Here is a 43,849-nt window from a genome sequence, read left to right on the forward strand (position 1 = left end):
CTTACGACTTTATTCTTGAAGCCTTATTTAGCGCAGCTTCATAAAGAATTGGTATTAGTTGATACCATCCTGCGAGATGAAAAGCAAATATTTCCAGTATCGGCTAGAGCAGATTCTAACTATGGAGTTGGCAGTGAAGTTGTTCTTGGACTTCCATGTATCATTGGCTCAACAGGTATTGACCGCCAACTGCTGTTATCAAGAAATGCTTATGAACAACGCTTATTAGAAGAATCAGCCAACAAACTCAATGAAGCCCATAATTTTTTGCATAATTAAAATCAATTGAGTGCGGCTCTTGTCAGCAAGTTTTTTGTATCTTACTCAACTGCACACCCTTATAGACTTAAACTTAACATTCAGTGCTTGTTAATAAAAATAGCGACTAAAAATTGCTAAGTCTACTTTCGTTCTAAAGTTTAAGAACCCTGTCAATAAGGAATCTTGTAATGATTAAGTTTTTAGTACGTTTGTTGTTTGCTACATTATCTCTAACAGTATTTTTGAATTTGTTCACTTCTGTTGCTATTGCACAAAGAACTTATGAGCCAACAACTGAATCACTATCGAACCATGAAGTTCCAGACTGGTTCAAGGATGCGAAACTCGGAATTTTCATCCATTGGGGGGTATATTCTGTACCTGCCTATGCACCACTAACTGGGGAATTGAACAAGGTTGTTGCAGAGCGTGGTTGGGAGTATTGGTTTGAGAACAACCCTTACTCGGAATGGTATTACAACTCCATGAAACTTGAGGGCAGCCCTACCTATAACTACCATCGTACAACCTATAGTGAAGCCTTCACCTATGATGACTTTATTCCCAGATTCAATGCAGCTATAACAAATTGGAACCCCTCAGAATGGGCAAAATTATTTTCTAAAGTGGGTGCGCGGTACGTTGTACTAACAACGAAGCATCATGATGGCTTTTTGTTGTGGCCTAGTCAAACTAGAAACCAGCCAGGGCGAGTGGCAACACGCGATATTGTAGGCGAACTAACACAAGCTGTTCGCCAAGAAGGTATGCGGATGGGTGTGTATTATTCTGGTGGTCTTGATTGGTCTTTCAAAGATACAACAATCACAGACTTCAACACGCTGGTAGGAGCAACTATTCAGAAAAAAGCCTATGCAGACTATGCAAATGCTCATTGGCGCGAATTGATTGACCGCTATCAGCCATCTATATTATGGAATGATCTTGGCTACCCTATTGGGCAAGCGAATGAAATTATGGCCTACTTTTACAATCGCGTACCCGATGGTGTAGTGAATGACCGTTTTGATTTAGGTGGTCAGTTAGGGTTGCACTTTGACTTTTCCACACCTGAGTACAGCCAGCTTACACAAATAGAACCTCATAAATGGGAAAGTACAAGAGGTTTAGGTTACTCATTCGGCTATAACCAAAATGATACTGATTTGAACATGATTTCGGTAGATGAACTAGTTGACTTATTTGTAGATATTGTTAGTAAAAATGGTAATTTATTGCTGAACATTGGGCCAAAGGCTGATGGTTCAATATCCAAGGTACAGTTTGAAAGATTAGAAGGCTTGGGTAAATGGCTAAATGTGAATGGTAAAGCAATCTTTGGCTCACGCTATTGGATACGAGCAGAAGATTTAACTCCAGAACGTATTCGAGTACGCTACACCACTAATAAAGGAAAATTATATGCAATATTGCTTGATGAGTTAACGTTTGGGAAGGTTACTATTCCAGGAATAATTTTGCCGAAAAAAGCAAATATTGCGATGCTAGGTGTTGGAGGTAAACTGAAGTGGCAGCAGTACAGTCAGAATTTATCCATAACACTACCGCACAAGTCTTTAGTCAAAAAATCACCAGCTTACACATTAGAGATTAGCTGTATGCCTCTATAATCTGATTCAGAAGTTAGAAATATCTTTGATTAAAGAAGAAACAAGGCTTACAGCTTCTTTTTCAATAGAAGATGTTTCTGAAGCTAAACTTTTCAATTAAATATCATACTCTGCCGCATCTACCGATTCAACTTCAGCAGCTAGCTGCTGTAAACAAGAATGTTTCTCAGTAAGAATCTCAGTAAGAAGACCCAGGTTCAGCAACGATTACGGTTACGGCTGTTGAAGTTCCAGAGTTGACAGAAGAAGAACAGCGCGATCGCTTGAATTTTTCACCCCGTAAGAGCGATGCCTTGCGATCAGAATTACACCTAACCTATTGACAAATCTATGGAAACTTTTAAAAAATTTTCTAATCCTATAGTCAGCTCTTCTGTTTTGCAACCTTTAATACTGGGTGAGCCAGAATTGCGTGGTCAAGTTATAGACTGCCAGAAGAAACTTACACGCTATCTAAAAGACCAAGTGAAAACAGACGGATCTGTTAGAGATGTTTGCAAGAGCCGTGTACTTGAATCCTCATTGATGCTCCACTTGCTTACTATCCAAGAAATATATCCAAATTGTCAGTATCAACTCACTCACTATTTAACTACTCAACTTGATAAAGAGCATAATAACAAGTTCCACAAGGCTCTAATTTTTGGAGCATTGCGTAAAAGTATACCTGAAGATGCACAAGTTGGTGAAGATTATATGACAGGCTTTCAGCATTTTACGGCAAGCCGTAAGCGCGTGCTGTTCAGTGCAATCCTAGCAGAACTAGAGGTAATGCCGTATGACAACCAGTATCAGATAGAACACTTCTTTTATCAAGGTTATCAAAGTTGGGTTGCAGCTGAAATATGCGCTCTCAAAGTTCTATACGCTTTTGGTTTAAACTACCGAAAGTGGATAAACCATGATGACGTAGAATTTCTACTGGCAACGCAGAATAATAACTCGATTTGGGAAAAACACGTTTTAGCCAATATTATCATCTTATTGGCACTTCAGAAGTTTCCAGAACACCACCATGTAGTTTTAAAGGGAATTAACAATTTGCTAAGTTGTCAAAACTCAGATGGCGGTTTCCCTTTTATTGCTAGTTTTGAGATTTTCTGTACAGCAACTGCTGGAGTAGCGTTAACAGATAGTGGAGCTGACATAGAGACTCTATTACAAATGGCTGAGTACATAGTGAGACAACAGCAATCAGATGGCGGATGGTCATATGCAGAGGGTACAAGTCAGACTGACGTAGATGATACTTCTTTCTGTGTAGAGTTTTTACAGGCACTTGAGGTTGACAAATACAAAGAATACATTTCAAAAGGGGAGGCGTACCTTCTCGCTATTCAGAATGAAGATGGTGGATTTCCTACCTTTGTGCGTGGTAATTCCTCTGAAATTACCATGACAGCAGCAGCTCTTAACGCGTTGGCTCCTCGCTGTACTGAGTATACAAACGTCTTCGAGTTAGGACTGCGCTACATCATTAGCCAACAAAAGTTCGACGGTTATTTTGAAAGGAGCTGGAGTCTGAGCGAAGCACAGGCGATTTTCCGTTCAGTGTTAGCAATGCGTACCTGTAAAGTTGTTCGATCAGCGCAGCTTTTAGAAAGTATTTATACAGCAGAAGCGAAAGCATTAGACTACCTGCGTAAATCTCAAAACAGCGATGGCGGTTGGGGTCATCAATTAGGTGACGCAAGCGATGTTATCAGTACCTCATATACCCTGATTGCTCTAAGCAGCCTTGGTGATGCCGAAACATTAAGGCGAGGTACACATTACCTGATGCTACAGCAGGATGAAGAAGGAAAATTCGTCTCTATACCAGATCAAGTAGCTCCCCGACCCATACCTTATGATGTGCCTATTCTCACTAGCATCTTCGCGCTACTCGCTCTTAAGTACACTGCTGCCGTTATCAGGGAATAATATACAAAGGAACGATATGAAAGTTGCTGCCTTAGATATTGACGGAACTCTCTACCCTGGTGCTTTAGGGCTTCAGTTACTACAAGCATTAACAGCAAATGGTATTAGTGATAAATCAAAGATCGAGGATATTTTTAAAGTAGTCGAAAAATATCACCTTAATGAAATTGACTTCCAGATCATGGCAACTACCGCTTATAATCTCTTTGCAGAGGCGATTGCAGGGATATCACAAACTGTAATGCAGCGTATTGCTAGGCAAGTATGGCAGCAAGAACGAACCAAACTATTCCCTTTCGTTCCGAAACTTATCGACATTCTCAACAGCCAGGGATATTCCCTTGTATTAATTTCAGGTAGCCCGGATGAAATCGTGTGTTGCCTAGCTGAGGAGTTTGGGATTTCAAAATACCAAGGCTCAATTTTCGCCACTCACCAAGGTAAGTACACTGGAAAAGTAAATCTCTTTTCAGGATCTCTCGGCAAAAAGTATTCTATTTTTCTACAGATGGTTAAGGATTGGAGTGTAAATCTGGAGGAATCCCTCGCCATAGGTGATTCAATAACTGATACGGCGCTCCTTGAGATCGTTGGAAAACCTGTAGTGTTTGAACCTCATCCATCATTAATGTCGATCGCACAAGAGAAAGATTGGCTTGTTACCAACCGGAGTAATATTGTCAAACATATCATGGAGTTAGGAAACCCATTTTTGACTTAAACAATAACATCGTGGGTTTTGATAAATCCAACGATGTGATTAATGGTCAAGAGGGTAACATCCCGTAAGGGCGATGCCTTGCGATCAGAATTACACCCAGCCTATTGACAATAAACCTCGTCTACGTTGAAAACCGTAGTTTTTCCTGATCTTCTTCAAGATGATTTTCACCCACAAGCGATGCCTGCGGCACACTTCGTGAACGCTTGGACAATGAAATATTTGATTTTTACTCAGATATCTACTAAAACAAAAATTTTGAACCATAACATGGGTATTTGAAGCATATTTTGGTTCTTGTCAGATTTTGGTGATGATTAAAGGTTACGCGCTTTAAGGCAGAAGGCAGGAGGCAGAGGGCAGAAGGGTTTAAAACGTTTTTTTCCGGGCGTGGGATTTGTGACTTCACTCTTGCGATCGCTTACGGCTTTCAAGTGATGCAGATGTTCTATAATCCATGCTGGGCTTCAATTGTGGGAATTTTTCCTTCCTCTTCCTTCTGCCGTCTGCCTTCTGCCTTACCCCAACCAGGATCACCAAAAGTTGCCAAGAACCCATATTTTGAATTGAAAGTTTAAGTTAGAACAATTTTGTCAAGGATTTTTTGTGCAAGTTTTGTCCAATTGTGTTTTTTCAACTCATTCTCTAGTTATGATTCAGAATTTCAACTCTCACTCATAATTTGATTCAAAGTTTTAATTTGTGATTAGCGCAAAAGCCTGAATTTTCGTTAACTCTTTTCTAATTTATGGATCAAAATTTTTCTCACATTATGATTCAAAGCATAATTACAACATAACCACTATTCTTCTTTTGAGCGATGGCGCTGTTTCTCCCGCCGTAGGCGATCGCCAGCCGCAAGCAGAGGCTAAAAATGCTTTTAAAAACCTCAAATTCAGAGGGAACAGGAAAAACTCATGTTTTTACGTAAACATGAGATTGAAATATTGACACTGTTTTTTTCGTTGCCCTCTCCGCTCAAAAACATCTTTTTTTTGACTGAGCTTTAAACTCTGAAACTTTAGTTTTTTTATCTGTTCCCTGTTTCCTATTCCCTTTTTTTGTAAAGTCGTCTAAGCTGTTCCGTCTACAACTTGCATTATCAGGGCGGGCAGGATGCCATTAGTGTCAAGTTAAGAAAAAAGGAGACTTGTCAAGTGGGTAAAACTTAATGGCTAAACTCAACACAAGGGTGTTGATTTGAGCCATGAGTAAGCCACGTAAAAAACAAGGGAATCCAGATTTTCGACATCGGGTAAGTTGCCCAGCCCCAACAACTCAAGAGATAGAATCACGATTGATTGAACTAGTAACTCCAGGGACATTTGCCAATCTCAAAGATGTAAAAGACAAACAGCGGAATTTGCGTAGGCGCAGCCCACCGTAGGCATCGCGGGTACTAACGCTACCAGTGATGGCAGCAATAGTGCTAAGTTTGGTGTATCGACAAATAAATTATTTAACAGATGTGCTGCGCTGCCTAGAAGTTGAAGGATTATTGTGGGTAGAGGCAATGTCTGTGAGTCGGCAAGCAACAACTAATCGCCTTGAGAGCTTGCCAGCGAAGCTGTTTGTTGGACTGTTTGAGCAAGTAATAGAGCGCCTAGCAGCCAAGAAAAAACCTACAGAAGTTGACCCCCGGTGGTCATCGGTGGTTGAAGAGTTCAGTGCAGTATGGATAGCGGATGCATCAACTCTAGAAGCAGTCAAAAAACATTTAGGACAACTCCAAGAAAAAACAAACGCAGTGTTGGGTGGGAAGATGTTGATGGTGGTGGAAGCATTCAGCCATCGCCCGGTGGCAGCGTTTTTCGATGGCGATGCCAAACGTAACGAAACCAAGTGGTGGCAAGAACTACAAGTACGCTTACCAGTGGGCGGTTTACTGATAACAGATATGGGCTTCTATGGATTTGAGTGGTTTGATACCCTAACTGAAGCCAGAAAATATGTTTTAACCAGACAAAAAGCCAAGGTGCGCTATCAAGTTGTGCGCGTACTTTCTAGTGGTTCTCATTACAAAGACGAAATCATTCAAATGGGTCTTCACCATACTGATCCTTGTCGCTACCCGATGCGACAAGTATCTGTACTTTGGGGAAAGACTTGGTATCATTACTTAACCAATGTCCTTGACCCACAACAACTTTCACCACAATCAGTTTGTGAGTTGTATCGCCGACGTTGGCAAATCGAAGATGCATTTTTACTCACAAAAAGATTGTTGGGTTTGTCCTATCTCTGGGTTGGTGGCAATAATGGTGTACAGATGCTTTTTTTTGCTACATGGATTTTTTATGCTGTTCTCAATGATTTATGTGCTGATGTCGCTGTCGCTTTGCAACAACCAATAGAGCGAATTTCTGTGGAAATGGTTTTCCGCAGTTTATATTTTTTCCATCGCGCACTCTTGCAAAACTCACAACTTCAACTTATTCCTTGGTTAGTTGAGCATCACCGCTCTATGGGTTTGGTAAAAGCAGTGCGTCAGCGACACCGACGCAATGCCGCAACCTCGCTTGACACTTGGGCTTCTGCCTTAACTTGACACCAATGGCAGTTGTTCTTTAAATCCACAAGCAGTGCCGATGGTTTTGGTAGTGGTGGTCTATTTGCGACTCTAACAGGTGCGCTAACTCACAGTTCAAAGCAAGGAACATAAAGATCAGTTATCAGTTAGTTGAAATAGACTTATCCAGAAATGGTAAACGCTTGCCATGAGAGAGTTTGAGGGAGAATTGTTAGAAGGCGATCGCTGGATGAGCAAAAACTAAAGAATGAGTATCCAAGGGGTTTAATTATACTAAATTAGTAGTTTATAAATAAAAGATAGTGGATAATTGAATCATTTTTTTAAGGATAATAAGGAGGATTAATAGTTAAAATATATGAACAGTTCAAGCGGAGTCTAACTAATCCACAAATTGTCATAATTACCTGATTATAGTGATGAAGAAATAAACGGAATCGCTCACTAGCTACGCGAAATATTTTTACTCGATATATTATGTGTTCTATACCAATTCTGCGGGATGATAATTGTCGATTTTCCTGTTTATGTAATTCCGAAATTTCAGCTTTACTGAGTTTTTTATGTGGGGTGGCAATGGCATGGTCTCCTATATAGGCTTTATCTCCTAAAAATTTCTGTGATAAAGCAAATTTATCCCGTGTTTTTCTGAATAAGTTAATGTCACTAATTTTTCCTAATTGTCCCAGACAAATATCCACTATATCTGCGCCATTGGGTAAAGACAATAAACTTGATAATCATTCTGAGAGAGGAAGGGAGATGGATGGGCGATCGCGCTTGCTACCCCCGCTACAATCGCCTACAGCCAATTGATGATACATTTCCTGCTAAGGCAGTACACACCTCTAGAATCCCAAAATTAACCCCACTAGTAATTTAAGTGGGGGCATCGAGTATTGGGCATTGGGCGATCGCTACTCCCCGATTAATCACATTCAAAATATAACTTCTAAAGTGGTCAAGCCCAAATCCTGTTTCCTTGACTTGTAGGAAATTGTACTAAAGTTGAAATTTGGATTCCAACTTTAGTTGGAGCCAACATTCCATTTTAAGATGGACTGATTTATCAATCAATCTATTGAGCAAAAGTTTCAACTTTTAGGGGACGACAAGTTAGGGTCAATTGCATATATTTGTATAGAAAGCCACCAAAGGTTCAACAAAACTATGTAAACGTTTAGTTGCTCGCTGGTAGCGAAATCCTCTAGTTAATTGATGTCAAAGAATATTTAGAATTGGTAAAAAAGGCGGAATGCAATTATGGATGTTTGGAAATTGGGTAAATTAGGAGTCGTAATCGTTGGTGCAATAGCTTTGTCTGGAAACTCCGCTATTGCCGAAATTAATCAGGATGTAGCTCTAGATAATAATCTGAATACACCTACTTTAAATACAGCGATTAAAAAGCGCAATACATTTGCAATAGCTTTGTCTGGCAACTCTGCTATTGCCAAAATCAATCAGGATGTAGCTCTAGATAATAATCTGAATGCATCTATCTTAAACACAGCGATTAAAAAGCACAATACATTAGGAGACGATGCACTGAAAATTAATTACAACACTAAACAAACTCCATTTCAAAATAGATATGCTGTAGATAAGAAAAAACCGTTAATAATAGCCTGCATACCGGTGTGTTGCTGTGGATAAGCCTTAGCGTTTTTTATTTCACCCTAATAAAAAAGCTGGCTGTGATTTAGGCAGCTTTTTTATTATGTCACCTGTTGGTGAAAATGTCAGAAAATATGGCTTTAACTACATTCCCTACGCGATCGCTTTATCTCGATTAATTCTTTACCAAGTTACTGCTGCTAGCTTTTATACAATGTTTGGTAGTGACCACGGAACATTTCGTCATTTTGTATCAAGTTCTGATACGGTAGTCACGACCTTTATATAAATAGATATTAACCATAATGACTACCAGACTTTATCTGAAAACTCTGTTATTGCCAAAATAAATCAGGGTGTGACTCTAGAAAATAATCTGAATGCACCTACCTTAAACACAGCGATTAAAGAGCACAATACATTAGGAGACAATACACTGAAAATTAATTACAGCATCAAACAAACTGAATCTCAAAATAGAAATGCTGTAGACGTTATTAATATAACTGGTAATTGTAAGGCTTTTAATAGGTGATTAAATCTCCTAATTACGAATTACAAGATTTAAAAATGCTCTAATTCTTCATATAGATTTAAGAATAATTAGTTAAGTCAAGCAGTTCCAAGATGAATAAAAAATGATATATGATGACCGTTATACACTAGCCACTGGAAAAGAAGGTGCAAATCGATTGCAAATTCTTCACCAAATCCATAAGCCATATACAGAGTTTTTACTTGCGCGAGTTGGACTCTGCGAAGGAATGCATATAGCTGACATTGGTTGCGGTATTGGAAGTGTTTCCACTTGGTTAGGCAAACAAGTTGGATTCAACGGTTCAGTTATTGGTGTAGATGTGAGTACAGAGCAGGTAGAACAGGCACGAGGAAATGCAGACGCACTTGGCTTGAGCAATGTAAAATTTGTCTTGGGCAGCGCTTACAATACAGGATTACCTCATAACTCCTTTGACCTAGTTTACTGCCGCTTTTTGCTAATCCATCTGACTCGCCCTACAGATGCACTGGAACAAATGCTGGCACTACTCAAGCCGAATGGATTGTTAGTGTGTGAGGAAGCCGACTTTAGCACTGCTTTTTGTCAACCTGCTAACCCTAGCTACGACCGTTGTTTTGAGCTTTTCCTTAGACTAGGTAACACTCGTAGCCAGCACTTTTGTATGGGAAGCAAGCTTTACCAAATATTTCAAAATGCTGGCTTGCTGACGCGAGAAATTTTTTTAATGCAGCCTGTCGCAGTTCACAAAGAAACTAAGCGTTTAGTAGATTTGTCACTCAAAGAGGCAGCTGATGCTTTTATTTCTTCTGGAATAACAACACCAGAAGAGATTAATCAAACTATAGAGCAAATAAGAGAGTTGGCAGAGGACGAAACAACATTGTTTGGCATCCCTCGTGTGACACAAATCTGGGCGCGAAAATAACTATACAGTTTCTTGAAGCTTTACAGAGTTATTGGATTGTGAAGAGACTGGTTATGAGATATATGCCCAACGCTACAACAACACAGTAATCACCTCTGGTTCTATCTCTGCCTTGGCCTACACCGAGAACGCCACAACAGCCATCGACTCAGGCATCATTATTAGCGACTTAGACTCCGCTAACCTAGTTAGTGCCACTGTCAGCATTACCAGTGGTTTCGTGTTTGGTCAAGACACCCTCACCTTCACCAACCAAAATGGGATTACTGGCAGCTACAACAGCAGCACAGGCGTTTTAACCTTAACTGGCAGTGCTACCGTTGCTAATTATCAAACTGCACTGCGTTCCATTACTTATACCAACAGCAGTGACAACCCCACTACTACACCTCGTAACGTCAGCTTTGTCGTCAATGATGGGACTGCTGATAGTACCGTCGTTACCCGCAATATTAATATTACGGCGGTGAATGATGCACCCGTTGCTACTGCCACTAACTCTGCCCTAGCATATACTGAGAACGCCACTACAGTCATTGATTCAGGCATCACCGTCAACGATGTAGACTCCCCTAATCTGGCTAGTGCCACCGTTAGCATTACCAGTGGCTTTATTTCTGCTCAAGACACCCTCGCCTTTACCTAATCAAAATGGGATTACGGGCAGCTACAACAGCAGCACGGGTGTTTATAACCTTAATCGGTAGTGCCACCCTTGCGAATTATCAAACCGCACTGCGTTCTATTACTTATACCAACAGCAGCGACAACCCCAGTACTACACCTCGTACCGTCAGCTTTGTGGTTAATGATGGGACTAATAATAGTACCGTCGTTACCCGCAATATTAATATTACGGCGGTGAATGATGCCCCAGTCGTTGCCAACCCCATTACTAACCAAACAGCGACAGAAGACACTGCCTTCAGCTTCGCTCTTCCAGCAAATACCTTCGCCGATGTGGATGCAGGAGATAACCTTACCTACAGCGCCACATTAGAAAATGGTGACTCACTTCCCAGTTGGTTAACCTTCAACGGTACTACCTTCAGTGGTACTCCCACAAATGACAACGTTGGTAGCCTCAATATTAAAGCGATCGCCAGTGATGGAACGGCAACTGTCAGCGATATTTTTACACTGGCAGTAGTTAGTACTAATGTGATTAATGGCACAATAGTAGCGGACAACTTGACTGGTACGGTGAACAGGGATATTATCTCAGGATTGCAGGACAATGACACGCTCAACGGACTAGGTGATAACGACACTTTATGGTGGTGATGGAAATGATTTCTTAGATGGTGGTACAGGTAACGATAGCCTCATTGGTGGTAAAGGCAATGACACTTATACTGTAGACACCATCGGCAATACTATTGTTGAATCCGCCAGTGCAGGCACAGATTTAGTCAACTCTTCGGTAAATTGGGTCTTGGGAGATAACCTAGAGAAGTTGATCCTGACTGGAAGCACGACAATCAATGGTACTGGTAACAGCCTTGATAACATGCTGACGGGAAATACTGGTGTTAACATCTTGAACGGAGGAGATGGTAACGATAGCCTTTATGGTAACTTAGGCAATGACACCTTGTTGGGCGGTGTGGGTGACGATGTGCTAAGTGGTGGAATTGGTCGAGATGTGTTGACTGGTGAAAGTGGGCGAGATAGCTTATATCTGACTGATACCCGCACTGGAGGCTATGATATCATCACTGATTTTACTGTTGGAGATGATACTATCTTCATTTCTAAGGCAGAATTTGTACTGAGCCAATCTCAGGATACGATACTCGATTCGGGCTTATTCCGACTTGGTACGATCGCTACAGCACTAAGCGATCGCTTCATCTACAATCAAACTACGGGTAACTTATTCTTTGATAAAGATGGATTGGGTGGTACAGCACAAGTTCAAATAGCCCAGTTATCCAATAATGCACAGCTTAGTAGTACAAATATTACTGTGATTGCTTAACGAAAGCTAACTATAACCAGCAAATGTACATTTTCCAGCAGCAGAAATAATGAGAAGCGATTGTCTGCATAGTAGTGCTAGGCAATCGCTCTCCAAAATAGCCGCGATTGCTGGATCTGGCTGTAAATTATCTCGCCAAGTTCAAAAATTTCGAGGTCGATAAATCGCACAACATCGTTGCAGTGCCGAGCTTACCGTAAAGCCTGTTTTTCTCAACAATCAACTCGATAGTGCGGTCGCTTGGGTCTTTCGTATACACGGCATCCCGGTAAAGCATAATCAACTGGTCACAAACCTCAAAGATTTCACCAGAGTTGCGAAGTAAATGACGATTGGGGCGTTTATCAGCCGTTGTTTGATTGCCCCGATTGATTTGACAGCCTAAGAAAACAGAGATTTTGTGAGACTTGGCAATGTCCCGAATCTGGCGGGTAATCTTGCCGACTTCAAAGGCCATATTCCCACCGGACTCCAGAGGAATCTGCTGTAAGTAATCAATAAACACAGCACCAATAGAACCGCCAAATTCGGCAATAGCACGGCGCACTGCACTTGCAATCATTGTGGTTGTAGGGGAGGAATGCTCGTAAACCTTCCAAGGCAGTTCCACCATTTGTCCTATGCCTTGTGCTATTTGTTCCCAGTAGCATTGAGTATTGGTTTGAATCATAGAAGCGTCTACGCCTGTGATTCGGGCCAGCATTCGGGCATTGAGTTGATTCTTATCCATTTCTGGAGTAACGTACAGAACTGGTTTTCCAAGTTTGGTCATGATTTCGTAAGCGTAAGAAATCATAAAGTGAGTTTTCCCCATGTGAGATTCAGCAGCCACTACAACCAAGCTACTGGGATAAATGCCATCGGTGATATTTTCGAGGTCGTACCAACCAACTTTGTCGCCTGCCATATTGCCCATCTCCAGCTTTTGAAAAAGTTCAATGCCCATGTCTTGCGCTGAGAAAACCTTGCAGCGTTCATCGCTTTGATTTTGGGTAACGCCGAAAACTTCCGCCTCAGCAAGATTTAATACAAGCGGTAGTTCAGTTTCTGTTTCGTAAGCGAGTTTGACAACTTCGTTCCCAGCTTTAATTAACTGCCGTCGTCGATATTTCTCCATCACCAGATCAGCTAAAGCATCGATGTTGACAGCTGATACAGTGCGGTCTACCAGAGTCGCTAATTTGTTTCTGCCACCAATGCGATTGAGCAAATTGTGGTCAGCCAACCATGCGGTGACGCTTAGTAAATCTGTGGGTTGATATGTAGCATGAAGTTGGACTGCGGCTTGATAAATATCTTTGTGGGCGCTGATGTAGAAGGCTTGGGTTATTAGGCGATCGCTGATTCTAGTCATCGCTTCTGGATCAAGCATAATCCCGCCCAAAATCGCAACTTCCGCCTCGATGTTTTGTGGGGGCAAGTTGACTTGATTTCGATCGGGGGCAAAAGAAACTACGTTGTCTTGATTGCTGTACATAGTCATGCTCTTAGTGCTAATTTTAACTGCGCTTCAACTTCTCGCAAATTCGTGGAAGATGGTCTGGTGTTGCTCGGAACTTTTGGCTCATTTGCTTTGGCTTGAAGTTTTGCCTTTAGCTCCAGCATTTGTGGGCTGTGCTGATACCCATTGGATGGAACCCGAATGGATTGCTCTTGCTGACGGCGCATTCGGTCTTGTGCTAAAGCATCTTCGAGCGTGATGCTAGTGGTGTTGCTTGGTCTTTTTGTCGTAGCAATATGCAGTTGGGGTAGGGGCTGTTTTTCTGTTTGCAATGCCTGGTTATAGCGCTGCATCAGGTTCGTCCATCCCCCTTTGGTTTTCTCCCAGGTGTTCAGGACTGCGATCGCATGATCTATTTCCTGTTGTGCGGAGCGTTTCGATTTCGTGGCTAACTCAGCAGCCAAGAAGTCCACGACTATGGGTTTGAAGTTCTGGTACAAGTTGTTCAGCTTTCGCTCTCCATTGCGCCAAGGTAAAACCCAGCACTTCCACTTGATTGTTTCTCTGACAAGCAGTGGTAGAGAATCATCACTCATAGCAGTCGGGTCTGTTAACCAAGCATCAATCAGTTCTTTTACATTCCGGGCTGTCTTGTAGGGACAGGTTAGTTGCGGCTTATTCGCTTGTTCGCGTTTCTCGAACGACCCCCCCGCAATAGTTGATCCTCTTGAGGGATTATCGGTTTGTTGCGAAGACTCGGATTTTTTTAACAACGAAGTGGGTAATTGTGGGATTGGTTCTTCTGGGGTTAGTTCTTCTAAGCTTGGTTTTTCTGGAGTTGGTTCTTCAAGTTCAATTTCTTTTGTTGTTAAATCAAGTTCTTCTTTTTCACACACACTCTCTTGGGTGGGGGGCGCGGGTGGCGAAGCCAGGGGCGCATTGTGTGTAATCTCTGAAGTAATCTTTGAAGTATTCTTTGTATATATAGATAGATTGTCCGAAGAAGGCATTATAGTATGTCCAAGGAAGGCATTATAGCCTGTACTATCGGGGCATTCTGTACTGGATGATTGGGGCAATATATATTGCTCTGTTAAGGCATTACATATTGCACTATTGGTGCTGTCTATATTGTCCGAATTGGGCATTATGCTGGGTTTTTGATCAGCGTCATCCTGAGATTTTTTTGCTCTGCGAGTCCAAGATGAAGTAATTTTTGCAATTGGTAGCTCAAGATTGTTCATAAAAGCTGACCAACGTTGATTTAAAGCATCTTTATCCAACCAAAACTCTAAGCGTCTGGGACATCCGGTATATTTTTCTTGGAGTAATCCTCTGGCTTTAAGAAATTTTCGAGCTGTTTCTTGTTGTTTTCGAGTCAGTCCAGTTTCTTTCTCAATCTCGGCTTGAGTTTTATAAATCCAACCTTCAGGATTTTTTTGTTTACCCAACCAGTAATACATTTGGCATAAAAACAAATTTGGTAAAACGCCACCAGTGACTTCAACTAGTTTTGGATAATAAGCAACAGAATTACCAAGGTCTATCAAAAAATCTGTTAATTTCATAAAACCCTCAGAATAAACTTACTAAAGTAATCTTTTTGTTGTAAAGCGCCCTTTAAACTTTGAGATTTTCGACCATGAGTAATAAAGCACCCCAAACTGAATACGATTCTCCTTGGAAGCAGATACTACAGTTGTATTTCCAAGATTTCATGTTGTTCTTTTTTCCCCAAGCGCATAGTGAAATTGATTGGAGTCGTGGTTTTGTATTTCTTGATCAGGAGCTACAACAGGTAGTCAGAGATGCGGAGTTAGGAAAGCGATTAATTGACAAATTGGTGAAAATTTACCGCATTGGAGGTGAAGAATCTTGGCTATTGATCCATGTCGAAGTCCAAAGCCAAGAAGAAAGCGATTTTCCGAAACGTATGTTTGTATACAACTATCGGATTTTTGACCGTTATAATCGCTCTGTTGCATCATGTGCGGTACTAGGAGATGAGAATATAAACTGGCGACCAAATCAATTTGGTTATGAATTGTTTGGCTGTACGGTTGATTTTCAGTTTCCTGTGATCAAGCTGCTAGACTATCAACCAAGGTTGTCGGAGCTAGAAGCCAGTCGTAACCCCTTTGCTACAGTGGTAATGGCTCACTTGGCAGCAGTGCAAACCCGCAGTAATAGGTCGCAAAGGAAAAAATCAAAACTGAATTTAGTGCGTCGGTTGTATGAGCAAGGGTTTGAACGCGAGGCTGTTGTTAACCTTTTGGCTTTTATTGACTGGATGTTGACGCTACCATTAGATTTAGAGCGAGAATTTCAACGGGAAGTAGAACAATTAGAGGCAGAACAACGTATGCAGTACGTGACATCATTTGAGCGAATTGCCCGAATGGAAGAATTGGTAGAAGCAATAAAATTAGGCTTGGAACTCAAGTTTGGCCCTGAAGCATTAAACCTAGTGCCAGAAATTTCATCGTTGGAAGACGTTGAACTATTAAGAGCAGTGAGAAATGGGATAAAAACAGCAACTACAGTCGATGAATTGCGTCAAATATACCAGTCCTCTACAACTGACAATCTGCCAGAAAATTAGCATTGAAGAATTCAATATTTAGTTTTCTAGGTTCAGTACACTTTAAGTGCTTAAATTAGCTCTAATTAAGCACTTAACGAAGTATCTCCATCACGTTCCTCAACAGGCTGATCAAACTTCAGAGCCTCATCACCCCAAGAATCCCAGCCAACTCTAGACGAACGTGCGAACATCTCCAGTTTGGTCATATCAGGACACAGCTTTTCTACAAGTTCAAAAAACTGTTCGGGCTTACGTGAATGCTCACGCCTGGGTGAGTGCAGGATGGTGGACTCGTTTGTGAGTGTTCGTCCAGCAAAAGCTTTCACATTCCCACGAACAGCCAAAGCGCAATGTTCAGTCGAATTCCGCAACCAATGACCGACACCTAGAACACCAATTCAGTAATAAAACGCGAGACTGGACAACCAAATTTTTAGGTCATTTCAAGCACAATTTCCTTCTTGCGCCTAAAAGAAATCCGAATTTTTCGTCATAGCCTTGAATACTGAATCGATCTTCTAGATGTGTTTTAGTGTTATCCTTGGTAACTTTTTCCCAAGTCAGGATGGTTTTGAGTTCAAATCCCCATGTTTCTAAGCAGTGTGCGGCTTCAATCATGTGATTATTAGTGTACCAAAGCCAAAGAACTGACCCCGTGCGATCGCTTAAGTCTGGAACAGGCAATGACAATATTTCTTGTATGTGCATTGGTTTGTAGTTAATGCGGTTTCGGTGAGTTTTATCCTGATTTCTCAGCCGATAGAACCAGGGAGGGTCAATCACGATGCACTGGTATTGACCTTCTAATGTTGTTAGCCTCATGTTTAACTCCTGTTATTTTCAAACTTGTTCTGGAAATTCAATGTGGCTTAAAATCTGAAGTTCAACAGCCAATCCACTTAAGAAATTTTGGAGTTCAACTGTTGCCAATTCTTTGGATATCTCCTTTTCTGATGTGCAAATAAGTTGCTTCTGATGCCCAAAATAAACTTCTGTACGAGTTAAGTTTTGCTCTGTGTCAGTTAACAGATAACAGAGTCAAAGTAAATCTTCCAAGTTTGCAAAAGTAATAAGGACGGGTTGCACAAGAAGTATCTCCTTGATGCCAAGTAATATTGATTTTTGAACCAATGTGAGCGCTAATAGATTCAAAATCTACTTGGTAAATATTCAAATCTGCTTGCATTTCTCCACTGTTGTAGTAGCCAACAATGTGTTGCCTGATTCCATCAACTGATAGGCTATCGGGGATATTAATATGGGCAACAGATGCAACTTTTTCAACTACTGTGACTATGGCTTCCATATCTTGTGCCTCAAACCCCAAATTCAAAAACTTTAATTCCATCAACATCAACGGGATTAAGGTTAATTAATCCGCCGCCAGCGTAATTACAAGGAATCTTGCGCTTATCCTTATCATCGAAAGCATCTTTACAAACTGGCATCCATCGTCCTACACAAGAAAATCCTGCGGCAGAAGATGGAGCGCCAGCTTTTTTGTAATCTTGGGTAGAAGCAATGTGACCGCAACATGGACACTTAAATTTCCATTGCATCTTGTCTTGTCCAAATAGTGTTTGTCCAAGAATCAGCCACTCTTGTTTATTCATTTTATTCATCCTTTTCATATTGAGATAAAATCAATTTCAATTCTTTAATAGCAGCTAGAGCCATTGCAACAGCAACTTTACTTTTAGGGTGGTTTTTCTCTGATTGCATTCGATAAGATTCAGGTACTATATATCCTTGAATTGCCAAGAATCTTTTCGCTAATCTCTCAATAAGTGCATCGCTTTCAAACAATCCAATTTCCATACTTTTTTTATGAGATGTGTGAAATAATCGCTGATTTCCAACTAATTTGATTGACTATCTCTATTTCTTGGGCAATTACGTAGGCTTTGAGTTTGAGAACTTATTCATCACTTTTCACCTCTGCGATACCTGCTTCTAATGCTTCTTCTGGGGTGGTATAACTGCCACTTAGATATGGGTCTTCCGAAAACTCTTCAAAGCTACAAACTCCACCACCGTAGGTTAGAGAAAAAGAATAACGTTCTGGGTCAGTACGACAGTACCAAACTGTCACATTATGTTTACCCTTCATTGCTCCTCGGCTCATGTAAACGCTAGTTTCAAGAATCGGTCTTTTCGGTTGTTTATCTTCCCAAGAGTGATGACAGCAATCGCAATAAACTACTAAATCATCAAGAGCTTTTCTATAAATTTCTTTACTTTTGCACTTGGGGCAGTTATTCATAGTTACGTAACCTCAAAGTCTTTTATAAATTGAGGTGCAATTGCTTTTTGCAGGTTAATCATAACGACCAATCTTTCTATGTCAGCTACATTCACGCCATCCCCAAAAACTGTTTGTCTGCCTGAGTAAGTTCCATGTAGCATGAAGTATGAAAGGTATCGTCTGCCTCGTTGATTTCCCAAGTTGTCAACAGCATCGCTAATTAAATCGACTGCACACAGATCCAAGATTGTTTTGTACTGCCAATTTACTAAAGACTCAACACCTAACCATTCGGCAACAGTAGCCGAGAGGAAGTAGCCATAACCTTGATAAAACCTGTAGGCAAGGCTAATCTCTTTACCAATTTCATCAATCTGTTCTTCCACTGTTTCACCTCAGTTGCGTTCATTAAACAATTGTGTAATGCTTGGCAACCACCGTAGCTGAAAGACAGTCTGATTTGAACCTTTGGCGATCGCTGCTACCATCCGCCCCCATTGCTTACCTAAGTCAGTCGGACGATATGGGATTTTCTTGTCATCAGTTCTGTATTGCAAGCCAGCATGAACCAACCAGTTATTCACTGCCACCGCACTCATTCCAACTTGATCGCCAATATCTGTAGGCTTGAGGTATGCGTCATCACTGACGTTGGTAATTGCGATGGCTGACTTGAGTTCATCAGCTGCTGGTTTAAGTGCAGGATTAACTCTGGTGGCGGCGTTAACAGCTAACTGGGCGGTGAGGGATTTTTCTAACCCAGCGAATTCACCCACCAACAGAGCTAACTGTGCAGCTTCATGAGCTACGGTTGATTTTGCTTGGTAGTAAGAACGGGTTTCTGCTTCGTAGGTTTTGACAGCAAAATAACTTTGGGCTGCTGCTATCTCCGGTTTTCTAGGGTCGCCGTTCATCGCTACCAAATAACAAGCATAACGGGAAAGGCGATAGTCACTGGGTACATCCCTAGTATAAAGCCCAGCGTCGGTAAAGTGATTTTGTACTGATACTCCGGTGTTTTGACAACCAATTTTGGCGCGGTCAATGGCATCTACAAAACGTTCCCACTTTTTGTAGCCGAGTAATGCCATTAACTCTCTAGCTAGCCAGTATTCATTGCCATTATCGTCTAGGTGACGAATTGTGTTGAACGGGCTACTGTTATGATTGGTTTGGTGACTTATCAAGTTAGATATCATAATTGTCTGCTTTAAAATTACTTAGGCATTCACACGCACCAAACTTTTCTCACCAACTAGCGAGAAGCGATTAAGTATGGTTGGTGTTTCAGCCAATGTTGGCGATACCAATTCGACAAGGTAAAACCAAAACTTATCCACAAGTACAACTCCTAAAATCAGCCGTTGTTTTGTGTCATCCCCATAAGAACAAAGGATTATTCTCTGACCTAAAACGAAAGCAGGTTTTTGTACCGTGAGAGCTTCTAATTGACCAGTCCCAATGATTTGATGTTCTGTAGCGTGGGCAATTTCATCACCACAAATGATTGTATAAAGCCAACATTCATATTTCCACTGGACACCAGAACAGTAACCAAATGTTCTCGTAGTTTTCAGGTAAACTCTCTCCAGTAAATTTACCTCAACGGGCGGAATTGTTTGACCCCAAGGCGGGGAGATATACCAACTGGTTTTAAGTGCGTTAACGTAGTCAATCATGCTTTTTCCTCTGGGATTAATAACCTAAAAATCCTCGGTAATCTCCAACAAAAAACCGCGTCCCGTATTCTGTACTTGCACCAGTTCTTTATCCAGCAGAGTTTGAATGACTGAATCCGAGAATTGGAATTGCAAACGATGCAATGGAACACAACCACCGCAAAGCCGAATCGAACGCAGTAAATGATTGGCTCTGCGGTCAAAACTGGGGTCAACCGTTTTAGGCATTTGTGAAACCTCCGGTTAATACGGCTAACTGTTGTTGCAGAATAGAAATTTGCTGTTCATAAAACTCAATCTCTGCGGTAATTTCTGAGAATAATTCTTCTGGTGTGAGCGGTTGGATTTGATCCTCTTTCAAGTACGATATTTCATCAGAATTCTTATTAGGCATCAGCGCATAACGCCAGCCAGCATCAAATTGTTCAGCTAACTCTGTACCAGAAGGATAGTAATAAAGTCCCAGGATGATGCCCTGTTGTGTACGCTGTTCCAAGTTAAAGCGAGGGTAGCCCCAGTGTTGGGGAATGGATATTGTGGGTTGCATTGATTTAATGGGGATTGGTGAATAAATAATTAGGCAAAGGGTAAAGGGAAAGGAATGAAGAAATTTACCTTTTACCCTTTTCCCAGGCGAAGCCTACTCCTTACGCTGTGACTAACTCCGTTCTCTCCAGCAGCCGTTGCAATTTATCGCCAGTTAGCTGTTCTAACGGCTGATCTAAAAAATATTCCTCAAAAATAGATTTGCCATCAGTAGACACGTCCACCCTCGACAATGAGCGCACAGCATCAAATACCGAGTTAGAATACTGCTGCTGGGTTGAATAACGCCTCTTCACCCACCAGTTCCTGTCAGTGCATCCGACTTGCCCCAGTTTCACGCCCTTGTTGTTGTAAATGCCATCATCGAGAATTTCAAAACCGTACTTCTGGCACTCGTTGAAGATATGCGCCACGATTAGGTTTTCGGAGGTGCATAGGGTTTTTGTTTGGGCGGGTTCGTTGAGTGTAGTGTCCTGGTGATGCCAAGTAATGAAGCGATAGCATCTTGCATAAGTATTAGCGCGGAATTTTTCTACACCTTCTACCACTACTACCCAAGGTTGAGTTAGGTCATCATCATGGGTAATGCTGGCTATGAGTTGATTACCAGCGTAATATTCGTGATGGTCAAACGAGATTTCGACTATTGTGAGGGGTTCAGGAGCTATGGCTTGGGCTTGGTCAGCGATGTAGTTGTCGAGTTCGGCTTGAGCAAGGGCTTGGTTGTCGGGAGCAGCAGGGGCGAGTTTCTGAACCTTGCTTGCCTGATAGTTAACAATGGCGGAAATCCAGGCATCCTTACAGCGTTTATCGCTTACTTCGGCTGTGCAAGCGATTTCGCTGTAGATTTGCTTGAGTCGGGCAATCGATTTCAGTTGCAGCTGTTGATGGCTGTAGATAATGTAAGTCATAATAAATCAGTTCCTAACGGGACGGAAAGCGCTTCGATTACCAGTCTGGGGCGCTTTCTTTATACCTAATAGTGTAATCTGTTAATTAACAAGTTGTCAACTGTTTAGTTGACAATTAACATATACTTTTAGAATTGGAATTATGACTATGACTGTGAAAGTAAGACGGATTATTAAGCTAGAAGTTGATGTTCCTGGATTGGGCGATCGCATTAAACAAGCCAGAGAAGCTAGGGGGCGGCCAGTTACACAGATGGCCAAAGAAGTTGGAATATCCCGTAACTATTGGTATCAGTTAGAGGCGGAAGCTGTATTAGGTGGTGTAGCAGAAGAAACTCTTCGGAAAATTGAAGAGGTGCTGGGTGTAGATTTAGGGGTACAGTTTGATGATTGACCTTCATACTATTAATTCTCTTGCTTTCCCCTCTGTCTTATTAGAGAAGCGATACCTGGGTTGGGCTACGTCTACACATTTATCTTTTACATCCGAAATTTACATTGCAGTTGACTCTGAGAAAATCTCATTGAACTAGAAAGGTGGAATCATGCCTAAACCACCTTCTAGACCCAACAAAGCCACCTCTGCCGCATCTACCGATTCAGCTTCAGCAACTAACTCTGCAAACGAGGATATCTCCCAGCAAGTAGATCCAAGTTCAGCAACAATTACGGTTAGTGCTGTTGAAGTTCCAGAGTTGACGGAGGAGGAGCAAAGCGATCGCCTACATTTAGAGCGCCGTGTGGAAAGAGCGTTTTTTGAGGCAGGGAAAGCGCTGGCGGAATTACGTGATCGCAGATTATATCGCTCCACTCACAAGACGTTTGAGGAATACTGCCGCGATCGCTTTGGTCACAGCCGCCGCCAATCTTATCTTTTAATGGATGCGGCGGTTGTTTTCGATAATTTGATGGAAAAATGTGATCCATTGGATCACATTTTGCCAACTAACGAACGTCAAGTCAGACCGATGACAAAGCTTGAACCTCAACAACAGCAGGAAGTGTGGGTAAAAGCAGTGGAGCAGGCAGGGGGTAAAGTGCCACCAGCTAGAATCGTTAAAGATGTGGTGCAGCGCATAATAGAACGCACCCAAGTGCCCAACACTTACCAGCTAGGCGAAGTCTGCCAAATCCTTGCAAAGGAAAACCCCGAACTCAGGGGTAAGGGTGGGTGCTGGGGGATAGTCAACTATGTGGGTGAATTTAGCTGCACCGTTAAAACCTGGGATGGAGAGTATACAGTTGGGTTGCACTACCTGAAGTCTTTCAGCTACTTGCCTACGGAATGTCAGCAGATGCAGGTGATTTGCGATCGCATCAGTCGAGTGTATTCTGATTCGCTGGAGGAGACAGTCAAAAGTCTGTTGCAGTTATTGGGTAAGCTGAATCGTCCTTATTTAACGGCTGTCGAAGAGAAATTGTTGAGTTTGATTGAGCAAGAATACGGGCTTATAGATCAATCTCCGCAAACTCATAGACAATAATAAATACACATCTTATGATCATGGAATCAGTTTGATATTTGGCAAGTCGAAGCGGGGTCAAAAAACCTGGGGATCTGCCAAAATCGCCAGAACCTTGACAAGTAAATAATTACAGGGTTTCAATAATTCGGGAAATTGCAAATAATTTGCAATAAGGCAGGCTGAAAATGACCTTTTTTTTCGATCTGCCAAAAGCATTCCTAGGAAGCCTGCTCTATAACAGTTTCAGTCCGAGCAGTTTCCAAAACCTATTACCCCGCAAGGGGACTGAAACTCCCCATCATTTAGACTTTATCCTAAGCCACAGCAGGAAATTAGGTTTCCAAAACCTATTACCCCGCAAGGGGACTGAAACTTATCGCCTTAATATTGGCATATTTTTTTCTTGTTTCCAAAACCTATTACCCCGCAAGGGGACTGAAACGCGGCAGATCGATGATAATATCCAATTCGCTAACCAGTTTCCATTGACCAAATCCCCTCACGGGGACTGAAACTTTAGGGCTGTTTCACCAAAGTTGGCATCTAATTTCGTTTCCATTGACCAAATCCCCTCACGGGGACTGAAACTTTGAGGGTGGCAGAGACAATATTACCCTTGAATACGGTTTCCATTGACCAAATCCCCTCACGGGGACTGAAACTTGCCATCATCATCATTGTCTGGTGCTACGCTCAATGTTTCCATTGACCAAATCCCCTCACGGGGACTGAAACTTCTGGATAATTTTTCGATTCATAATATCTTGTTTGTGTTTCCATTGACCAAATCCCCTCACGGGGACTGAAACATTACAAAATTTCCATAACTACTAAACTCAAAGAGTTTCCATTGACCAAATCCCCTCACGGGGACTGAAACATGATGTAAAAGCACTCACTAAATTAGCACAAAAAAGTTTCCATTGACCAAATCCCCTCACGGGGACTGAAACAACGTATTGACGCTGTAGAAGCGGGTCTAGTTATCTACTGATATTTTCCGATCTTACTTATTCAAGTGATACAAATTATACCCCTTTTTAAATACCTGTGTTAATTTTGCTATAGCTTACTCGCAGTCAGGGTTATATGGACTTTGTAGTTTTAGACACTGAGGGGAAACCGGAATTAAGTGAATTGGCGATAGTGGATAGTCAAGGACGGTTGATCTATGAAGGGTTTTCTAGTGATTATCCCAATCACAACAAGAATCTGCCTAACCTTAAAAGTCTCAAAACTCTGCTCACAGAGTTTCTGAGCCTTGTCCAAGGGAAGAAGATAGTCTGCCATTATGCAAAGCATGATATTGAGATACTTCAGTCCAGTTTTCGCCGAGTTGGTCTTTTTTGCCCCAAACTAGAATACGAATGTACTTGGGAAAAAGCAAAAAGTGTTTGGCCAGAGCTAGAAAGCCATTCCCTAGAACACCTGAGTAAGCATTTTAATTTGCAGGTGAACAATCGCTACTTTGTTCGAGATATGGCTCATGCTGCTCGGTATGATGCCCAGTTTACTTATCAGCTTTATCGTCAGATGATGATCGAGCAATTAAAACAAAAGCCCAATCCATTTAGTGCTAGTCGGGTTGATACTCCGTTTCAGACTCACCCTGATTATTTTGCTACTTACCGCCAAGAATATCTTACTCTTGAGTCAATTTTGGCTGACATCAAACTAGATTCCAACCGCCAGAGTAAAGGAGTCGTAGTTATTGGAGAGCCGGGGACTGGTAAAACCCACTTGATGATGAGACTAGCCAATGAGCGACTAGCCAATAATCGACTGTTATTTATCCGTCAACCGAACCATCCCAAAGCAGTACTGCATCACATTTACAGCCGCATTTTGGAGTCCCTGGTACAGTCGGTTGGTTCTGCTACTCAATTGGACTACCTGATTATCAATAGCTTTTATAAAATTCTCGGTTTCCGAGTTACATCTCAGAAAGACCAAGAAATTATTAAAGCTCTACAAGATAAAAATTTAGATGCGCTTGGAGCAGAAGGAACTGGGCGCAGACGAGATTACTGGCAACACATTGAAAAACGAATCAACGAGTGGTGGGCGGGTCATTATTCTTCTGGGGGTTTTGCTCTTGCTATTCTCAAGGGAATTGTTAAGTATTGTAGTTATACTGACCCACGACGCAAAGACATTACTACCCGTTGGTTAGCTGCTAACATCTTATCTAAAGAAGAGGCAGAATTAGTTGGTTTGCCAAATTGGGGAGAAGACCTCAGCCAAGAAGCCTTTTCTTTGGAAGCAATTTCAGTTTTGGCTAAACTATCTATCTTGGATGAACCCTTAATTATCGTCTTCGATCAGCTAGAAGGATTGGGGCTTTCACATAATCGAGAAATCTTACTGAATTTTGGGGAAGCTATCAAGGAAATTTTTACTCACGTTCCTAACAGTTTAATAATTCTCAATATGTTTCCCGATCGATGGGAACAGTTTCAAGCTAGCTTTGACAACTCAATTATTGGTCGAGTCTCGCAGTACCAGATTTATCTACGTCAGCCAGATGAAACAGAACTTGAAGCGATTCTGCGGGTAAAGCTTCAGGCGCTTGATATTCCTCTAGAAATATTATTTAGCTCTGAAGATTTGGAAGATATTCTTGGACAAAAGCCAATTAGAGGGGTATTAAACCGAGCAGCAGACTATTATAACTACAGGGTTCGTCAAATTCCTCTAGCATCTGTCAAAGAAAACCTGCATAAGCTTGATAGTAAAGAACAGCTAGAGCAACAGCTAAGAATTGTACAGCAACAACAGCAAAAACTAACCGAAGCATTTCTAGATCTGGTTCAAGCCATACAGGAACCAGGGTCGTCAGTTGATTTAACAAAATTGCGTCAGCAGTTTCTTCCTGAACCTCCTAAGCTTCAACTACATACCTCAGATAACATTATTGAGTATTTAACTCGAAAGAAGGCTGAACTTGAGCAGCAGTATAGTAACCTTCCGATCATTTCTGATTATGATGACATGGGTAAACTAAAAACTATTGCTGAAGCTTTTAACCAGATAAAGCCAATTAGACTAACTCAATATCGTTTGGGAAAGCGAGTTTTACCAGAACATCTTGTGGTTGAGACTGGTAATAAAAATTATGTAATGGGGTTTCTGCAAGTTGACCCAAGTACTTCGTCTTTTACTAGCCGAATCACTAATTTCAATGAGCTAGTAAGCCTGCATCCTCATGACCGTTTTGGTTTATTTCGAGATGAGCGATTAACTGAAGTCAAGGGTAAAGTAGGAAGAGAGAGAATAACTCAACTGAATAATTCCCTGAATGGAAAGTTTAAGCCGTTCGCCAAGGACGATAGAATTGCTTTGGACTTGACCTATCAGACAATTATTGACATTCAAAATAGGGATTTGGATGTTGATTTGGAATCAGTTTTAAAAGTATTTATCACTTATAAAGAATGGCATCACTGGCTGTTTAGTATGTTTGAACTGGGTAAATCTTTTGCAAAAGCAGCATAAGTATTATAAGTTGTTTAGAAAAAATAAATTATGAATATTACAACTATCCTTGACCAAATCGATCTCGGCAGCATTGCACTCCCAGAGTTCCAACGTGGTTACGTATGGAATCGTGACCAAGTACGTGGGTTAATGAATTCGCTTTATCGCAAACATCCTATTGGTAGTTTATTAGTATGGGAAACCAAAACGGAACAAGCTATTGACTATGCTCGTGGTGATAGTAAACTTTCCGCAGGTACGGTTAAACTTCTGCTTGACGGTCAACAGCGCATCACTTCTTACTACGGTATAGTACGCGGTAAACCACCACAGTTTTTTGACGGTAACGCCGAAGCTTTTACAGGTTTGTATTTCCACTTGGAAGAAGAAATATTTGAATTTTACGCTCCTGTCAAAATGAAGGATAACCCATTATGGGTAAATGTGACTGAACTAATGCAACAAGGAGTAGGAGTTTTTATTGGAAATTTATTAAAAATTCCAGAATTGTCCTCTCATCTGACTACTTATATCAATCGCTTGAACAAACTTGACGGGATTAAAAATATTAATCTGCATATTGAAGAAGTCAGTGGTGAAGATAAAACAGTTGATGTAGTTGTGGAAATTTTTAACACTGTCAACAGTGGAGGAACCAAGCTATCTAAAGGTGATTTAGCACTAGCAAAAATTTGCGCTCAATGGCCTGATGCTCGCAACGAACTCAAAGCACGCCTGACAAAATGGAAAAAAGCAGGGTTTGAGTTTCGTTTGGAGTGGTTACTGAGGTGTATAAACGCAGTTATTACCGGAGAAGCAATGTTTTCCGCGCTCAAAGATGTTAAAACTACGACATTTAAAGACGGGCTATACAAGGCAGAAAAAGCTATTGATACTTTGCTTAACTTGATTTCTGGACGGTTGGGACTAGATCACAATCGTGTACTTGGAGGTATTTATGCATTCCCTGTGATGGTACGTTATCTTGTTGATCGTGGTGGGCATCTAAGCAATTACAAAGAGCGCGACAAGTTATTGTACTGGTATGTACATACTTTATTGTGGGGAAGGTATGCGGGTTCAACCGAAAGCGTTTTAACTCAAGATTTGCATATATTAAAGTCTGAAGATAACCCGCTAGATCAACTCATCACCAACTTACGACAAAATCGCGGGGACTTGGAGATCAAAGCTGTTGACTTTCAAGGCTGGGGTATGGGGGCAAGATTTTACCCGTTACTTTATATGCTTACTCGCGTGCATCAAGCACAAGATTGGGATAGCGGCATTGAACTATCCAAAAATCTTTTAGGTAAGCATAACTGCTTACAAGTTCACCATATTTTCCCTAAGTCGCTGCTTTACAAAGGCAGATATCCGAAATCGGAAGTTAACGCGATCGCTAACCTGACATTTCTAACCCAAGAAACCAACCTTAAAGTCTCAAACCGACACCCTTCGGAGTATTTCGAGGCATTCGAGCAAACCCAACCGGGTGCGATCGCAACGCACTGGATACCAATGGAACGTAGTTTGTGGCAAATTGAAAACTACCGTGATTTCTTAACCGCACGCCGTGAACTTTTAGCTCAAGCTGCTAATAAATTTTTGAATAGCTTACTCGCTGGGGATATTCCAGAACCAAAAGCGACAGATTCTGTTTTAGAAGAACAAGCGGAAAGCTCTACTGCGGTTGTACCACTGGCTGAAGAACGAGTTTTGGAAGAATGTAATGTATGGGTGCAGGAGCAGGGATTACCGATTGGTGAATGGATGTACGAAATTGCTGATTCGACAGGAACAGTGAGTACAGTACTTGATTTAGCATGGCCCAATGGTTTGCAATCCGGGAAAAGTCAACCAGTTGCCCTGATAATTGATGCAGATCAAGAAATAGAAGAGGCTGCAAATCGTCTTGGTTATCGCTATTTTACAGACATAGATAGGTTCAAAAGCTATGTTATCCAAGAGGTCTTAGCTGTTGATTTTCCGACAGTAGACGATTACAAGCAAGCCTTTATAGCTATCAGCAGCCAACTGACGGATAGCCATAAACTTATGCTCAAAGCTCACTATCATTCACCCGCACAAATTATCACTGCAACTGAGTTAGCAAAGGCGGCTGGATATGAGCATTTTGGCGGTGCAAATCTCCAATACGCCAGAATTGCAGAACTGATTGCAAATTACTTAAATTATTCGCCACGTCAACATGACAATAGTGGTAAACCGTTCTGGTCACTAATGTTAGCTTCTGGGTACTGGAAAACCTTAGAAAACCCTGAAATTACTAGTCAACGAGAATGGCATTGGCAATTACGGGAGCAGGTTAGTCAAGCTTTAGAAGATTTAAGTTGGGTATAAGCCAGGTATAAATCTTTCTAATTTAGTTACTCTCTGGAACGTAAATCTATATGGCTATTCTCTTCCAACTTATCGGTAGATTAATCAAGTGGACTGCGATCGCTATTATCTACCTCACACCCGTTCTAGGTGTTTGGTTAGCATCTTCCCTAGCTGCTTACAATAACCGTTCTACTTCTTTAGCCGTACTAGCAGGGGTATTTCTCTTTCCCATCTTACCTATGCTCTGGGAACTACAGGCACAAAGCAAGGGCAGTCGGAGCAAAGAGCGCATTTTGACTTGGGGCGATCGCTTGACGCTCAGAACCCTTGTAATCAACTTTGTGGCGATCGCTGCTTTATTAGTATGGCAACCGCGTTTGAGTTTTGTAGCTCTGTCAACGCGAGGCGACTGGATGCTGGGTAATTTACAAGGACAACCTGCACAGTTAATTCGACAGAATTTATTCAAGCTGGCAAATGGTTTGGAAGGAATGTATCTCAGCTTCAATACCAATCCTTTTGAACGTTACGATGACGGCAGTAGCAAAGTCCAACCACAACCCCAAACTAATCGAGATCCTTTTGAAAATTTAAAACACCAAGATGCTGCCAAACCACAGCCGGCTAATAATACCAATGGTTGGGCGTGGCAAGGTATGGGAATACATCCCGCAGTTGCCAATATGCCCAGCAGTGTAGAGACAAGCATCGCATCAGTTGCTCAGTATATTGTTAGTAAGGAATCAGATCCGGTACAGCGAATAAAAGCTCTCCATGATTACGTTGCAGATCGAATTGCATACGATGCTGAATCTTATTTTGCAGGGCAATATCCACCACAAGATGCCGAAACTGTATTTAGAACTCGTAAGTCTGTGTGTGCCGGCTATGCAAAATTATTAGAAGCATTGGGTAAAGCGGCTGGAGAAGAAATCATTTATGTCGTAGGAGATGCACGGACTCAAACCAGCGACCTTAGCGGTCAAGGTCATGCGTGGAATGCAGCAAAAGTAAAAGGACAATGGTATTTAATTGATGCTACCTGGGATAGCGGTTATGTTGATCGCTCGTCAGGTTTTACAAAAAACTACCGTACTGAATACTTAATGCCGCCACCAGAAGTTATGGTGATCAGCCATTTTCCAAAAGATCCTGCTTGGCAGCTGTTATCAAATCCATTACCGCTTGGTGAGTTTTTGCGCCAGCCGATGATGAAACCAAAGTTTTTTGCTGATGGCTTGCAACTTGTCAGCCCTGTGCGATCGCAGACGAATGTAGGTGATGAGGCAAAATTAGTTTTGGCAAATCCGAAGAATGTTTGGTTATTAGCCAGCTATAACTCAAAAGGTGGAGGCAACTCCCAATCCTGTGGTCGCGCGGTACAAGGCGATCAAGTTACGTGTAAACTTCCTGCCTCCGGTTCCTATGAAATGCGGTTATTTACCTCTACTGAAAGTCAGGGTGAATTCAATTATGTGGGGCAATTAGAGTTTAACAAGTCGTGAGAAGAAATTTTAAACATTAAAAATTAAGCTAAAAAATACATGAGCAATACTGAGTTTCATCCTTAACCCCATAAAAGATAATCGTGAAAACTGAATTACCTCCATTAAGTAATTGTGTTCTATTCTTTGTAGCTGTCATAAGTATGGTGTATTTATATAACAGCATAGCTCAAAGACAATTAATTAAAAAGCAACGAAAGGCAGAAAGACCTAAATCTAGTTTTGGCTTTTTGATATTATGGAATCAAATTTCGTTAATTTCCTTTTTTTTCATAACTTATATTCTAGGATGGGATGCACCATCAGTTGGTTTAAAATTTGAAATATTACCAGTATTTTCCTTAATAATTGAATTAATTTGCTATTGTACATTTGTGCTAATTGTAAATAAGATTTTAAAGCTTTTGAGAGTCAACCAAATTGTAGAAGATGATGCTTATCTCGTTTCTGTAAGGCTCATACCACGGCAAAAGCTTCAGAGGATTTTATTTTTGATTGCTGTATGTATATTAAATCCAATGACAGAAGAGTTGATATTTCGGGGAGTACTAGTACATCAATTAGGCATATATATAAATAATTATTACTTGACAATTATTCTGGGTTTATTTGTAACTCTTGGAAATCATATCTATCAAGGAAGACTACATATTATTACGCATATTATTTTTTATATTTTTACTGTAACATTGCTTTATTCAGATGTAGGACTTATTGGGTCTATAGGTTTTCACTTAGCAGGAGATATTTACCCGTTCATGTGGCTTAAATATCAGGTTAATAACTATAAGCAACGAAGAAGGGAGGAACGCAGAGCTAAATATGTTTCCAATTAGAATATTAGAAACTCTCTTTATACATAGAAATGATCTAATATTGGGAATGGGAACGCTCAACTTTTAATAAAGGTATTGATTCATATAACATTTTTCTAAAAAATGGCATAATTTCTTTTCTAGATTTGCAAAATATTAAGTAGAACTAAAATATAACCATAACTAGCTCATGGCAGTACTTGCACCTATTTTGGAACAAACTGTAGGAAAGATTCGCTTTTGTGTTGATGATGTAAAAAACGCTCAGAAACCTTTACCTACTGAAAACGCCAAATTTCAGTTAGAGAAGCATTTCCAAGAACAAGTGCTGGCATTCAGCCATAATGATACGTTTGAGGTAATTCAAGACAAAGGTATTCATTCGCTGGCATTTGCTGTTCATGCTGCTTTTAGTGAACATCGCCCGTTATTATTAACACCTGACATCATTTGGATAACGTTAGCTCAAGGATTTGCTCAACATATCAACAATAATGCAGAAACTTTGCGTTCGCGTTTTGTTCGTCACCAAGGCAAGCAAGAACTGGTAGTTAAGGCTTTACAAATCCCCCAACAAACCCAGCACTGGAGTGAGGCAGTTCAAAACTGGGCATTGCTTATCCGCGACCATGTAGGGTCTGACCTGTATCGATTGATAGAGTGTAACTTCAGTACTACAACACCCATCACTCGCACAGCCAGTCATGTCGTGATGATGAATACCTTCCAAAAGTATTTTGACTACGTAATGTCTTGCATTTGCGGTATTCCTGAGATTACACTGCTGGGTACTGTAGAAGATTGGCAAAGTATTTGCACTCGCATCCAAATCATGGCTGAGTATGACTTGGATTGGTGGACAGATCGCTTAATGCCAATTTGCCGAGAATTTGTAGAAACAGCTTCAGGTAGACCATCGCTCTTGTTTTGGCGCAGCATCTACAAGCCTAAAGCTGTTTATGGCGGTGAACTAATTACTGGCTGGTTGAGTGATTTATTTCCTTATATTAAACATTCAGTAACTAAAGCTCCCTCGGTAAGAAATCCCGTTTTGGAAATAGATCGCTGTTCCTTGCCTAACGGGTCATCATCCTCCGAACAAACATTCAGCCACGAAACTCTCGGTATTAGTGCTGATAGCTTGCCTTTAGGAATCTCTCAAGCTCCATTTCGTCTTCAAATGGTAGGTGAGAAAGAATATTCTTTAGAACTAATCGCTGGTTTCATTGGCGTTCGTCAAGATTCTCAATCGCAAACTTTACAACCTGAGATTGGTTGGGCAGTGCGCGAATGTAACAATGATTTTGCACAGTTACTCGACGAAGTTCAACAGCAGCACCTGACACAACCGCCGATTAACTGGTCTGACTTTCGCAGCTATGGTGAGGGAGTTGGCAAAGAACATATCGAAATGCTAGAGCGATTCGATGGTGCGACACTTTACCCTAATAGTGATCATTTTTGGCAAATTCCTCAATATAATTTTCATAAAATTTACGAAATTTCTCAACCAAAATCTTTTACCTGTTATGCAACTCATCTGATGGATCTTGAAGATGGTCGTTGTATTGCTTACTTCTTTAATGCTGACAAGCGCGAATGTTGCATACTTTTGGGTCAGCCGATTTTAGAGAGCAATCAGCTTTCAGATCCTGTAATTATTGCTAATAGCATTCCAGAACTTTTTAAGCGCATATTTCAAGCTCAGGGGCAGTACTACTTTGACGATGCTAACTTTGAGGTTGTCCAATTTAAATATGAATTACTGCTTTGGCCGGAAGACTAGAGATACTAAAAGATAAGCTGCTGCACCTTTAATTTACATTTTATGTAAATTAGACAATTATTATATTTACTGCCATGCCAGCTAAAGGTTTTCTCATTCCTCTTTTGTCACTTTCGGCAGAAAATAATCTGTAACCCTTGCCCAGATAGAATTTTACTTATAGAGCTTTGTTTGGAATTTTATATTAGTTTGCGATCGCTAATCTTCCTATTAAATCTAGGTTTCATCGTTTAGCTTCAATTTTTATTTTCTGAAAGTGACAAAAGAGAGATTAGATATATCTCTGTTCAATCATGCTGATGAAGATAACAAAATTTTATCGTTTTGCCTAAAACAGTTTAACTCAGTATGAATACTATCCCAATGAAGGGTAGAATGCGGCTATTTATGAAATATGCACTATTAGTTTTAAAGTTGTATATGTCTGATGTAAATAAGCCAAGTAACCATAGCAACAATATCTTTAAAAAAATCTTGTTAATTATTGGAACTGGAGGATTATTACTTGGGATTCCGATTATGTTTATTCGAGTTCCACCAAGCTGTGGCTGTGGTGATAGCAGTAAAGCTACAGTTGGAAGATTTATTAATGCACAACAAGCATATTTCTCGGAGAAATCAGCTTTCGCTCAATCGTATAGGTTGTTAGAGCTTGGAGATGGAGATGCACCAACAGCTACAAGCCGCTATCGATATACCGTAGACATGAGTAAGGATAAGTCATTTATATATGCAACTCCGATAAAAGAATTCCCAACTGATGTATTTCAATTAGGACTGACCAAACAGGGCTTCAACAGCCTGATAGGTGCAGTTGCTTACGAGCAAAAAAATAAAACTACTGTTTCAATAATGTGTCGCTCCGAAAAACAGACTTTAGCTTACCCTCCCCGACCTATTTTTAAACAAGGTAATTTTAGCTGCCCTATCGGTTTTGAAAGTATCAAATAAAATAGTATGCAAACATTTAATGACGTTTTTAGGAGGATTTATCGGAGTCATAATTATGCTCCTATCATTATGCAACGCCAATGCAGAGTATATATGATACTAAAAAAGCAAGGGAGATGGGGATTTGGAAGAACAAGTAAAATAAAAACTGACTTCTAACCCCCCACCTCAGCACTGCTAAGTTGCGTTAACCGTTATAGGAAATAAAGTCACTCTCGCCTATCAAGCTAGGATTGGTGTCGCTTATAAAGGCTATTAACTCATTTGTGAAGGTAACAATAATAGAAGTACTATTGCCACTTGCAGAAGAGATTGTCAAAGCCCCAAAAGTCAAACCATCAGATAAACCTAGTCTATCAATCCCGTCTTCAAAGTTATAGATGGTATCAATACCATTGCCTGGAGCAAGAACAAAGATATCTGCACCGCCTTGTCCGTAGAGGTGGTCATTACCAGCACCACCATTAAGTAAGTCATCTCCATTACCACCGCTAAGATAATCAATGCCAGCACTACCGATGAGGCGATCGTTTCCATCTTCTCCATAAAGGTAATCATTGTTGCTTCCACTGATAAGGGTGTCATTACCAGCACGACCGTAGAGATTGACGCTACCTAGACTAAAGGCTGAAGCATCCAAGATATTGTTACTAGTACCACTACTCAGCGTTGCCCGTTCGATGTTGCTGAGAATGTCATTACCTAATCCAGCAAGTTGAGTGTTTGTTAAGATAAAGTTGACATCAGCTGATTCGCTTAACCCATCAATACCGTCGCCACCATCTAAGACATCATCACCGACACCACCGGAAAGGGCATCATTACCAATTCCACCATCAAGAGTATCATTATTATTACCCCCGTCTACATAGTCATTACCAGCATTACTGATGAGGTAATCATTACCATCCTTCCCTAAAAGATAATCGTTGCCAGCACCACCATTGATCGTATCATTACCAGTGCCCCCAGAAAGATTGGCGCTACCTAGACTAAATGCTGAAGCATCTAAGGTATTGTCACTAATACCACCAGTTAGTATTACTTGTTCAATGTTGCTGAAAACGTCGTTACCTAAGCCTAAAAGTTGACTGTTAGTTAACGTAAAGTTCACATCAGCGGATTCAATGAGAGAATCATAGCCATCGCCACCATCAAAGATATCATCACCTGCTCCGCCATACAGATAATCATTACCAAGGCCACCGATGAGGCGATCGCTTCCATCCTGACCGTAGAGATAATCATTGCCATCACCAGCGTCGAGTATATCATTACCTGCATCACCATAGAGAAAGTCATTGCCAGCACCACCATAAATGGTATCTCTGCCTGCTTGTCCATAAAGGCGATCGCTGCCATCGTAACCGTAGATGATATCATCAGCTAGGGTTCCTGTTAGTTGTTCATCTGAAGATGTACCATATATGGTATTTTCAGTGACATCATTCAGGTTGATCGTAACGGTTTGGATGCTGCTGGTGTTAATGCCGTCGCTAACAGTAACTTGTAATTGAAAGTTGGGGTTAGTTTCAAAGTCGATTTCGTCGCTATCGTTGACGGTAATTTGTCCGGTGGTGGAGTTAATCTTAAAAGCAGCTTGACCATCGGCATCGCTATCGAAGTTACCATCAATAATTGTCCAGTTTGAGAATGTGCTACCATCCACATCGGTAGCAATAACAGTACCAACCACCGTACCAGTGGCAACACTTTCATTGACGCTAAAGCTTTGACCTGGGGTAATTACAGCCGTATCATTGACCGCATTCACGTTAATAGTTTTAGTAACGCCGGTACTGATACCACCGTCGCCATCAGTCAGAACAAAGCTGACAGTCCGAGGAGTTGTTACAGGATTTTCTGAGACATTGCTGTAACTAATGCTGCGTAACAATGCTTCAACAGCAACAGGTGTGGCTTTAGAAGTAAAGTTAATTACCAAGTTTTGAGTGCCAATACCACCACTGTAAGTGGCGATGAAACTGCCATCATACAGAATTTCTGTACCATTGACTACTATCTTATTTGTGGCACTGTTTTGAATTTCAAGACGGTCATCGCCAGTACCATTAGCACTGAAGTTAACAGTCAGCTTACCTGTATCGAAGTTCTGCGAATCAGGGTCAGTGATAGTTGCAATAGAATCGATAATAATCGCAGGAGCATTTTCTGTGTAAGTAGGATTAGTTCCTGGTAAGTTGATGGTAGGAGATTGATTTTGAGAATTACCCAGGTAGCTAACTAGAGCAAAATTACCTTTGGACTCTCCCACTAAAAAGATTCTGCCATTAGAACCCAGCACAACATCGTCGGCCATATCAAGGCCGTTACTAATGGGGGTGATAACTTTACCAGCATTGCCAAAAGTGTTATCTAAGCTACCATCGCTGTTGTAGCGCACGACAGCAAAATCTGTAAAATCTATATTACTACCATTAAAAGCATACCCACTAGCGACAATTTTACCGTCCGGCTGAATAACAATCTTTTTAATGGTACTGGTGCTGGAACCTAAATCGGTAATTACTTGACCGTTATTACCAAAGCTAGTATCTATGCTGCCATTGCTGTTGTAGCGTACTAAGGCAAATTCATAATTAGCTTGTCCTGCTACGACAATTTTGCCATCAGACTGAATCGCTAGACTATAGCTTTGACTATAGCTACTAGTACCGACTGCGGTAGTTACTTTACCGTTGCTACCAAAGGTGGTGTCTAAGCTGCCATCAAGATTGTATCGTACCAGGGCAAAGACATTACTACCGTTGCTTGCTGTATATCCAGTTACTACAATCTTATTATCTGATTGAATAGCCAGACTATTAATTTCTTCAGAACCACTACCGATCGCAGTGATGGCTTTGCCACTATTACCAAAAGTATTATCTAGGCTACCATCAATGTTGTAGCGTATCAAAGCAAAATCAAAATTAGTACCATTGTAGGTAGAACCTGCAACTACAATCTTGCCATTTGACTGAATGCCCAAACTATAGCCTTCATCAGTGCCAGTGTTGATGGAAGTAATTACCTTACCGTCAATACCAAAACTGCTGTCTACTGTACCATTGGCATTGTAGCGGGCAACAAAAAAGTCATTGTTGTTATTGCCTGTGTAAGCAGAACCAGAAATTACTATTTTACCGTCTGGCAGAATGGCAACACTAGCTTCTTTGTTGTTGTAGCGGATGATGTTTGTAATCAGTTTACCGCCACTACCGAAGCTAGTATCTAAGGTGCCATCAACGTTATAGCGTGTAAGGGCAAACTTAGTTCCATAGTCATTAATGTTACTGCTAAAGGTATAGCCTAATACTACAATTTTACCATCTGCTTGAATGGCGGCGCTTTTAGCTTCATCGTCATCGCTACCCAAATCGGTGATTACTTTACCACCAATACCAAATGTAGGGTCGAGATCGCCAGCATTTAGTACCAGCTTGACGGTGACTGTTTCATTATTACTAATCGCAATACCGTCGCTGACGTTGACTTGCAAATTGACACTGGGGCTTGTTTGAAGGGTGAGGTCGTCAATATCATTGATAACGATATTACCAGTATTAGAATTGATGGCGAAAGCTGCATTACCGTCGTTATCTAAGTCAAAATTTCCCCCTACAATTGACCAGTTAGAAAGAGTAGTTGAATCTACATCCGTTGCTGTCACAGTACCAATTACGGTTCCGTTAATAGAATTCTGAGCTACACCGAAGCTATAACCGCGTGTCATAATCGGAGCATCGTTAACAGAATTGACTGTAATTGCTGCTGTGTCGGTAGTGTTGCTAAAGGCAGTGGAATTACCTGTTAAAGTAATGTTAGCAATACCACCATTTACGCCACTAGTTTGATCCCAAGCACGGAAAGTAATAGCGTTGCTGATAGTACCATTATAATTAGCGCTAGACTGAAAGTATATACGGCTGTTAGCATCCGCAGCTAACAGGCGAGCGCTACTCTCGGAGACGGTACCCAACTGATACCAATTTGCTCCATTATTGATACTGTACCACCATGTACCGTAACTACTATTAGTACCAGTCAGAGCAATACCTGTAACCGCTCCAGTGTTGGGATCGGTGACGTTGCTACCCAGACTCACTAAAGAAGAGACTAAAGTACCCACTGTTCCCACAGGTGCTAAAGCATCTTCGTTAACTGCGTTGAGATTAACTAAGGTATCGATGAGAGTGGGGGCGGTGTTAGTGGAAGTACTGCTTCCGCTGAAGGCATAATTCAAAGCAATATTGCCCGTATAACTTTGATATCCATCTACGGAAATGTAATAAGTTGTGCCGGCTGTGACTGCAAAGCTAACTTTACTAGCAGTAGTTCCACCACTATCATCGTTAGACGTAACCAGACTTAAACTGTTGAGGGCACTGCCTTTATAAACATAAAGGTAAGTGTCAAAATTACTACCAAAAGTATCAAATACCACAGTCCCAGAAGCCGGGGCAGTCCAACTCCACCATACAGAGTTGGTGGTTCCTGATTGAATTGGCTCACCTGATTCACTTGTGGCTCCTACATTATTGCCTGTACTACTGCCTGAATTACCAGAAAGTACGATTCGGTTAGCAAAGTTGTCATTTGAGGAAGCTAAAACGAAGTTGTAAGTTTTTAATATTTCTGGTTTGAATACCTGAGCAGTTGTCACCTCACCTCGACTGATTTCCAATTTCCAGTCTCCGCCTAAAGCAGCATTACCCGTGAGGTTGGCAGATCCAGCAATGCTAGCTTTTGTCAAGTTGTGCAACTTCTCAATGAATTCTTCCCCAGCATCTCCCGCAGCAACGTTACAGCCGTAGAGTAACAAAGATGGAGAGATGGAGAGATGGCAAGATTGAGAGAACCAGGTTTGTAGTTTCTGGGTGTATAGTTGCAATGTGCTAAGGCTAAGTTGGGTGCTACCTAAGTAGAGGCAACCAGGAGAGCCATGAGAGACAATATGTACACTTTCAACTCCACGGTGCTGTGATAGGACTTCGGTAATTTGCTCTACCCCATCCCTGTTTTGATCGAGGATTACTGCCTCGGTTTTAGATACAATGGCATCTAATAATTTTTCGTAGCTATTTACTAAAGGATCTATGAAAATAATGCTTGTGGTTTTGAGGTTCATTATATTACATTTATAAGTTAACTTTGAGTTTTAATTGTTATAAAACCCTATTTTTAGAAAATGAGATATCGGGTTCTAGAAAATAAGAAATCATTATCCGGCAATCTAATTTAATGACTAAGCCAGATTTATTTATTTAAGACAAGAACACTTAATCAAAAAAATTACAGCCATGATATTAGTACTATTTTGCTGAGATTCAGTCTTAATTTCATCGATGTATTTCCTGAAATATTATCAAGATACTGTGAAGAGTCTTAAAGAGTACAGTAATCAGGGGTAGCGCATCTCAAACCCAATATTTTTATCTGCATCAAGAGCAAACAGGTGCCCCATCATAGACATATTCGCTTTTTAAAGGCAACCCCAAGTACTACCACTTCCATAGACGGCATCCGCGATTTTGAGCTCCTTAGTGAGATGCAGGACATGGCTGCTGGTGATGGGGTGCTGAGAAGGCAAATCTGGGGATGGAGGAAGTAGCGACACCGGACAGCCCGTCGTAGACATCGCTCTCAAAGCGTGGCGTGGACATAACCTAAACTATTGAACCTGTTGCAAGAATATCGATTACCTACAGCTAGAACCATCAGCACGCCCAAAAACACCAGAAGAATTGGGATGGCCAGCAGGATTTTTTGAACAAACTTACGGTAGTTGTCAAGACGATCCAATTGTGATTGATTATGACATCTTCTCAATCACCTCATCACTCATCTGAATTTGGTTTTTTCCGATATTACGTTTGAGCAAGAAAATACCTGCATCATGCGCTTGCTGACCACCAGCACTAAAGCAAGCATCCGCGATAATTACTGGTTCAATACCGCGCTCAAAAGTGTCAATTGCTGTCTTGAAAATACAGCTATCAGTTTCAACTCCACAAAGATATATTTTGCTGATTTGATTAATCAAAATAAAACTCGAAAAATTTTCCGTAAATGCAGAGTAATAAGGTTTATCAAAAATATTATGTATATATGGCTGAAGTTCATCAATAATACTCGTTTCTGGTTCATGTATCAAGCTTGACCAATGAATTAGCTTCACATAATTACTGTCAGCAGTATTGATAAATTTTGTGAATTCAACGAGTTTACCAGCCTCTAAAAAGCGCTCAATTAGTTTAATGACAGTAGGAATAATATGTCTGCATTTATCAGGCATAAAACCATTTTGCATATCTACTACAAGAAGTATTTCGCTCATTTGTGCCAGAATTTATTTAGATTAAGAGTTAAGACATTAAATAAAGCAATATTATAAAATATGACATCCGCGACTTTGGTGCTTCTTCCTTGGTGGCCCACAGAACGTGATTGCTGGTGATGGGGTAGTGAGTAAGGAAATCTGGGGATGGAGAAAGTGGCGATTGCTAGACGGAGCGTAGTCATCGCTTCCCATCGATTCTTTCTCTTATTGCCGAAAGCCCTGCTGATGTAGGCAATTGGAGTGATGAGTAACGTGTTGTTTATTCAAGTCAATCAGGATAATATACCTCGATTAAGAACAGGAAACTTCAAATGAGAATTTTTGTTCCAGGCCGTCTTTGTTTGGAGAACACACTGACTGGGCAGGAGAATATCGCAGTGTTAATCCTCTTCTCGAAAAGGGCTACACCTTAATTGTTGGTACTAATCAAGGAATTTATGCCAATGTCTTGCCTAATTCTACTGAATTAATTATTCGTGCTTCTCTCAATGATGGCAGGAGTTATGAACCGTTGAGATTACCTATGGAATCTAATACCTTGAAATGCATAGCGGCAAAGGGTGGTTTTTTTAGTTATGCTGCTGGTACAGCATATCAAATTCTGACTCACTATGATGTTGGCGGACTTGAGGTTGATAATTATCTAACCGACTTACCCATCCAAAAGGGATTATCTTCGAGTGCTGCCTTTTGCGTTCTGATTGCGAGGGCTTTTAATCGTCTGTATGGCTTGGAAATGACAATTCGTTCAGAAATGGAGTTTGCCTACAAAGGAGAAAGAACCACTCCTAGCCTTTGTGGTCGTATGGATCAGGCTTGTGCTTATGGAAATCGCCCAATATTGATGATATTTGATGGTGAAAAAATCGACCTACTCGAATTGAAAGTGAGTGAGGATTTGTTTTTTGTGATTGTCGATCTCGGCGGGAGCAAAAACACACAAAAAATACTAAGACGATTGAATCAGTGTTATCCTTTCGCTACTAATTCAATAGAGCAAAATGTCCAAAAATATTTTGGTTCTATTAGCTCTGAAATTACCCAGGCAGCAGTTGAAGCAATACAACTCGGAGATGCCCAACTTCTTGGAGCTTTAATGACAAAAGCCCAAGCGGAATTTGACCGATACGTAGTTCCGGCTTGTCCCGATCAATTAACTGCAAAAAATCTACATCTGCTTCTCGCTCATGAGCCACTTAAACCTTATATCTTTGGAGGAAAAGGCGTAGGTTCTCAGGGGGATGGCACTGCACAACTGATAGTTAAAAATCAAGAGAGTCAAAGAAAAACTATCGAAATTATTAAGCGTGATTTTCCTCAAATGCAAGCGTTACAGTTAACTATCGCAAGCTAACAACTCCCATGATTAAGCAAGTGATGCTCAGGGACGAAAGTTGAGTTTCTTTAATACCTCAATGAGTGGAGGATGACTCACCATTCTCCTCAATCATCTTCCAATTACGTATCTGAGGCTGAAGTTCAGCAATTTCAGTCTCAGTTACTGACGGCAAATCACCACTATAAAGAACACAAGTTTTTTGTAGTAAAGCTTCCACTGTTTTTGCTCCTTCACGAGTCACAATTTCAATTAAGTGTGCAGTAAGGCATCGTTTATTGTGAAACTGGGCTTAGTCATCTTCATCCAGGGAGCAATGCGATTTTGTGAGGTCGGCTAAAAAAGGTGCGATCGCTAATCACTCCTTACGTATAAGTTAAATATTTAATACAATAATAATAGTAATATTAACTAGAAGATAAAACCTGTACCAAAGACGAGGTTTCTGTAGATTGTTGCGACTAGAAAAAAGGTAAAATTTCCTTTCAGGAATAGTTTTGAAATAGGAAGTATCTACCTTTATGGAAAAAAACATATCTGCGAATCTAAATTTCGCCGATTCCTTATCAGATTTCCAAGAGGATGTTACAAAACTTTTAGATTTTAAAAATATTGAGGAATGGTCTGGAAGAATAGTTAAAGAAAGAGAAGAAAAAATTAGACAGGCTGCGTTAGTTTTAGCGGGTCAATGTATTGCCATCTTATTGAATAAGCTTTCTCAATCAGAGTCAGCTCATAAAACAGCAATTAATCAAACCAAAGGATGGTGGCATACCGATACACAAAGACACGGTTATACGAAGAGAGAAATATTAACTGTAGGTAATGTTGTAGTAACTCTCAAATTACCATACGTTGTTCAAACCAAAGAAAAAAAAGCGAAGAATAAATCTACTAATGTTGGATTCTGTCCCTTGTTAAAATGGTTAGGAATGTCAGAAGGCTTGACCCCATTAGTTTGGTCAGATATTGCAAAATATGGTGCCATAGCTAGTTCTTTTGAAGCTGCACATACAATTCTGGGCGATTGGGGAATTAATATTAGTCTTAAACGAATTGAACGATTGACATATAAATTTGGTCAAATCGGCATTGATTTACGTCAAACTAAAATATCTAACTTGCAACAAGGCAAATTACCTGATGGGAATATACTTAAAGACCAAAGAGTTGTAATTGCTGTAGATGGTGGTAGGAGTAGAATTAGGATTAATAAAAAAGGTAGAAAAAATCCCAAAACAAACAAGCATGGCTTTATAGGGGAATGGGTTGAGCCAAAGTTATTAACAATTTATGTAGTTGATGAACAGGGTAAAAAAGTTAAAAATGGCGAAATAAAGATTGTAAATGATGGCACTTATGAAGACTATAAAGGCTTTTTACCAATTTTAGAAATGCATCTGATTAGTTTGGGAATTAGTCAAGCAAAACAAGTTTTACTAATTGCTGACGGTGCTGAATGGATTTGGAAACATATTCCTCCTCTTTTAAAGAAATTGGAATCTCCCGATGCCACTTATCAATTATTGGATTTTTACCATGTTACTGAGCGACTACATAAATTTGCTGATGTCGCTTTTAGTGATGAGAAGGAGCGGAATAATTGGTTTAAAAAAGTACGGAGAACTTTAAAAAAAAGTAATGCCATGACCATAATTAGGCAGATGGATGAATTTATCTTTAAAGCCACGGGAGAGCGTTGTAAAACTATGGTCATACAGAGAAATTACCTTTTACGTGCCTATCGTGAAAGGCGTTTAAATTACGCTAAGATACTAGACCAAAAACTACCAATAGGTAGTGGGGCAATTGAGAGTTTAATCCGTCAAGTTGGCAACTTAAGAATCAAGGGTAATAGTAAATTTTGGTTGAAAGAAAATGCAGAAATTATCTTACATCTACGCTGTCAATGGATAGCTGAAAGTTGGGATAATTTTTGTAGTTCTATCTTTAATTCCTTTATTAAACCTCAAACTGCTTGATTAATTTTATACTTGAGTTGTCATCTTTAGCTATTGCTTGCTGTAATTGACACTAAGTATTAAAGACTTAGTATAGATATTTTGGGAAATAATCGTCAAATGACTTACTAGCAATCTTTTTGAGATATCTCATCAAGATGAATTCTCATGCAAAGCAATATTCTATTTGTAAATAAAATAACTCCGTACTTAAATATAATTTTTAGCGATGGCTACGCCCGCCGCAGGCATCGCACTTTTTTTGTCCGACCTCACAAAATCGCATTGCTCCCAATCTTGAACGACTTGGACAGCAGAAACTACAGCTACAAGGCTAATGACTGCAAC

General features: G+C 40.7%; 39 protein-coding genes, 2 pseudogenes and 1 CRISPR repeat array. Of the genes and pseudogenes, 22 read left to right on the forward strand and 19 right to left on the reverse strand.

Translation table 11 applies throughout. The features are described from left to right. From RMY64_RS30345 to RMY64_RS30365, 5 genes and pseudogenes are all read left to right on the forward strand, one after another. A pseudogene (locus RMY64_RS30345) lies at nucleotides 1-279 on the forward strand (hypothetical protein); the annotation flags it as partial. A 170-nt stretch (nucleotides 280-449) separates the two neighbouring features. Further along, the gene (locus RMY64_RS30350) at nucleotides 450-1,892 is read left to right on the forward strand and encodes an alpha-L-fucosidase (RefSeq protein ID WP_322701941.1); all 1,443 of its coding nucleotides are present in this window, start codon (nucleotides 450-452) and stop codon (nucleotides 1,890-1,892) included. A 330-nt stretch (nucleotides 1,893-2,222) separates the two neighbouring features. Next, the gene (locus RMY64_RS30355) at nucleotides 2,223-3,815 is read left to right on the forward strand and encodes a prenyltransferase/squalene oxidase repeat-containing protein (protein ID WP_322701942.1); all 1,593 of its coding nucleotides are present in this window, start codon (nucleotides 2,223-2,225) and stop codon (nucleotides 3,813-3,815) included. 16 nt (nucleotides 3,816-3,831) lie between these two features. After that, the gene (locus RMY64_RS30360; protein ID WP_322701943.1) at nucleotides 3,832-4,536 is read left to right on the forward strand and encodes an HAD-IB family hydrolase; all 705 of its coding nucleotides are present in this window, start codon (nucleotides 3,832-3,834) and stop codon (nucleotides 4,534-4,536) included. Between the two features lie 1,207 nt (nucleotides 4,537-5,743). Next, a pseudogene (locus RMY64_RS30365) lies at nucleotides 5,744-7,084 on the forward strand (IS4 family transposase). A gap of 305 nt (nucleotides 7,085-7,389) precedes the next feature. Here RMY64_RS30365 and RMY64_RS30370 read toward each other — a convergent pair. Then, nucleotides 7,390-7,794 carry a transposase family protein gene (locus RMY64_RS30370; RefSeq protein ID WP_322701944.1) on the reverse strand — a complete coding sequence of 135 codons (405 nt, stop codon included), beginning with the start codon at nucleotides 7,792-7,794 and terminating at the stop codon, nucleotides 7,390-7,392. A 535-nt stretch (nucleotides 7,795-8,329) separates the two neighbouring features. Here RMY64_RS30370 and RMY64_RS30375 point away from each other — a divergent pair. The 6 genes from RMY64_RS30375 (at nucleotide 8,330) to RMY64_RS30400 (ending at nucleotide 12,109) form a co-directional block, all read left to right on the forward strand. Beyond that, a complete protein-coding gene (locus tag RMY64_RS30375) occupies nucleotides 8,330-8,722 on the forward strand; it encodes a hypothetical protein (RefSeq protein ID WP_322701945.1) in 393 nt (130 codons plus the stop codon). Nucleotides 8,723-8,786: 64 nt separating this feature from the next. Then, a complete protein-coding gene (locus tag RMY64_RS30380) occupies nucleotides 8,787-8,972 on the forward strand; it encodes a hypothetical protein (protein ID WP_322701946.1) in 186 nt (61 codons plus the stop codon). 349 nt (nucleotides 8,973-9,321) lie between these two features. After that, a complete protein-coding gene (locus RMY64_RS30385; RefSeq protein ID WP_322701947.1) occupies nucleotides 9,322-10,128 on the forward strand; it encodes a class I SAM-dependent methyltransferase in 807 nt (268 codons plus the stop codon). Between the two features lie 31 nt (nucleotides 10,129-10,159). Then, nucleotides 10,160-10,774, forward strand: a complete 615-nt coding sequence (locus RMY64_RS30390) for a hypothetical protein (protein WP_322701948.1) — start codon at nucleotides 10,160-10,162, stop codon at nucleotides 10,772-10,774. A 5-nt stretch (nucleotides 10,775-10,779) separates the two neighbouring features. Continuing rightward, the gene (locus RMY64_RS30395) at nucleotides 10,780-11,412 is read left to right on the forward strand and encodes a putative Ig domain-containing protein (protein ID WP_322701949.1); all 633 of its coding nucleotides are present in this window, start codon (nucleotides 10,780-10,782) and stop codon (nucleotides 11,410-11,412) included. Continuing rightward, nucleotides 11,387-12,109: a calcium-binding protein gene (locus RMY64_RS30400; RefSeq protein WP_322701950.1), complete on the forward strand. Its 723-nt coding sequence runs from the start codon at nucleotides 11,387-11,389 to the stop codon at nucleotides 12,107-12,109. The genes RMY64_RS30395 and RMY64_RS30400 overlap by 26 nt, the downstream gene beginning before the upstream one ends. A 127-nt stretch (nucleotides 12,110-12,236) precedes the next feature. On the opposite strand, the gene RMY64_RS30405 is transcribed toward RMY64_RS30400, so the two are convergent. Then, nucleotides 12,237-13,586, reverse strand: a complete 1,350-nt coding sequence (locus RMY64_RS30405) for a replicative DNA helicase (RefSeq protein ID WP_322701951.1) — start codon at nucleotides 13,584-13,586, stop codon at nucleotides 12,237-12,239. A 2-nt stretch (nucleotides 13,587-13,588) separates the two neighbouring features. Then, nucleotides 13,589-15,118, reverse strand: a complete 1,530-nt coding sequence (locus tag RMY64_RS30410) for a hypothetical protein (protein WP_322701952.1) — start codon at nucleotides 15,116-15,118, stop codon at nucleotides 13,589-13,591. A 74-nt stretch (nucleotides 15,119-15,192) separates the two neighbouring features. Between RMY64_RS30410 and RMY64_RS30415 the strand changes: the two genes are divergently transcribed. After that, complete coding sequence (locus tag RMY64_RS30415; protein ID WP_322701953.1) at nucleotides 15,193-16,152, forward strand: cytosolic protein; 960 nt, start codon at nucleotides 15,193-15,195, stop codon at nucleotides 16,150-16,152. Nucleotides 16,153-16,217: 65 nt separating this feature from the next. Here RMY64_RS30415 and RMY64_RS30420 read toward each other — a convergent pair whose 3' ends face one another. The 12 genes from RMY64_RS30420 to RMY64_RS30475 form a co-directional block, all read right to left on the reverse strand. Then, complete coding sequence (locus RMY64_RS30420) at nucleotides 16,218-16,532, reverse strand: MT-A70 family methyltransferase (RefSeq protein ID WP_322701978.1); 315 nt, start codon at nucleotides 16,530-16,532, stop codon at nucleotides 16,218-16,220. A gap of 40 nt (nucleotides 16,533-16,572) precedes the next feature. Further along, nucleotides 16,573-16,956, reverse strand: coding sequence for an MT-A70 family methyltransferase (locus RMY64_RS30425; RefSeq protein ID WP_322701954.1), 384 nt, complete (start codon nucleotides 16,954-16,956; stop codon nucleotides 16,573-16,575). Between the two features lie 196 nt (nucleotides 16,957-17,152). Further along, nucleotides 17,153-17,440 (reverse strand): hypothetical protein, encoded by a 288-nt coding sequence (locus RMY64_RS30430; protein WP_322701955.1) that lies wholly within the window; start codon nucleotides 17,438-17,440, stop codon nucleotides 17,153-17,155. A gap of 10 nt (nucleotides 17,441-17,450) precedes the next feature. Continuing rightward, nucleotides 17,451-17,747, reverse strand: a complete 297-nt coding sequence (locus tag RMY64_RS30435) for a VVA0879 family protein (protein ID WP_322701956.1) — start codon at nucleotides 17,745-17,747, stop codon at nucleotides 17,451-17,453. Between the two features lies 1 nt (nucleotide 17,748). Next, nucleotides 17,749-17,952 (reverse strand): hypothetical protein, encoded by a 204-nt coding sequence (locus RMY64_RS30440; RefSeq protein WP_322701957.1) that lies wholly within the window; start codon nucleotides 17,950-17,952, stop codon nucleotides 17,749-17,751. Nucleotides 17,953-18,052: 100 nt separating this feature from the next. Then, entirely contained in the window at nucleotides 18,053-18,397 is a 345-nt protein-coding gene (locus RMY64_RS30445; protein WP_322701958.1) for a hypothetical protein, read from the reverse strand. A gap of 2 nt (nucleotides 18,398-18,399) precedes the next feature. After that, nucleotides 18,400-18,765, reverse strand: a complete 366-nt coding sequence (locus RMY64_RS30450; protein ID WP_322701959.1) for a hypothetical protein — start codon at nucleotides 18,763-18,765, stop codon at nucleotides 18,400-18,402. A gap of 9 nt (nucleotides 18,766-18,774) precedes the next feature. After that, nucleotides 18,775-19,578, reverse strand: coding sequence for a BRO family protein (locus RMY64_RS30455; RefSeq protein ID WP_322701960.1), 804 nt, complete (start codon nucleotides 19,576-19,578; stop codon nucleotides 18,775-18,777). Between the two features lie 21 nt (nucleotides 19,579-19,599). Continuing rightward, nucleotides 19,600-20,058: a DUF1392 domain-containing protein gene (locus tag RMY64_RS30460; protein WP_322701961.1), complete on the reverse strand. Its 459-nt coding sequence runs from the start codon at nucleotides 20,056-20,058 to the stop codon at nucleotides 19,600-19,602. 24 nt (nucleotides 20,059-20,082) lie between these two features. Then, nucleotides 20,083-20,286: a hypothetical protein gene (locus tag RMY64_RS30465; protein ID WP_322701962.1), complete on the reverse strand. Its 204-nt coding sequence runs from the start codon at nucleotides 20,284-20,286 to the stop codon at nucleotides 20,083-20,085. Next, nucleotides 20,279-20,605, reverse strand: coding sequence for a hypothetical protein (locus tag RMY64_RS30470; protein WP_322701963.1), 327 nt, complete (start codon nucleotides 20,603-20,605; stop codon nucleotides 20,279-20,281). The genes RMY64_RS30465 and RMY64_RS30470 overlap by 8 nt, the downstream gene beginning before the upstream one ends. A gap of 100 nt (nucleotides 20,606-20,705) precedes the next feature. Further along, entirely contained in the window at nucleotides 20,706-21,515 is an 810-nt protein-coding gene (locus tag RMY64_RS30475) for a hypothetical protein (protein ID WP_322701964.1), read from the reverse strand. 148 nt (nucleotides 21,516-21,663) lie between these two features. On the opposite strand from RMY64_RS30475, the gene RMY64_RS30480 reads away from it, so the two are divergent. From RMY64_RS30480 to RMY64_RS30515, 8 genes are all read left to right on the forward strand, one after another. Continuing rightward, complete coding sequence (locus tag RMY64_RS30480) at nucleotides 21,664-21,909, forward strand: helix-turn-helix domain-containing protein (RefSeq protein WP_199345100.1); 246 nt, start codon at nucleotides 21,664-21,666, stop codon at nucleotides 21,907-21,909. Between the two features lie 151 nt (nucleotides 21,910-22,060). Continuing rightward, entirely contained in the window at nucleotides 22,061-22,999 is a 939-nt protein-coding gene (locus tag RMY64_RS30485; RefSeq protein WP_322701965.1) for a hypothetical protein, read from the forward strand. Nucleotides 23,000-23,459: 460 nt separating this feature from the next. Continuing rightward, nucleotides 23,460-23,936: direct repeats of the CRISPR family, unit length 39 nt; unit sequence GTTTCCATTGACCAAATCCCCTCACGGGGACTGAAACTT. Between the two features lie 134 nt (nucleotides 23,937-24,070). Further along, entirely contained in the window at nucleotides 24,071-26,476 is a 2,406-nt protein-coding gene (locus tag RMY64_RS30490) for an exonuclease domain-containing protein (protein WP_322701966.1), read from the forward strand. A 30-nt stretch (nucleotides 26,477-26,506) separates the two neighbouring features. Then, the gene (locus RMY64_RS30495) at nucleotides 26,507-28,822 is read left to right on the forward strand and encodes a GmrSD restriction endonuclease domain-containing protein (protein ID WP_322701967.1); all 2,316 of its coding nucleotides are present in this window, start codon (nucleotides 26,507-26,509) and stop codon (nucleotides 28,820-28,822) included. A 50-nt stretch (nucleotides 28,823-28,872) separates the two neighbouring features. Further along, nucleotides 28,873-30,309 carry a transglutaminase domain-containing protein gene (locus RMY64_RS30500; protein ID WP_322701968.1) on the forward strand — a complete coding sequence of 479 codons (1,437 nt, stop codon included), beginning with the start codon at nucleotides 28,873-28,875 and terminating at the stop codon, nucleotides 30,307-30,309. Nucleotides 30,310-30,392: 83 nt separating this feature from the next. Next, entirely contained in the window at nucleotides 30,393-31,145 is a 753-nt protein-coding gene (locus tag RMY64_RS30505; RefSeq protein WP_322701969.1) for a CPBP family intramembrane glutamic endopeptidase, read from the forward strand. A 169-nt stretch (nucleotides 31,146-31,314) separates the two neighbouring features. Beyond that, entirely contained in the window at nucleotides 31,315-32,910 is a 1,596-nt protein-coding gene (locus tag RMY64_RS30510) for a DUF4419 domain-containing protein (RefSeq protein WP_322701970.1), read from the forward strand. A 387-nt stretch (nucleotides 32,911-33,297) separates the two neighbouring features. Further along, entirely contained in the window at nucleotides 33,298-33,861 is a 564-nt protein-coding gene (locus RMY64_RS30515) for a type IV pilin-like G/H family protein (protein WP_322701971.1), read from the forward strand. A 187-nt stretch (nucleotides 33,862-34,048) separates the two neighbouring features. Here RMY64_RS30515 and RMY64_RS30520 read toward each other — a convergent pair whose 3' ends face one another. The 3 genes from RMY64_RS30520 to RMY64_RS30530 all read right to left on the reverse strand — a co-directional run bounded on the left by RMY64_RS30520 (nucleotide 34,049) and on the right by RMY64_RS30530 (nucleotide 40,201). Then, complete coding sequence (locus RMY64_RS30520) at nucleotides 34,049-38,992, reverse strand: DUF4347 domain-containing protein (RefSeq protein ID WP_322701972.1); 4,944 nt, start codon at nucleotides 38,990-38,992, stop codon at nucleotides 34,049-34,051. A gap of 412 nt (nucleotides 38,993-39,404) precedes the next feature. Next, complete coding sequence (locus RMY64_RS30525) at nucleotides 39,405-39,527, reverse strand: hypothetical protein (protein ID WP_322701973.1); 123 nt, start codon at nucleotides 39,525-39,527, stop codon at nucleotides 39,405-39,407. A gap of 149 nt (nucleotides 39,528-39,676) precedes the next feature. Then, a complete protein-coding gene (locus RMY64_RS30530) occupies nucleotides 39,677-40,201 on the reverse strand; it encodes an isochorismatase family cysteine hydrolase (protein WP_322701974.1) in 525 nt (174 codons plus the stop codon). 340 nt (nucleotides 40,202-40,541) lie between these two features. Between RMY64_RS30530 and RMY64_RS30535 the strand changes: the two genes are divergently transcribed. Then, complete coding sequence (locus tag RMY64_RS30535) at nucleotides 40,542-41,558, forward strand: GHMP kinase (RefSeq protein WP_322701975.1); 1,017 nt, start codon at nucleotides 40,542-40,544, stop codon at nucleotides 41,556-41,558. Nucleotides 41,559-41,616: 58 nt separating this feature from the next. Here RMY64_RS30535 and RMY64_RS30540 read toward each other — a convergent pair whose 3' ends face one another. Next, nucleotides 41,617-41,784, reverse strand: coding sequence for a hypothetical protein (locus RMY64_RS30540; protein WP_322701976.1), 168 nt, complete (start codon nucleotides 41,782-41,784; stop codon nucleotides 41,617-41,619). A gap of 277 nt (nucleotides 41,785-42,061) precedes the next feature. Here RMY64_RS30540 and RMY64_RS30545 point away from each other — a divergent pair, with 277 nt between their 5' ends. Further along, nucleotides 42,062-43,522 (forward strand): ISLre2 family transposase, encoded by a 1,461-nt coding sequence (locus tag RMY64_RS30545; protein ID WP_322701977.1) that lies wholly within the window; start codon nucleotides 42,062-42,064, stop codon nucleotides 43,520-43,522. The last annotated feature ends 327 nt before the right edge of the window (nucleotides 43,523-43,849 follow it).

The sequence above is a fragment of the Nostoc sp. DedQUE08 genome (assembly GCF_034530895.1).
Taxonomy (GTDB): Bacteria; Cyanobacteriota; Cyanobacteriia; order Cyanobacteriales; family Nostocaceae; genus Nostoc.

Coding starts and splice junctions, on each gene's coding strand:
- RMY64_RS30350 (WP_322701941.1), top strand. CDS start 450: ATGATTAAGTTTTTAGTACGTTTGTTGTTTGCTACATTATCTCTAACA.
- RMY64_RS30355 (WP_322701942.1), top strand. CDS start 2,223: ATGGAAACTTTTAAAAAATTTTCTAATCCTATAGTCAGCTCTTCTGTT.
- RMY64_RS30360 (WP_322701943.1), top strand. CDS start 3,832: ATGAAAGTTGCTGCCTTAGATATTGACGGAACTCTCTACCCTGGTGCT.
- RMY64_RS30375 (WP_322701945.1), top strand. CDS start 8,330: ATGGATGTTTGGAAATTGGGTAAATTAGGAGTCGTAATCGTTGGTGCA.
- RMY64_RS30380 (WP_322701946.1), top strand. CDS start 8,787: ATGTCACCTGTTGGTGAAAATGTCAGAAAATATGGCTTTAACTACATT.
- RMY64_RS30385 (WP_322701947.1), top strand. CDS start 9,322: ATGATATATGATGACCGTTATACACTAGCCACTGGAAAAGAAGGTGCA.
- RMY64_RS30395 (WP_322701949.1), top strand. CDS start 10,780: ATGGGATTACGGGCAGCTACAACAGCAGCACGGGTGTTTATAACCTTA.
- RMY64_RS30405 (WP_322701951.1), bottom strand. CDS start 13,586: ATGTACAGCAATCAAGACAACGTAGTTTCTTTTGCCCCCGATCGAAAT.
- RMY64_RS30410 (WP_322701952.1), bottom strand. CDS start 15,118: ATGAAATTAACAGATTTTTTGATAGACCTTGGTAATTCTGTTGCTTAT.
- RMY64_RS30415 (WP_322701953.1), top strand. CDS start 15,193: ATGAGTAATAAAGCACCCCAAACTGAATACGATTCTCCTTGGAAGCAG.
- RMY64_RS30425 (WP_322701954.1), bottom strand. CDS start 16,956: ATGAGGCTAACAACATTAGAAGGTCAATACCAGTGCATCGTGATTGAC.
- RMY64_RS30430 (WP_322701955.1), bottom strand. CDS start 17,440: ATGGAAGCCATAGTCACAGTAGTTGAAAAAGTTGCATCTGTTGCCCAT.
- RMY64_RS30435 (WP_322701956.1), bottom strand. CDS start 17,747: ATGAATAAACAAGAGTGGCTGATTCTTGGACAAACACTATTTGGACAA.
- RMY64_RS30440 (WP_322701957.1), bottom strand. CDS start 17,952: ATGGAAATTGGATTGTTTGAAAGCGATGCACTTATTGAGAGATTAGCG.
- RMY64_RS30445 (WP_322701958.1), bottom strand. CDS start 18,397: ATGAATAACTGCCCCAAGTGCAAAAGTAAAGAAATTTATAGAAAAGCT.
- RMY64_RS30455 (WP_322701960.1), bottom strand. CDS start 19,578: ATGATATCTAACTTGATAAGTCACCAAACCAATCATAACAGTAGCCCG.
- RMY64_RS30460 (WP_322701961.1), bottom strand. CDS start 20,058: ATGATTGACTACGTTAACGCACTTAAAACCAGTTGGTATATCTCCCCG.
- RMY64_RS30465 (WP_322701962.1), bottom strand. CDS start 20,286: ATGCCTAAAACGGTTGACCCCAGTTTTGACCGCAGAGCCAATCATTTA.
- RMY64_RS30470 (WP_322701963.1), bottom strand. CDS start 20,605: ATGCAACCCACAATATCCATTCCCCAACACTGGGGCTACCCTCGCTTT.
- RMY64_RS30475 (WP_322701964.1), bottom strand. CDS start 21,515: ATGACTTACATTATCTACAGCCATCAACAGCTGCAACTGAAATCGATT.
- RMY64_RS30480 (WP_199345100.1), top strand. CDS start 21,664: ATGACTGTGAAAGTAAGACGGATTATTAAGCTAGAAGTTGATGTTCCT.
- RMY64_RS30485 (WP_322701965.1), top strand. CDS start 22,061: ATGCCTAAACCACCTTCTAGACCCAACAAAGCCACCTCTGCCGCATCT.
- RMY64_RS30490 (WP_322701966.1), top strand. CDS start 24,071: ATGGACTTTGTAGTTTTAGACACTGAGGGGAAACCGGAATTAAGTGAA.
- RMY64_RS30495 (WP_322701967.1), top strand. CDS start 26,507: ATGAATATTACAACTATCCTTGACCAAATCGATCTCGGCAGCATTGCA.
- RMY64_RS30500 (WP_322701968.1), top strand. CDS start 28,873: ATGGCTATTCTCTTCCAACTTATCGGTAGATTAATCAAGTGGACTGCG.
- RMY64_RS30510 (WP_322701970.1), top strand. CDS start 31,315: ATGGCAGTACTTGCACCTATTTTGGAACAAACTGTAGGAAAGATTCGC.
- RMY64_RS30515 (WP_322701971.1), top strand. CDS start 33,298: ATGAAATATGCACTATTAGTTTTAAAGTTGTATATGTCTGATGTAAAT.
- RMY64_RS30520 (WP_322701972.1), bottom strand. CDS start 38,992: ATGAACCTCAAAACCACAAGCATTATTTTCATAGATCCTTTAGTAAAT.
- RMY64_RS30525 (WP_322701973.1), bottom strand. CDS start 39,527: ATGTCCACGCCACGCTTTGAGAGCGATGTCTACGACGGGCTGTCCGGT.
- RMY64_RS30530 (WP_322701974.1), bottom strand. CDS start 40,201: ATGAGCGAAATACTTCTTGTAGTAGATATGCAAAATGGTTTTATGCCT.
- RMY64_RS30545 (WP_322701977.1), top strand. CDS start 42,062: ATGGAAAAAAACATATCTGCGAATCTAAATTTCGCCGATTCCTTATCA.